The sequence below is a fragment of the Sphingobacterium sp. 1.A.5 genome, assembly GCF_002734235.1.
Taxonomy (GTDB): domain Bacteria; phylum Bacteroidota; class Bacteroidia; order Sphingobacteriales; family Sphingobacteriaceae; genus Sphingobacterium; species Sphingobacterium daejeonense.
Window position 1 is genome coordinate 1 of the sequence record NZ_PEBA01000010.1, and the last position, 57671, is coordinate 57671.

The 57671-nt window shown below is 35.1% G+C and carries 56 protein-coding genes and 1 pseudogene (1 of these 57 running past the window's edge); 30 read left to right on the forward strand and 27 right to left on the reverse strand.

Translation table 11 applies throughout. The features are described from left to right. Positions 1 to 210 (reverse strand): DUF4372 domain-containing protein (locus CRT24_RS06300; RefSeq protein WP_144034517.1); only part of this gene is annotated, 210 nt, incomplete at its 3' end. Positions 211 to 452: 242 nt separating this feature from the next. On the opposite strand from CRT24_RS06300, the gene CRT24_RS06305 reads away from it, so the two are divergent. Together CRT24_RS06305 and CRT24_RS06315 are read left to right on the forward strand one after the other, a co-directional pair. Then, a complete protein-coding gene (locus tag CRT24_RS06305) occupies positions 453 to 674 on the forward strand; it encodes a hypothetical protein (RefSeq protein WP_099370392.1) in 222 nt (73 codons plus the stop codon). A 262-nt stretch (positions 675 to 936) separates the two neighbouring features. Continuing rightward, entirely contained in the window at positions 937 to 1524 is a 588-nt protein-coding gene (locus CRT24_RS06315; RefSeq protein WP_144034518.1) for a hypothetical protein, read from the forward strand. Between the two features lie 133 nt (positions 1525 to 1657). Here the strand turns inward: CRT24_RS06315 and CRT24_RS21400 are convergent. Next, positions 1658 to 2020: pseudogene (locus CRT24_RS21400) on the reverse strand (TraX family protein). Between CRT24_RS21400 and CRT24_RS21210 the strand changes: the two are divergent. Then, the gene (locus CRT24_RS21210; protein ID WP_257213981.1) at positions 1956 to 2096 is read left to right on the forward strand and encodes a hypothetical protein; all 141 of its coding nucleotides are present in this window, start codon (positions 1956 to 1958) and stop codon (positions 2094 to 2096) included. The pseudogene CRT24_RS21400 and the gene CRT24_RS21210 overlap by 65 nt on opposite strands. 341 nt (positions 2097 to 2437) lie before the next feature. Here the strand turns inward: CRT24_RS21210 and CRT24_RS06330 are convergent, their stop codons facing one another. From CRT24_RS06330 to CRT24_RS06340, 3 genes are all read right to left on the reverse strand, one after another. After that, positions 2438 to 4075: a DUF4980 domain-containing protein gene (locus CRT24_RS06330; RefSeq protein WP_099370397.1), complete on the reverse strand. Its 1638-nt coding sequence runs from the start codon at positions 4073 to 4075 to the stop codon at positions 2438 to 2440. A 64-nt stretch (positions 4076 to 4139) separates the two neighbouring features. Next, on the reverse strand, positions 4140 to 4514 hold the full coding sequence (locus CRT24_RS06335; protein WP_099370398.1) for a hypothetical protein: 375 nt from the start codon (positions 4512 to 4514) through the stop codon (positions 4140 to 4142). 93 nt (positions 4515 to 4607) lie between these two features. Then, positions 4608 to 5816 (reverse strand): exo-beta-N-acetylmuramidase NamZ domain-containing protein, encoded by a 1209-nt coding sequence (locus tag CRT24_RS06340; RefSeq protein ID WP_099370399.1) that lies wholly within the window; start codon positions 5814 to 5816, stop codon positions 4608 to 4610. Between the two features lie 140 nt (positions 5817 to 5956). Between CRT24_RS06340 and CRT24_RS06345 the strand changes: the two genes are divergently transcribed. Then, entirely contained in the window at positions 5957 to 7588 is a 1632-nt protein-coding gene (locus tag CRT24_RS06345; RefSeq protein WP_099370400.1) for an ABC-F family ATP-binding cassette domain-containing protein, read from the forward strand. A gap of 606 nt (positions 7589 to 8194) precedes the next feature. Continuing rightward, a complete protein-coding gene (locus tag CRT24_RS06350; protein ID WP_099370401.1) occupies positions 8195 to 9178 on the forward strand; it encodes an alpha/beta hydrolase in 984 nt (327 codons plus the stop codon). A gap of 41 nt (positions 9179 to 9219) precedes the next feature. Here CRT24_RS06350 and CRT24_RS06355 read toward each other — a convergent pair whose 3' ends face one another. From CRT24_RS06355 to CRT24_RS20835, 7 genes are all read right to left on the reverse strand, one after another. Further along, the gene (locus CRT24_RS06355; RefSeq protein WP_099370402.1) at positions 9220 to 10122 is read right to left on the reverse strand and encodes a hypothetical protein; all 903 of its coding nucleotides are present in this window, start codon (positions 10120 to 10122) and stop codon (positions 9220 to 9222) included. A gap of 10 nt (positions 10123 to 10132) precedes the next feature. Continuing rightward, positions 10133 to 12019, reverse strand: coding sequence for a beta-ketoacyl-ACP synthase III (locus CRT24_RS06360; RefSeq protein WP_099370403.1), 1887 nt, complete (start codon positions 12017 to 12019; stop codon positions 10133 to 10135). Next, positions 12020 to 12757 carry a sterol desaturase family protein gene (locus CRT24_RS06365; RefSeq protein ID WP_099370404.1) on the reverse strand — a complete coding sequence of 246 codons (738 nt, stop codon included), beginning with the start codon at positions 12755 to 12757 and terminating at the stop codon, positions 12020 to 12022. 208 nt (positions 12758 to 12965) lie between these two features. After that, the gene (gene msrA, locus CRT24_RS06370) at positions 12966 to 13607 is read right to left on the reverse strand and encodes a peptide-methionine (S)-S-oxide reductase MsrA (protein ID WP_099370405.1); all 642 of its coding nucleotides are present in this window, start codon (positions 13605 to 13607) and stop codon (positions 12966 to 12968) included. An 84-nt stretch (positions 13608 to 13691) separates the two neighbouring features. Next, positions 13692 to 15179, reverse strand: a complete 1488-nt coding sequence (locus CRT24_RS06375; protein WP_099370406.1) for a glycoside hydrolase family 76 protein — start codon at positions 15177 to 15179, stop codon at positions 13692 to 13694. 108 nt (positions 15180 to 15287) lie between these two features. Beyond that, positions 15288 to 15914, reverse strand: a complete 627-nt coding sequence (locus CRT24_RS06380; RefSeq protein ID WP_099370407.1) for an outer membrane beta-barrel protein — start codon at positions 15912 to 15914, stop codon at positions 15288 to 15290. 164 nt (positions 15915 to 16078) lie between these two features. After that, a complete protein-coding gene (locus CRT24_RS20835; RefSeq protein WP_171017566.1) occupies positions 16079 to 16234 on the reverse strand; it encodes a hypothetical protein in 156 nt (51 codons plus the stop codon). 368 nt (positions 16235 to 16602) lie between these two features. Between CRT24_RS20835 and CRT24_RS06385 the strand changes: the two genes are divergently transcribed. After that, positions 16603 to 17475, forward strand: a complete 873-nt coding sequence (locus CRT24_RS06385; RefSeq protein WP_099370408.1) for a hypothetical protein — start codon at positions 16603 to 16605, stop codon at positions 17473 to 17475. Between the two features lie 15 nt (positions 17476 to 17490). Here the strand turns inward: CRT24_RS06385 and CRT24_RS06390 are convergent, their stop codons facing one another. The 5 genes from CRT24_RS06390 to CRT24_RS06410 all read right to left on the reverse strand — a co-directional run bounded on the left by CRT24_RS06390 (position 17491) and on the right by CRT24_RS06410 (position 21079). Continuing rightward, a complete protein-coding gene (locus tag CRT24_RS06390) occupies positions 17491 to 18126 on the reverse strand; it encodes a hypothetical protein (protein ID WP_099370409.1) in 636 nt (211 codons plus the stop codon). 58 nt (positions 18127 to 18184) lie between these two features. After that, positions 18185 to 18568: a helix-turn-helix transcriptional regulator gene (locus CRT24_RS06395; protein WP_099370410.1), complete on the reverse strand. Its 384-nt coding sequence runs from the start codon at positions 18566 to 18568 to the stop codon at positions 18185 to 18187. Beyond that, positions 18546 to 18944, reverse strand: a complete 399-nt coding sequence (locus CRT24_RS06400; RefSeq protein WP_099370411.1) for a hypothetical protein — start codon at positions 18942 to 18944, stop codon at positions 18546 to 18548. The genes CRT24_RS06395 and CRT24_RS06400 overlap by 23 nt, the downstream gene beginning before the upstream one ends. A gap of 232 nt (positions 18945 to 19176) precedes the next feature. Then, positions 19177 to 20241, reverse strand: coding sequence for a class I fructose-bisphosphate aldolase (locus CRT24_RS06405; protein ID WP_099370412.1), 1065 nt, complete (start codon positions 20239 to 20241; stop codon positions 19177 to 19179). Between the two features lie 298 nt (positions 20242 to 20539). Next, a complete protein-coding gene (locus CRT24_RS06410; RefSeq protein ID WP_144034520.1) occupies positions 20540 to 21079 on the reverse strand; it encodes a hypothetical protein in 540 nt (179 codons plus the stop codon). Between the two features lie 248 nt (positions 21080 to 21327). Between CRT24_RS06410 and ubiE the strand changes: the two genes are divergently transcribed. The 7 genes from ubiE to CRT24_RS06445 all read left to right on the forward strand — a co-directional run bounded on the left by ubiE (position 21328) and on the right by CRT24_RS06445 (position 29037). Beyond that, the gene (gene ubiE, locus CRT24_RS06415) at positions 21328 to 22065 is read left to right on the forward strand and encodes a bifunctional demethylmenaquinone methyltransferase/2-methoxy-6-polyprenyl-1,4-benzoquinol methylase UbiE (protein WP_099370414.1); all 738 of its coding nucleotides are present in this window, start codon (positions 21328 to 21330) and stop codon (positions 22063 to 22065) included. Between the two features lie 296 nt (positions 22066 to 22361). After that, positions 22362 to 23957, forward strand: coding sequence for a Na+/H+ antiporter (locus CRT24_RS06420; protein ID WP_099370415.1), 1596 nt, complete (start codon positions 22362 to 22364; stop codon positions 23955 to 23957). A 73-nt stretch (positions 23958 to 24030) separates the two neighbouring features. Then, complete coding sequence (locus CRT24_RS06425) at positions 24031 to 24483, forward strand: hypothetical protein (RefSeq protein WP_099370416.1); 453 nt, start codon at positions 24031 to 24033, stop codon at positions 24481 to 24483. 322 nt (positions 24484 to 24805) lie between these two features. Beyond that, positions 24806 to 24991: a hypothetical protein gene (locus CRT24_RS06430; protein ID WP_144034521.1), complete on the forward strand. Its 186-nt coding sequence runs from the start codon at positions 24806 to 24808 to the stop codon at positions 24989 to 24991. Positions 24992 to 25057: 66 nt separating this feature from the next. Then, entirely contained in the window at positions 25058 to 26791 is a 1734-nt protein-coding gene (locus tag CRT24_RS06435; protein WP_099370418.1) for a hypothetical protein, read from the forward strand. Between the two features lie 297 nt (positions 26792 to 27088). Next, the gene (locus tag CRT24_RS06440) at positions 27089 to 27274 is read left to right on the forward strand and encodes a hypothetical protein (protein WP_218962588.1); all 186 of its coding nucleotides are present in this window, start codon (positions 27089 to 27091) and stop codon (positions 27272 to 27274) included. A 56-nt stretch (positions 27275 to 27330) separates the two neighbouring features. Beyond that, positions 27331 to 29037, forward strand: coding sequence for a hypothetical protein (locus CRT24_RS06445; RefSeq protein WP_099370420.1), 1707 nt, complete (start codon positions 27331 to 27333; stop codon positions 29035 to 29037). 37 nt (positions 29038 to 29074) lie between these two features. On the opposite strand, the gene CRT24_RS06450 is transcribed toward CRT24_RS06445, so the two are convergent. Both CRT24_RS06450 and CRT24_RS06455 read right to left on the reverse strand, forming a co-directional pair. Then, the gene (locus tag CRT24_RS06450; protein WP_099370421.1) at positions 29075 to 31027 is read right to left on the reverse strand and encodes a glycoside hydrolase family 172 protein; all 1953 of its coding nucleotides are present in this window, start codon (positions 31025 to 31027) and stop codon (positions 29075 to 29077) included. A gap of 123 nt (positions 31028 to 31150) precedes the next feature. Next, positions 31151 to 32107, reverse strand: coding sequence for an AraC family transcriptional regulator (locus CRT24_RS06455; protein WP_144034522.1), 957 nt, complete (start codon positions 32105 to 32107; stop codon positions 31151 to 31153). 318 nt (positions 32108 to 32425) lie between these two features. Between CRT24_RS06455 and CRT24_RS06460 the strand changes: the two genes are divergently transcribed. From CRT24_RS06460 to CRT24_RS06500, 9 genes are all read left to right on the forward strand, one after another. Next, on the forward strand, positions 32426 to 34759 hold the full coding sequence (locus tag CRT24_RS06460; RefSeq protein WP_099370423.1) for a TonB-dependent receptor: 2334 nt from the start codon (positions 32426 to 32428) through the stop codon (positions 34757 to 34759). A gap of 24 nt (positions 34760 to 34783) precedes the next feature. After that, positions 34784 to 35542 carry an HmuY family protein gene (locus tag CRT24_RS06465; RefSeq protein ID WP_257213982.1) on the forward strand — a complete coding sequence of 253 codons (759 nt, stop codon included), beginning with the start codon at positions 34784 to 34786 and terminating at the stop codon, positions 35540 to 35542. A gap of 115 nt (positions 35543 to 35657) precedes the next feature. After that, positions 35658 to 36452 (forward strand): HmuY family protein, encoded by a 795-nt coding sequence (locus CRT24_RS06470; RefSeq protein WP_099370424.1) that lies wholly within the window; start codon positions 35658 to 35660, stop codon positions 36450 to 36452. A 300-nt stretch (positions 36453 to 36752) separates the two neighbouring features. Then, complete coding sequence (locus CRT24_RS06475) at positions 36753 to 37505, forward strand: hypothetical protein (RefSeq protein WP_099370425.1); 753 nt, start codon at positions 36753 to 36755, stop codon at positions 37503 to 37505. A 17-nt stretch (positions 37506 to 37522) separates the two neighbouring features. Further along, the gene (locus CRT24_RS06480; protein WP_144034523.1) at positions 37523 to 38497 is read left to right on the forward strand and encodes a hypothetical protein; all 975 of its coding nucleotides are present in this window, start codon (positions 37523 to 37525) and stop codon (positions 38495 to 38497) included. Between the two features lie 149 nt (positions 38498 to 38646). After that, positions 38647 to 39210 (forward strand): biliverdin-producing heme oxygenase, encoded by a 564-nt coding sequence (locus CRT24_RS06485; protein WP_099370427.1) that lies wholly within the window; start codon positions 38647 to 38649, stop codon positions 39208 to 39210. Between the two features lie 43 nt (positions 39211 to 39253). After that, positions 39254 to 39952 (forward strand): DKNYY domain-containing protein, encoded by a 699-nt coding sequence (locus CRT24_RS06490; RefSeq protein WP_099370428.1) that lies wholly within the window; start codon positions 39254 to 39256, stop codon positions 39950 to 39952. A gap of 56 nt (positions 39953 to 40008) precedes the next feature. Further along, positions 40009 to 40212 (forward strand): YwbE family protein, encoded by a 204-nt coding sequence (locus tag CRT24_RS06495; RefSeq protein WP_099370429.1) that lies wholly within the window; start codon positions 40009 to 40011, stop codon positions 40210 to 40212. A gap of 127 nt (positions 40213 to 40339) precedes the next feature. Beyond that, positions 40340 to 41464: a peptidoglycan bridge formation glycyltransferase FemA/FemB family protein gene (locus CRT24_RS06500; RefSeq protein WP_099370430.1), complete on the forward strand. Its 1125-nt coding sequence runs from the start codon at positions 40340 to 40342 to the stop codon at positions 41462 to 41464. A 281-nt stretch (positions 41465 to 41745) separates the two neighbouring features. Here CRT24_RS06500 and CRT24_RS06510 read toward each other — a convergent pair whose 3' ends face one another. After that, positions 41746 to 42381, reverse strand: a complete 636-nt coding sequence (locus CRT24_RS06510; RefSeq protein ID WP_099370432.1) for a DUF6266 family protein — start codon at positions 42379 to 42381, stop codon at positions 41746 to 41748. 216 nt (positions 42382 to 42597) lie between these two features. Between CRT24_RS06510 and CRT24_RS06515 the strand changes: the two genes are divergently transcribed. Further along, positions 42598 to 44652, forward strand: a complete 2055-nt coding sequence (locus tag CRT24_RS06515) for a M48 family metalloprotease (protein ID WP_099370433.1) — start codon at positions 42598 to 42600, stop codon at positions 44650 to 44652. A 76-nt stretch (positions 44653 to 44728) separates the two neighbouring features. Here the strand turns inward: CRT24_RS06515 and CRT24_RS06520 are convergent, their stop codons facing one another. Continuing rightward, complete coding sequence (locus tag CRT24_RS06520) at positions 44729 to 45424, reverse strand: hypothetical protein (protein WP_144034524.1); 696 nt, start codon at positions 45422 to 45424, stop codon at positions 44729 to 44731. Between the two features lie 153 nt (positions 45425 to 45577). Here CRT24_RS06520 and CRT24_RS06525 point away from each other — a divergent pair, with 153 nt between their 5' ends. The 4 genes from CRT24_RS06525 to CRT24_RS06540 all read left to right on the forward strand — a co-directional run bounded on the left by CRT24_RS06525 (position 45578) and on the right by CRT24_RS06540 (position 49757). Further along, positions 45578 to 46060: a very short patch repair endonuclease gene (locus tag CRT24_RS06525; RefSeq protein WP_099370435.1), complete on the forward strand. Its 483-nt coding sequence runs from the start codon at positions 45578 to 45580 to the stop codon at positions 46058 to 46060. Positions 46061 to 46246: 186 nt separating this feature from the next. Beyond that, a complete protein-coding gene (gene prpB / locus CRT24_RS06530; protein WP_099370436.1) occupies positions 46247 to 47125 on the forward strand; it encodes a methylisocitrate lyase in 879 nt (292 codons plus the stop codon). A 1-nt stretch (position 47126) separates the two neighbouring features. After that, a complete protein-coding gene (gene prpC, locus CRT24_RS06535; protein WP_099370437.1) occupies positions 47127 to 48281 on the forward strand; it encodes a 2-methylcitrate synthase in 1155 nt (384 codons plus the stop codon). 27 nt (positions 48282 to 48308) lie between these two features. Next, positions 48309 to 49757 carry a bifunctional 2-methylcitrate dehydratase/aconitate hydratase gene (locus CRT24_RS06540; protein ID WP_099370438.1) on the forward strand — a complete coding sequence of 483 codons (1449 nt, stop codon included), beginning with the start codon at positions 48309 to 48311 and terminating at the stop codon, positions 49755 to 49757. Positions 49758 to 49798: 41 nt separating this feature from the next. Here the strand turns inward: CRT24_RS06540 and CRT24_RS06545 are convergent, their stop codons facing one another. The 3 genes from CRT24_RS06545 to CRT24_RS06555 all read right to left on the reverse strand — a co-directional run bounded on the left by CRT24_RS06545 (position 49799) and on the right by CRT24_RS06555 (position 53791). Beyond that, positions 49799 to 51895 carry a 3-hydroxyacyl-CoA dehydrogenase NAD-binding domain-containing protein gene (locus CRT24_RS06545; RefSeq protein WP_099370439.1) on the reverse strand — a complete coding sequence of 699 codons (2097 nt, stop codon included), beginning with the start codon at positions 51893 to 51895 and terminating at the stop codon, positions 49799 to 49801. 23 nt (positions 51896 to 51918) lie between these two features. Next, positions 51919 to 53082: an acyl-CoA dehydrogenase family protein gene (locus CRT24_RS06550; protein ID WP_099370440.1), complete on the reverse strand. Its 1164-nt coding sequence runs from the start codon at positions 53080 to 53082 to the stop codon at positions 51919 to 51921. Positions 53083 to 53365: 283 nt separating this feature from the next. Beyond that, positions 53366 to 53791 carry a hypothetical protein gene (locus CRT24_RS06555; RefSeq protein ID WP_138090103.1) on the reverse strand — a complete coding sequence of 142 codons (426 nt, stop codon included), beginning with the start codon at positions 53789 to 53791 and terminating at the stop codon, positions 53366 to 53368. Between the two features lie 674 nt (positions 53792 to 54465). Between CRT24_RS06555 and CRT24_RS06560 the strand changes: the two genes are divergently transcribed. The 3 genes from CRT24_RS06560 (at position 54466) to CRT24_RS06570 (ending at position 56363) form a co-directional block, all read left to right on the forward strand. Further along, complete coding sequence (locus CRT24_RS06560) at positions 54466 to 54993, forward strand: GNAT family N-acetyltransferase (RefSeq protein ID WP_099370442.1); 528 nt, start codon at positions 54466 to 54468, stop codon at positions 54991 to 54993. Positions 54994 to 55006: 13 nt separating this feature from the next. Then, positions 55007 to 55504, forward strand: a complete 498-nt coding sequence (locus CRT24_RS06565; protein ID WP_099370443.1) for a GNAT family N-acetyltransferase — start codon at positions 55007 to 55009, stop codon at positions 55502 to 55504. 106 nt (positions 55505 to 55610) lie between these two features. Further along, positions 55611 to 56363, forward strand: coding sequence for a class I SAM-dependent methyltransferase (locus CRT24_RS06570; protein WP_099370444.1), 753 nt, complete (start codon positions 55611 to 55613; stop codon positions 56361 to 56363). A 123-nt stretch (positions 56364 to 56486) separates the two neighbouring features. Here CRT24_RS06570 and CRT24_RS06575 read toward each other — a convergent pair whose 3' ends face one another. The 3 genes from CRT24_RS06575 to CRT24_RS06585 all read right to left on the reverse strand — a co-directional run. Further along, positions 56487 to 57017, reverse strand: a complete 531-nt coding sequence (locus CRT24_RS06575; RefSeq protein WP_099370445.1) for a GNAT family N-acetyltransferase — start codon at positions 57015 to 57017, stop codon at positions 56487 to 56489. 371 nt (positions 57018 to 57388) lie between these two features. Beyond that, entirely contained in the window at positions 57389 to 57652 is a 264-nt protein-coding gene (locus CRT24_RS06580) for a hypothetical protein (RefSeq protein WP_099370446.1), read from the reverse strand. Positions 57653 to 57656: 4 nt separating this feature from the next. Continuing rightward, positions 57657 to 57671: the final stretch of an NADPH-dependent FMN reductase gene (locus CRT24_RS06585; protein ID WP_099370447.1), read on the reverse strand. It continues 537 nt past the right edge of the window; the window shows 15 of its 552 coding nt (coding positions 538–552); its start codon lies off the right edge, out of view; its stop codon occupies positions 57657 to 57659.

Sequence of the window (57671 nt, forward strand, 5' to 3'; positions counted from 1 at the left end):
GTTCATGTTGCCAGTAGTGCTGCGGAGTCCATTAGAAATGTCACGAACCGAATCTGCCGAAGAGAGATGGCAGAATAGCATGCTCACAAAATGCGTCCAACTGTTGATGCCCTTGTGATGTTTGTCAGATTGATGTTCGTGAACCAATTTTTTGAAAATGTTCCGATCTACGAGTCCCAAAATCTGAGAGAATACGTTTATATTTACCATGGCGATGGATCAATTTTGGCGAATTAAATATAGCATTCCCTGCTGTATAAATCCACCGCCATTTTTTCCCTCGTTTAGGACGCTACTGGCACAAAAACTATTAAACCAAAGTAAAGATAATAATCAAAACATTTTTTATTTTTTGAAACAATATTATTTTGTTTTGAATAATTTATTTTATCTATATTTAAATAAAAATTTTAATGTTTAATAATATCTAATCATTAATCCTATTTAGTAAAATGAAAAAGTACCTTGCAGTATTTTTATTGAGCGTTCTAGTTTCTTGTCAGAAAATTGAACCTAATCCAATTGCAGTTGAGAACAGCAATATCCCAGTACAAGAGTCAACAAGTGATATTGTTTCTCCTGAAGAAGCTAAAAAAGCGGCCTTATGGCTTGTAAATGGAACTTTCGACAATGGTAGCCGGAGTGGAGAAACTTATAAGACGACAAATCCTTAGATATGTCCGACAATCCTGGAAATGACCCAATTCATAATCAAAGAATTGGTATAAGGAACAAGAGAATGCAAGAAATACGGGATAGAATGAATAGTGAATCACAAGTGATGCCCCTATCTGCTGCAGGGAATTCAATACCTCAATCACTTTTAAACCAATTTAAAGAGATAGCCATAAAGAATGATTGTCCCGAGGAATACGCCATAATACAGATCGTTAAGAGAAAAAGAAATAATCCCAGAGGTCATTTGATGAAAACGGATTGGCATCAGGGAAATATGAGTATCATACGGACATTGTGCGCTATAACAAACATGAAAATGAATCCATTTTATATCAATGTATTTTACAATACGCTAAAAAAATGAATCTATTTAGGCGACAAATATTTGTTGGTTCAATCCTACTAATTTCAATCATGTGTAATAGGTGTTACAAACCTGACATCATTCCATTTATTAGGTATGAGCTTTTGATAGAAATAAAAGATCCTGCAGGTAAAAATATTTTGAATAATATAGATAAAGACCAAATACAAGAGTCATTTAAAATCTCTGGACAAAATAACATCCCCTTAAGGGGGTGTTATTTCTATATTTCAGAAATAGAGAATTTGAAACTGTTAAAAATCAGATGCTTTACTGATCATAATATTAAATTAGGAGAAATAAACTATGTTTTTGATGGGCAAAAGTTGCTCGGTACCGCAAAGTCCAATATAATAAAATCCATCTGGCGTTATGAGAAAAACAATATGCATCTTAAAGACCTCTATTTTAATGATAAGCAAATAGAACATATAAAGGTATCTGAGGTTCTGACATATTATTCTATTAAAATCACAGAATAATTAACCTTTCAGAGTTAAATCCACCGATTTTAGGAAAAATTAAAACAATAAGAAAATGAATCAATCAAAAACAAGAAAAATATTCAATATTGCAATTGGACAGTATTGGACATCTCGAGTATATACAAAGGAGCTATCTAAGAAAAAAATCTATTAACTGCTTTAGGATAAAAAATAAAAACAGGTGTGCTGCATAGAAAGAATAGAAAACTTTCCCGGCTTTCTTGCCCTGTTGGCCATTATACAGCGCTATTGGAATTAGCCCCAATATCCCAAATGCCTGTATAGTCATCTTCCCCATCCCTATGGAATTGAATATGGCGAGGGATGAATTTCTCAAAGCTTTGAATTCTCTCAATATCTAAAAAACAATTATCTGTAGGACACCAAAGATTCCATAGTCCATATTCAGAAAATTAGAGATGAACATAATGGATGCGACTGAAAAGATCTTACCGATTAAATTGGACTGTGATTCGATGACCATAAGGCAGATGAGTCCGGCACACAGGGTGAAGAAGACATTTGAACCGGAGGAGCTGAACAAGGATCCATCGACTGACAGATCTTAATGCATATATATAAATTTTTTTTCAAAAAACCTTAATTATTTGTAGTATAATTATTTTAATAGTTAATATTGATCCAGAAGATAATCATGACATTTTCGATTGTATTAAAAATGATTTTTTAAATAAAAAAAGGATATTTAAAAAAATTACAATACATCCTTTGTATTTAATTGTTCTATAAACATGAAACGACCAAAAATCTTCTCAAAAATGTCCAAATATCAATATTGGGCATTTATCTGGTTTTTTGTGGTACCCATGACGATTTACTTAATAGGTGCATTGATTATTTTAATAGTCAGGATAATAGATAGTTATTAATATCAAAATCTCTTTTCACCTTACTCCCAAATAGATTTCACTTCATAAACTTCTAGGTCCAGAATTTCGATATTATTACCCCAAAAATGCAAACCCTCTTTATTATTAGGATCTGGAGTTCTGCCTAAATAACTCGTATAAATTCCATGATTAAAAAAGACTTCAATAGAAGTTCTGTCAATATAAATATCTGCAGTAAGTTCCATACTTGTTGGATCTTCGGGAGAAAAAAACATGCCATTCAACATATTGGAATTCATATCATAACTTATCATTCTCTGACCATACAGATTGAAACCGGCATCAGTTGCATGAGATAATTTTATTCTGGTTTTAATCCTAAGTTTATCATGGGAGTTATATTTTTTCAATAAGTCATTCGCTTTTCCAGAACTCAGATTTTTCCATGAATCAACTTTTCTGAATAGCTTTTCAGTTTCTTTAATTGGCTCACTAAATAAACGAGGGCCATCCTTTGTCGTCTTAAGACTGAGAACTGTAGGTAGCATCATCATCCCATTGAACGGCATATCACCTTGAGGAATTCTTCCCCAACCTATTTGAATTCTTCTGCCATCGGAATCAGGAATATTACTATAGGTCTGAGCTGCGTATAAATGACCTGAATTATAGAAATATTTGCCATTTTCTGGAGTAAACACCTTTCCATCAAATGAACCAATCATATAAGTGCCCGTTGCACCATACATCACCCATTTCTTATTGGTAGGATCACCATCCACCGACAGTTCAAAAAGTTCAGGGCATTCCCAAAAACCAGAAACATGACTTTCATAATTCCAATCCTTTAGATTTGTGGAGGTATAGATCGAGTGTCCATCTCGCTCATTTAATACCATGACCCAATGCTTCGAAGGCTCATACCATATCACCTTGGGATCACGAGTGTCTTGGCTATTCCATTTTTCCTTAGAATCGATAAGAGGATTTTTGTCATATTTTGTCCAAGTCCTACCTTTGTCAAGACTATAAGCCATACACTGAACCTGCCGATCAGAACTTGCAGCAGTATAAAATGCAATCATAGCAGGTTCTTTACCCTTATTGTAGCCGGCAGAATTGTTGTAATCCATGATAGCGGAGCCAGAAAACATAGTCCCTAACTTATCCGGATACAATGCCGTTGGCAACTCTTCCCAATGAATCAGATCTTTGCTGACAGCATGGCCCCAATGCATGTTTTCCCATTCTCGTTCCATTGGATTATGCTGATAAAATAAGTGATATTCTCCATCATAATAAATGAGCCCATTGGGATCATTGATCCAACCTCGTTTAGTAGAAAAATGAAACTGTGGACGATTTTCTTCCTTATAAAGACTCTCATGCCCTTGGATTTCATCAGATTGATATATTCTGTTTAGAGCCGTAGCATCACCATCAAAATTTATCTTTAATTTTTTCCCTTTTAAATGACTTACATCATAGAAAACCCAATAATCTTCTTTTGAATCTGCTAACCGAACCACAACAGACCATGGTTCAGCACCGTCAGCAATAAATTGCATTTTTTTCCGGTCCTCTTGTTGAGAAATGGGAAAATTCAAATATTTCTTATTAATCGTTAGAGTGATTTCTGCTGAAAACAAACTTAAATAGGCCAATAAAATCGGAAATAATAATATGTATCTTTTCATAACTCAAGGAGGTTAGGTCCTATTAAGTTAATGAAAAGTAATTAAAGATATGACGAGTTTGTTTTTAACCCTCGTTTTTTAATTGATTTACATCCTTATCAATTTCTTCTAAGATATTAGATGGCAAATTATTAAATGACCTGATTTTATTAGTTTTAATAGAAGTAAGTTTGGAATTTAAAAAACTTACTTTAGTAAGAACAAACATCCCACGAATATTTTCCATGTAATAAAGATCCTCTTTAAGAACTCCCTCAATTTCTTCCAAGTCCTTACTCTCAGGATCTCCATATTCTGATAAAAAATCATATTTATCAATCCCCAAAACATCAATTTTAGCAAATTTACTCAGTCGTTCGGACACGGATGTTTCCAAAGTTCGAACACCGCAAGACTGAAATAACGAAACAATAAGAATCAGAAATAGTAATCTCTTCATAATAAAAGGTTAAATAGACTGAAAGAATTCTCAATCTACTTAATTGACTAGGAAGTTGGATTTTGGTTTAACTCGTTATTTTAAATTGCCTTCTTAATCTGGATAAATCAAGTATTTCTCGCGCATTCTTTTATATTTTTCAAGACCCGGCTTCCATGATGCACGAATTTTTTCTTCAGACCACCCCTCTTGGATTTGCTTTTTGAATTCAGGAGTACCAGCAAGAAAATCTATGTTACCAATTTGCTCATGCAAACTTCTGTCAAAGAATTTCTTTTTATCAGGATAAGCTGCATAAAGTTCTTTCATCCATGATAAATTGATTTGCTTGGATTGTACTAACTTTTCCAAATCATAATTGATCAAATCAATTCCATAACAAACTTGACCCTTGTATAAAGGATTTTCACTCATACCCGGTATAGATCTCGGCGTGTAAGAGAATTTGTATTTTCCCTTCAACATTGGACCTCCTATTCTGGTAAAAGGAAAATCAGTACCTCTTCCATGATTTAAGGATACTCCTTCAAAAAGACATGTAGAAGGATACAATAATATACTCTCTGGAGTATTCAAGTTGGGTGACGGATTTACAGGCAATTTATACAATAGATCATGCGAATAATTGGCATTTTTAACGATTGAAATTTTACATTTCAAATTATCCTCCATCCAACCTTCACCATTGGCCATTTGCGCAAATTCAGCCACTGTTAAACCGTGCACAGCAGGTATCGGAAATTGACCAATACCCGACTTATAGTTCATGTCTAAAATGGGACCATCAATAAAATAGGCGTTTGGATTGGGCCTATCTAAAATCAAAAGCTCCTTCCCATATCTCGCACATGACTCCATCACATCTCTGAGTGTATTAATATTGGTGTAAAATCTACATCCAACATCTTGAATATCAAAGATCATTATATCAATGTCTTTTAGATCTTCTTGAGTAGGTTTCTTTTTCTTACCATACAATGAAACTATTTCAACACCTGTTTTAGCGTCTTTTTCATCGCCAACCTCCGTACCGTTACTAGCATTTCCTCGAAATCCGTGCTCTGGACCAAATACCTTAACCACATTGATCCCTCTATTCAGTAAACTATCAAGCAAATGAGTATCTCCAATAATACTAGTTTGATTTGCAACTAAACCTACTTTCTTCCCTTTCAGTCTGTCAATATATTTCTCTGTTTGCTCTGCTCCTGTCTTGATAATATCATTAGAATATTTGATTTGTGCATGAGGGCTTGGAATGAAGAAAAAAAATAGAAGGGTAAAGAGAAGTAACGTTTTCATATCGAAGATTTAATGATTTTATTAAAGTTAAAATTTATAAACGACATTTTATTATTAGATAATATTGGTCACTGATTTATCTCCTTGAAAATCCATAAAGTAAATACTATTTTTGCAGCTCATTTTAATTCGAGCAAATCGTGATCAACGTTAATAACATTTCAGTTTCTTTTGGGGGAACAACGCTATTCTCAGATGTAACATTTTCAATCAATGAAAATGATAAAATAGCCTTGATGGGCAAGAATGGTGCTGGTAAGTCTACTTTATTAAAAATCATCGCAGGAGTTGGAAAACCAACAACTGGTAATGTATCTGGACCAAAAGATGCTGTTATTGCATATCTACCGCAACATCTATTAACAAAGGACAATATGACTGTCTTCGAGGAAACTTCTAAAGCATTTGAAGAAGTTTATAAGATGCGCGACGAATTAGAAGAATTAAATGAACAATTAAACGTTCGCACTGACTACGAAACCGACGATTATATGAAGTTAATCGAGCGAGTTTCGGAGCTGAGCGAAAAATTCTACTCTATAGAAGAAACAAATTACGATGCTGAAGTTGAGAAAGTATTAAAAGGACTAGGTTTTGAACGTTCTGATTTCAATCGTCAAACTTCAGAATTCTCAGGAGGTTGGAGAATGCGTATTGAATTAGCCAAAATCCTTCTTAAAAAACCTGACCTAATCCTCCTAGATGAGCCTACAAACCATATGGACATCGAAAGTATTGAATGGTTAGAAGATTTCTTGATCAACCAAGCAAAAGCTGTGATCGTTATTTCCCACGACCGTGCATTCGTTGACAATATTACAAATCGCACAATTGAAGTCACAATGGGTAAGATTTATGACTATAAAGCTAAATACAGTCATTATCTAGAACTTAGAAAAGAACGCCGACAACATCAATTAAAAGCTTACGAAGAGCAACAAAGATTTATAGCAGATAATCAAGAATTCATTGATCGTTTCAAAGGAACTTACTCAAAAACACTTCAGGTTCAGTCCAGAGTAAAGATGCTTGAAAAGCTAGAAATTATCGAAATCGATGAGGTTGATAATTCAGCTTTGAAGTTGAAATTCCCTCCTTCCCCAAGATCAGGTACTTACCCTGTAATTGTAGAAGACTTTACAAAATCATATGGCGACCATTTGGTATTTTCAAAAGCTAATATGGTTATTGAAAGAGGCCAAAAAGTCGCATTTGTAGGTAAAAATGGTGAAGGTAAATCTACCATGATCAAAGCCATAATGGGAGAAATTGACTTCGAAGGAACGCTAAAAGTAGGTCACAACGCTAAAATCGGATATTTTGCACAAAACCAAGCAGCCCTATTGGACGAGGAGTTGACAGTTTTTGAAACCATAGACCAAATTGCAGTAGGTGATGTTAGGGTAAAAATCAAAGATCTTTTGGGAGCATTTATGTTCAGTGGCGATGACACGACCAAAAAAGTAAAAGTTCTATCCGGTGGTGAGAAAACTCGCTTGGCAATGATCAAATTATTGCTCGAACCAGTTAATGTCCTGATCCTGGATGAGCCAACCAACCACCTTGACATGAAAACTAAGGATATTATCAAGGATGCCCTTCAAGATTTTGATGGTACTTTAATCCTAGTTTCTCACGACAGGGATTTCCTAGATGGGCTGGCAACAAAAGTTTTCGAATTCGGAAACAAACGTGTAAGAGAACACTTCGAAGATATCAAAGGATTCTTGGAATACAAAAAAATGAACAGCCTGAAAGAAATTGAAAAGTAGAGTGCCGCCATGGTTGGTGTCTTCACCAACCATCAATAGATAACTCATCTTCAAATAATCAAGTCCGGGCATAGACTTTTTGCCGCCATGGTTGGTGTCCACACCAACCATCAATAGATGTCTCACCCCTCAAGCTCTTAACATACTTTTATTCTTCTGCCTACATTATCCGTAGCGGAAGAATGGATAAAATGCCGTGGCTATTGCGCGCTGGACTTGTCAATTGCCATGGTTGGTGTCCCCACCAACCATTAAAGACGAGGGTACGGCATTTACATCAAAGGAATGGTGCTGATATTGAATATGTCAATCCAACCCCAGAAGGGTGCAACTATTATAGGTATTTTGTCCATGTGCGCTGGCCCCGTGCGACAAGCCACCTTAAATTAGCAAGCGTTTTTGGTTACTCTTGCGCCTCATAAATAACGTCATGGTTGGTGAGGACACCAACCATGGCATGGTGGAGACACCAACCATGGCGAGCCGGAGACACCAATCATGCCTTTCCGTCTACACTAACCATGACATTTTCAAAACAATTCCTTAAAACGTTTCCCTCCTAAACTTGTTATACAAATACAATTAATTCAATCAAACACATAATTTATGGCAAATCAAGTTAAGGGTGAAAAAGACCCAAATATCTTAGTTGAAATCAGAGAGTTTTTAGATGGATTAAATAACAGTGGTGGCGAACCTATGGAAACTATGGAGCCAAAGGATGCCAGAAAAGTTCTTGAAGATGCTCAAAAGTCGGTTGATGTAGACACCTCAGATATTGTAGAATCAGAAAAAGAAATTACTCAAGACGGTGAAACGGTCAAAATAATAATCGTCAGACCTGATTCAGTATCCATCGATAAGGTAATTCCTGCTTTTATTTTTATTCATGGTGGTGGATGGGTATTGGGAGATTATCCAACTCATAAAAGACTGATTCGTGATTTAGTAGTCCATAGCGGAGCTGCGGCTATCTATGTAGATTATACCCGTTCTCCTGAAGCTCAGTATCCGACAGCAATTAATCAAATCTATGCTGCAACAAAATGGGTTTCAGAAAATGGAGACCAAATTGCCGTGGATGGTAAAAACTTAGCAGTTGCAGGAAATTCTGTTGGCGGTAATATGACCGCAGTAACCTGCCTGATGGCAAAAGATAAAAAAGGACCCGAAATAAAATTCCAATTGTTGATGTGGCCAGTAACAGACGCTGACTTCACACGTGAATCATTCCAAAAATATGCAGAAGGAAGATTCTTGACTACAGGAATGATGAAATGGATGTGGGATCTTTATCTGCCTGACAAAGCTAAACGCAAAGAAAAATATGCATCACCTTTTCAAGCTTCCATTGATGAGTTGAAAGGTTTACCTCCTGCCCTAGTCCAATTGGCAGAAAATGACATTCTTTTTGACGAAGGTCTAGCCTATGCAAGGAAATTGGATGAAGCCGGAGTTCCTACAACCATCCAAACATATAATGGATTTATACACGACTTTGGACTATTGAATCCTTTAGATCATATTCCTGCAGTAAAAGAATCTGTAAAACATGCAGCATTTGCTCTGAAAGAAGCGTTAAGTAAATAGCTGACAATTAAAAAAGCACTGTGCAAACAGTGCTTTTTTAATTAAATATTTTCAGATACCAATTCATTCTGTCCATGAAGTTTTTGTTGTGCAATCAAATGATGCAATACTTCCGTGGACAAACCGTGCAAAGTCAATCGAAATCCAGCACCATATGTAGGTAATGGAATCATGGGATGCTTATTATTTAAGGCAATCAATTTCTCCGGACATTTCATAATCGTTGCTGCATAGACACCGATGACCTCATCCAGCTGCAAGGAATTGGAAGCACGCCAAAAGTCATTGTCAGTAAGAAAAAATTGATAAACCGGTGTAAAAACCTCTATTGCAGAAGAAAGATCCATAACATTGGACCACCTGTTCGGAAATTCTTCAAATGGAATTGGAGCAGCTGAAACAGCCGAGAAATTAGGGTCAGAAACTGGTTCTATTATTAATCCTTTATCCTGAATTGCTGTATTCAAATTGATAATAAAGTTATAGAGATTCAAATCATGCTCCAAAAATAAATTATCCTTTACAGCATCCAGACTCAAAGGTTTTAATGGATTCATCGGAATATCTTCTGCTCCTTTGACATTATCCTTTATAAATCTTAATACTTCAGAACCCAAATAAAAATGTCTTAAAATCAAGAAATTAGCTTCTGGGGATACCCAATATTTCATTCCCCAATATAAAAATCGATGTAAGGTTTTTGGGGCATTGATCAAATTCGGAGCTATAGCCTTAAAAATCTGAAGCAAAATAATGGTCAACCTCCCAAAAACCCGTAAAAATGGCAATAAAAATTGCTTACTTTTCCGATTGGAGTCAAATAAAAATGCTGCTTTTGCATCTTTATTAAAGGGAACACTATTATCTAGAAACAAGGCATGCCAATGGCTCGGATCTCTAGGATTATTCTTTTTGTTCTCAAAATACTCACTTGTATGTAGCATAATTCAAATCTTAATAGTTACCGATTTCAGCCAATTGCATTTGGTACAATTTAGCAACGACTTTTGCAGTTTTTGAAACTCGCTTCGCCATTTCCTCAGTTAAGAGTTCAGAGTTTAATGCTTTCTCAAACCTCTCAAAGTGATTATCATTGGAATCTGAAGTTTCATGATAGATGAAAAAGGAAACCTGGTCATCCTTTAAATCCAGCTCATGTTGGATTGCTCTACCCCATTTGCCAGCCAAACGATTGCCCAAACCCTCAATAATAAACATACCACCCAATAAATCAAATGGATTCGGTTGACTTGCTTTATGGAACATATAAGCACTCAATGCTTCTGAACCAATATTCTTCTCTCCTGAATAAAGATCTTCCTTTTTCCCACCACAATTAATGTAGTTCTTTTCTAGGATTTGATAGTCTTTATGCTCATCCCTGGAATGCGAAATAAAAGATGAGCGAATATCAAAATAATCCATACTCACATTTGATGCTGCCCTGGCAATCCACTGGGAACCATCAATAACTTGCTGCCTTAAATTTAATAAAAGCAATTTATAGTCCTCTAAGCTTATCGTAACATTATAAATCCGATCAATGATCGGCGTATTTCGCAGAGACAGCTCAAAATCTACCCATATCTGTGTTAGATCCCTAACCAATTTCTCCTGTATAGGTTTATTGTCAATATGGATTTCTGGAGCTAATATTTCATCATCTTTAGAAATCAATGGTTGTTTTTCTTCTTTCGTATCTCCTACTACCTTCAATTTCATAAAGGTGGTTATAAATCTGCCGCTCTCTGGAACCATACAGATAATTTCTTGATTTGGCTTCAGTCGACCACTATATAATAGTTCCTCCAACATAATATAGATGGATGCAGAACCTGTATTGCCCTTCTCATGAAGGTTTGTAAACCACTTCTCTTCTGCTATCTCCAACCCTCCTTTTTTCAAAAGCTCAACGATTGGCTGCTTAAAATATTCTGATGAATAATGGCAAACAAGCCAATCCATTTTTTTGGGATCAATCTCGCCTTTATCTATAAGTTCAAAAAGATGTTGAACCCCAAGGTTTATTGTATTATTAACTAACTTAATATCTTGTTTCAAATTAATTGCTGATTCCGCATCAGCATCTGAAAAGTTTGCATAATCCAACCAATATTTATCGATTGTACCATCTCTCTTTTTATTGGCACCTGCATACATACAAACTCCAAAACTATTGGCATAAGATTTCACATCGATCCATTCTATTTCCAAACTCAATCCAGAAGAATTAGGTTTGTTGGACAGGTACATCGCTCCAGCACCATCGGAAAGCATCCATCGCAGAAAGTCAGTATCCAATGGAAGTCCTTTCTCTTGGATATTATCCTGTTTATCAAATCTTGACGACTTAAACATTCTGCTTGGCATATCAGATGCACAAGAAATAGCCTTTTCATTTTCACCGGTTAGGACATGTAAATATGCACTTTTTAATGCCATAATTCCTGAAGCACATACACTCTGGTGAGAAACAATATTGCAGACTGGCAATTTTGACTCCGCATGTACCATACTCGCAAATCCTGGAACAGGCAGATCGCCTTGCGTCGTTCCTGCTGTAAGCAATTCAATCTCAGACACGTTCACCTTCCCTTTTGTAAGACAGTCTTGGATGGCCTTGTTAGCCATCCCAGAAACTGAATCGGTCGATTGCTGATCCTTATCCAAGGCATAAAACCTAGTAATAATACCATTCTGCTTCAACATCCGCTCCCTAGTTCGGGATAGTTTCCCTCCAATCAAACCCAGATATTCCTCCATCTCATCGTTATGAACTGGAGAATTAGGCAAATGCTTCCCGATAGAATTTATATAAACTTTATGATATTCCTTTTTCATTTATTTCTTGTTTTCTGAAACTTCGGTTTTAAATAATTTGTCAAAAATGGTCAGCATGAACCCAAAATTTCCCGAACTCCATTTGTGGTGCATACTATGTCTAAACGTATATTTTCGGAAATTGCTACTCGGTAAGTCTCTCGGAACTTCATGATTACAATGTCCTAATAGATTAATGATCAAACTCATGACAGGCAAACTCAATAAAGAATAGACCTGGAACTCATGAAAGAATAAAGGAAAAAATATAACTGTACCCAATAAGAATGCTTCAAACCAATGAAAACTAAAAATTGAATATGATGTTGGTTCTTTGGACCAATGATGAACTTTATGAACATGCTTGAAAAGAAATCTCCGGTGTAGAAGCCAATGCATGCAGTAAAAGTGAAATTCATTCCAAACAAATAACAAAGGTATTTCCCATAGACAATGCAAAGGTTGGTCAAATCGGATCTTAAATACCCCTATAGAAAATAAGTACTGGAACAAAATCGCTTGAAGAGAAAATACTAATATCGAAACTAACGAATTCCGGATTTCCTTACCAGTTTGATGAGGCTTTTTAGCAAATACAATCTGACGTATACTTGCATCTTTAGACTTCATACGAATAATCAACTCAGTAATGTAAGTGCCAACAAAATATAAAAAGCTGAAAAAAATAAAGAAGAAAGCACTAGTATAGTACCATTCCGAAAGGACAAAATTGAATGTAGTTTCCAGCAAATCGCCCATTAATATTAGTCTATTTTTTAGATTTACAATCAGTCCAATTTTATAAATTTAATGGATGATGGTTTAGTATAAAAATACTATTTATAAGGAAAGATTAAAATTTTGAAGAAAGGTTTTATCAATAAATAATAATTGGTATTAAATCAGAAAACAAAAGCAATAAAAAAAGGGAAGCATTAGCTCCCCTTTTCCTGTTTTTTAGTATTTTTTATTTCTCTGGATTAGCTTTTTTAGCTAATTCAAATTCATGAGCACCAATATGACAATATCCACCTGGATTCTTATCTAAGTAGTCTTGATGGTAAGTCTCAGCGTCATAGAAGTTTTTCAATGGTTCATTTTCTACAACAACTGGCGCTTGAACTCTTAATGAAAGCTCATGCAATTTATCTTTAACCAATTCAGCAACACTATTGTCGGTATAATAAATTCCTGTGCGGTATTGCGTTCCTCTATCGTTTCCTTGCTGATTCAATAAGGTTGGGTCAATTGTTTCAAAATAAAGGTCTATTAATAGGCCTAAATCTATAACTTCGGGATCATAGATTACTTTTACGGTTTCTGTAGCACCTGTTTGACCTGTACAAACCTCCTCATACGTAGGGTTTGCTTTTGTAGCGTTGGCATAACCGACCTCGGTGCCAACCACACCACGGACAAGTTTAAAAAAATGCTCCGTACCCCAAAAACAACCGCCCGCAAAATATATCTCCTTTTCGTTTCCTGTTAAACTCATGGTCTTTTGATTTTCTGTTTGTTTTAATTCTTGTTTATCCTGATAGGAAAATCCCATCGTCATTATTATAACAACGATCATGAATATACTTCCTATAATCGCTAAATTTCTCATGTTCGATTGAATATATTAAAACAAAGGTAAGCAATAGTAGAAATATGTAGAATATGTGAAATCAGAAATGAGATATCATTGACATCAATTCCCTTTGTGAGTGCCTTCTACAATATAATGTTCCGCCAAGACCGCATATTGAGCCGCATATGTAAACATAAACATGCCCTCAACTCCTTGACCATCTTTTTCCTTACTCCACCCTTTTAATAGGTCGGTCGGCAAAAAACCTTCATGATTAAAATTCTCATAGCCATAATCCAGGTTTTTTTGAAAAGCGGACAGGTATTTCTCTGAATCTTCATTTACCAAAGCAAGATCGCGGTATCCTCGCATTAAGATGCCATTAAACCAATTCTTAAAGCCATCAGTCCCAAAACTGTAATATTGAGCAACATCTTTTCCCAAAAATGCAAACTGCTTAAAACTCGCATCACCTAAATCAGTTGCTTCTCTTAGATATTTTGCATCTTTGGTAGCCTCATAAAGATCTACCGCACCGGATATCATTGTTCCACTATTATAAGTGAATGCTTCACCCACAGCATCTGTCAATTTTGTGTTAGCGCGATATTTTTTATCATCCACTACCTCGTAGACTATTCCGCAGTCTGGTACACAGCCACCCATCATATCCGTATACACACCTTGATTGTTGAGAAGATTTTGTTTTTGCCAGGCATAAATTGCCTTTGCAAAATCAAGGTAGTAAGTTTCCTTATTTTGATGCTTTGTAAGCCTTGTTTTTTTGTCTTTTGAATCTATATAACGACGTTCTATTTTGTCATTTTTGTCTTTATAAATTTTATGCAACCAAACCAGTGAGCTAATCAGAGGGGAATTACTACAAGCATGTTTTGTGGTATATCCCGGCCCCCATGGAATTCCACCATTTTCTGCACCATTTTCATCAATCGTAACATCCCATCCATCCAGAACATAAGCAGTTAAATATTCTGCCTTCTCCAAATACGCTTTATTACCCGTAATTTTATACGAATCCAACAACTCTCGCAATAGCCACATCTGATCATCATATACATTCAAAATGCCCGTAACATTGGCCTTGCCTTTTTCATTGACACGATCTACAGCATATACTGACCATTCTTTGGTCTGGGTAAAAGAAGTCAATTCAAAAGTACCCAAATAGTAATCTGCATTGTCGTACATTTTGGCTAGAAGCTTATTATATTTATCAAAGTTGGCATCATATAATTTGGAATCACCCTGATCTTTTGCAGCCTTTAAACTTGCCAAAACCGCATTTATTGCTTCAATTCCCGCAGAATACATCCATACGCTGGCTCTCTCATCAGATTTTACCTTAGTAAAAGGGTTATAAAACCTCTTCATTTCAAAAGTTACGGGGTCAAAATAAGTCGCAATGGTCTTATCGATTAAAGCCATGGAACGAATTAAATTCTCCTCCTTAAAATTTGATTGAGTTGTAGCTGTTGAAATATTTATTAAAGGATCAGCAGCTAATTGATTTATTAGAGAGTCGCTAAAAGTTGCAAAACATATAACCCCAGCGATAGCTAGTGGTTTAAAATAGTTTTGGATGATCATAACTGTATGTTAAGGTTGATTTATGCAGGAAAATAATATTTTTGAATCTTATTTCCATTATAAGATCCAATTACCATAACAAAATTACAATCAGCAACTTGATTTAAACTAATCCAAAGTTATTCTACCGCCAATCTTGAACCCTAATTGAGTAATCCGATCATAGTATTTTCCAGATTCAAAGGGAATCAAAGAATATGATTTTAAATAAGGTTCTAAATGTACCGAGAAGATTGGTGAGATATTATAATTGGCTCCAATTCCTAAGTTAGCACCGATGCCATTTTGCTTATCTCTATAATCAACTTTCTTCGATAGATCAAAATGAAGTGTTGGACCCAAATTCACATAAAAATAATTTCCAAAATGAACCGAACCTAAGATTGGAATTTCAAGAATTGATAAGTTTTTTGTTTCAGTAAAGGTTTCGTGCTCTGGGTTAAATGCACCTTTAAAAGTAACTGATTGTGTTGAATAACCCAAACCTGACTCTATAGAGAAAATTCCCTTAATCGGAACATTGACGGAAAGATCTGCTCCAAAGAATTTCTCACTCTCAAAACTTCCCGAACCTACCAACTCTTCAAAAGGACCAATATTATTTTCGGCAAATGGACTGATAGAAAGCCCTACCCTAATTTTATTAAAATTACGCTCTTGGGCATTACCATTCAAGGTCCAAATAAATAGTATACTGAACAACAAGGAAGCAGAAAATTTGAAGTTTAAATTCATATGTTAAATAATTGCTGGTTAAATATTTTAAAAATGAACGAAAACATTTTGGAATATGCTACATTAAAAAATCTTTAATTATTTGGAGCTTATCCCTAATATAAAATAAAACCCGCCAATGTAAGTTGACGGGTTAAATTTAGCTTATTATTTTGCAATATTTACTAAGGTTTTGGCGGTCTAACATTTCCGCGGTCACCTATATTCGAACCATCACCATCATCAGAAGATTGCGTCTGAACAGTAATAGGATTAATTGGGTTTACCGGTAAAGTCGGTTCATTAGGGTTTGTCAATAATGATAAAATTAAGTACCACATTTCTCAAAAAATTAGAATGTAAAAGCCTGCTAGGTCCGCACACACCATGTGTGGGATTGCTAGTAATTTGTTTTCCAGAAGGCCTTCTGAATTTTTTGGAATTGAGGGGCATGAATTCCTCAATATTTGAAATCTCTTTTGTATCTTTCCTTGAAAGCACAAACAGTATTAACCGCTGATTTCAATACAAAGAAAAGCAACAAAACAACCTTAAAATCAACCATTTCCGCTATTTCCGTTAATTCCAATCGAATTCCGGAAATTCCGGAAATATGACGCGCAACGCCGATTTTAAGAAGAACATGAAAGATTATCGGAATTACGGGTTTCCGTAAATTCCATATATGGAGGAAGTTAATTTTATAAGAATGTCTGCATTTAATAAATTTAAAGAAGAGGTTCTAGCTACCTATTGGGGAAAACATCAAGAAAATAAATTGCACGGCAAATTGGCAAACCCTACACCTGCTAATCTGAGAGACTTTGCACTTTATCTGATCAATGATGACATGGATGCTGAGGACAAGAAAAGTTTGCGAGATTTTTTTGGATCAAAGGAGGATTTCTCTGATCTTGAAAGAGCAATCTCAGGTTTTGATATAGACAAGCTGAAACCTGTCCAATATTTTATTAACAAAAAGACGAGTCAACCCGACGAATCAATTGTCAAGTTACTTGCAGTATTTATTGACTTTCAACCAAGGCCATTTAGATTGTCAGATTGGTCCGAAAACAATAACGATTCTCAAGTTACAACCCAAAAACAATCTGTTCAAACTCTGGAAGACAGTACCCCGGTTATTGATACAAAAACCCCTGTACCAAAGAAAATCAAGTTCAATAAAAGTGCAGCGCTAACATTAGGATCCGGCGCTATCTTGGTTGCCGCACTCGGATTTTTCAATCTAAAGGAAAAAAAAGAATGTATGGTATGGTTCAAGGATAGATATATTGTAGTGAATTGCATGGACAATTCGTTAAGAAATAAACAAATCATTCCTTTAGATCAAGAAAAACTGGAAAACTTCAGAAAAATCCAAAGATTGGACACCTTGGACTTAGATGATGTCAATAAAATATGGTATTCTAAAGTAAATAATGAAGTAGAATTTTTTACTGGTCCTGGATTACACCCTGAACATTATGAAAGGGGGCTTAAATTGGCAACCAAGTATATCATTGAGAAGTATGCGATGGGAGTTATTCAAGAAGAAGAAACTGAAAACAAAAGCCCAGAATAGTCTGGGCTTTTGCAATTATTTCTTATCCAATGATGCAAAAAGCATTTTTTCAGTCTTATCTTTCAATACATCAAATTCCTGCAGTTCTTCTTTATCAAAGTTATTTGCTGATAAAGTAAGAGCAGGTTCTATAATTAGCTTTAATGAAGAGGTTGCTGGACTTTCTTCGATCATTTCTTCTTCTGTTAAGAGATCAATCTTATTTTTAATATCTTGATCACTTTCCCCAGACAAGTTCATGGTCAATGAATTCTCATTATTCCAACGTAATTTAATTTTACTTTGATTTTCGTTTTGAATAGGATTAGTTTGATCATCAAATCCATGCATTCCAATTATGCCATAAATTAGTTCATCATCCGAAACATTGCCTAAATTCATTTTTTGAGATTTAAATTTTATGGTTTTGTTTTCAGAATTAATATCAATGGTCGCCGCTGCCATTTGAAAATTTGGATTAAAATTTTTATCCGTTCGATGTTTTTCAACAAATTGGAAAGCTAAATCTTGAATTAACTGTTGCTTTTCTGCATTATTAGCGTACTGATAAATGTCCTCAGACAATTCGTTAACTTTTGAACTTAAAGGTTCTGGTCTTTTACAAGAAGTAAAAATTACAACTCCAAGTAATAATAAGATTAATGTTTTCATAATTCATAGAATTGGATGATTATACCCAAACTGAATAGTTTGGGACTTTTATAATTTTTTAATGGTCATTTTTGCTTTTTACAGGTTTACTTAATAATATTTTAGGATCAATTAGTTTTTTAGTGTATAATGTCTCTGCTTCTGTTGGATATTTGCCTTTAATATTTTCGATATAACTTTGTTTTTCTTCAAATGTGAAAGACGGAATCTTTCCAATTTTTAAAGAGATTGAACAAAGTTTTTCAATACTGAAATTTATCTCGCCATCATTTAAAATTTGAGATAGTCTTCCTTTTGAAATGCCTAAATATTTAGAGAATTCTGTTTTATTTAAGTTGTTTGCTTCCATATATCTAACCATTGCATCATACATTTGGTTATTAATTTCTTCAACCCAATAGGAAGGATCTTCGATGATTTTAATATATTTTTTTTCTACCATTGTAATCTTTGATTAGGTTTAAAACAGATTTGATATCATGTTTTTGAGAATTTTTCTTTCCACCAGTTACTATAATTCGGCCAACTTCATCTTCAAAACAATAAATCCGGACCTTATTTTTTTTAGCTTCATATACTTTACATGAAACTTCAGATTGTTTTAAAACTTTGAATTTAGTTTGAGGTAACATTAATAAATCAGCAGCTTTTTCCAAGATGTTAATAGCTCCGAATAAATCTTTAGTAAGATTACCTTCTTCATTTATTTCCTCAAAAAATTCTTCAAAGAGGCATTTTCCATTTACGTACAAATCATAAACCTTGATCTTTGTGTCTGGTTTAACAAATTGAGACAAATATACAGAATATCTCTTCATTAGTTTAGTTATAACTAAACTTGTTTAGCTTTTTCACAAAATAATTATACAACATTTAAGAAGTGATTTTTGATTAATATGATGTTATTTTTTAATACTATTTATTATCGAAGTACATTTTATTGTTTCTAAACAAAACATAAAACATCGTTTAGAAATAAAATTTAAATTATATGTTCAATAATAATAATTTACAAGAAATAATCAAAAATAAAATTAAATATCCAAAACTTTAGCTTACAGTCACTTCTGGCATTAAGTAGACATCTTGAATTGCTTGCAATAATGCTACTCCATCATGCATCGATTTCTGAAATGCTTTTCTTCCACTGATCAATCCCGTACCTCCTGCCCTTTTATTTATGACTGCAGTACGCACAGCATCTTCCATATCATTAAAACCTGATGCTCCACCAGAATTAATTAACCCAGCCCTGCCAGAATAACAGTTCAACACCTGATAGCGACAAAGATCAATCGGATGGTCAGAACTCAGTTCACTGTACATTCTATCATCTAACTTACCATAACTGCTATTCCCTAAATTCAATGCCTTATAACCACCATTTAATTCTGGAAGTTTCTGTTTGATAATATCAGCTTCAATAGTAACTCCCAAGTGGTTTGCCTGCCCTGTTAAATCTGCTGACAAATGGTAGTCTGTTTTCTCAACCTTAAAAGCATCATTTCTAAGATAGCACCATAGAATTGTTGCCATCCCCAATGAATGTGCTTCTTCGAACGCTCTGCTGATTTCTACGATTTGCCTTCCAGACTCAGGTGACCCAAAATAGATCGTAGCACCAATGGCTGCAGCTCCCATATTCCATGCTTCCCGAACTTTACCATATAAAATCTGATCTGCTTTATTAGGATATGTTAACAGCTCATTATGGTTCACTTTAACCACAAAGGGAATCTTATGGGCATACTTCCTTGAGACCGCCCCAAGCACCCCAAACGTAGAAGCAACAGCATTACAGCCGCCTTCAATAGCTAATTTCACAATATTCTCAGGATCAAAATACAATGGATTTGCAGCAAAAGATGCACCAGCACTATGCTCAATCCCTTGGTCTACAGGCAAAATGGAAAGATAACCAGTTCCTCCTAGCCTTCCATGACCAAATAGATTCCCTAAGCTTCGCAAGACCTGAGGGTTACGGTCAGAAATACCATACACATCATCTATAAACGATGGAGAAGGCAGATGTAAAAGGTCCTTTGAAACGGATTGGCTTTGGTAATGCAGCAGGTCATCACCTCCTAATAGTTCAACAAGTTGATCAATATTCATTACTATGTTTTTGAAAGTTTGCAACACTTATCATTTATTTCAACATAAGGATTTCGGAATTGTTTTGGCTAGCGCAAGTCTCCGACTTGTGTTCGACTCTACGTCCTCTCTCAAACGGAGCTAATTCGGACCTTGTTCGGACCTCGTTCGGGTGTGATCCGAACAAGGTCCGAACAAAGTCCGGCTGAGGTGCGAACGAAAGAATACCGAGATTCAAACCAAACCCCAATTAGCCATGGACATAAAAAGAAAAATGCCCTAACGGGCATTTATATGAAATAATATTGTATCTAAAAATCTAGTTGCTGGCTTTGCTCATAAATTTGTCGGTATTTAAATAGATCACATAAGGCAGATTGTCTTTGCTGTAAGCAGTAGCGTTTTTTACCATAATTTCATTGAGATCTTTGGCAGAGATCGGAACCATTCTGGTCCAGAAAAATACAACTACATCTTTATTCAATATCTTATCTTGATCTACAGGGATTTGTATGGCTTTGATTAACTGATCTAAACCGATGCTGTACTTTTCTAAATCAACAGCACTCTTGGGGATATAATGATCAAAACGACCTTCGGTATTCCAATCTAAGTGCTTTAAATTAATCCCTGGAGCAAAACAATTCGCGTGGTAAGACGTCAAATCTTTATTCTTGAAATACAATAACTGTATAGGTTGAAAGGTATTTTTCTGAAAAGTAGTATCAAATAATGCTGAGTAATTTAACATAGCCGTATTACTTATTGCATAAGAATTTTTCGGTCCTGGATAATCAGAGGATAACTCTCCTGCCATCTCTTCATATTTTAAGGAATCAAATGATTTGATATTATTCATGCCTGCCATTTTCATCATAATAGGCTGGCACGAACTAAAAAGAAATAGGATAAAAATTAGTGATAGTGGTGCTTTCATAATCCGATGGATTTACGTTAAATAAAGGTAACGCTTTATTGAAAGCACTTAACTCTGAGGAAAGATAAAAAATGTTAAAGTTGAAATTTCAGGTAGATGTTTAGGTTATCGCATTTTTTATATTATCCTTGATTTAACGTACCTTTGGCTGATATTTTAAAACAGCAAGGATGAGCGAGAACAAGATTATTCTACCGGATCAGGCATCACAAGAACAAAAGCATGTACAAGTAAGGAAAATGTTTAATTCCATCTCAGGGAATTATGACAAACTCAACAAGGTGATCACTTTTGGGATGGAAAAGGGATGGAAGAAAAATGTATATAATCTTGTCGCTTCTAAGAACCCCGATAAGATATTGGATATTGCCACTGGTACTGGAGATATGTTGCTATTATTTGCCAACACAAAAGCATCAGAAATATTAGGTACTGATATATCTGAGGGAATGCTCGCCATCGCTGAAGAAAAAGTAAAAGAGTTAGGTCTTCAAGACCGCATCAAACTGGATCAACAAGATGCAGAAAACCTGCAACTGCCTGACAATCATTTTGACGCTATCAGTATCACCTACGGAATTCGAAATTTCGAAAACTTGGATAAATGCCTGAAAGAAATCTATAGGGTAACTGCTCCGGGCGGTCAGTTTATTGTATTGGAAACTTCTGTTCCGGAGAATTTTGTTCTTAAGACGGGACATTTGTTTTACACAAAATGGATTATGCCATCCTTGAGCCGTATGTTCAGCAAAGACAAAACCGCATATAAATACCTGTCAGAATCAGCACTAAACTTCCCTTATGGCGAAGCACTCAAAAAAAGATTTGAAATGGCAGGATTTAAAGACGTAAAAATATTACCTCAGTTTTTTGGTGCATCAACGATCTATGTGGCTGTGAAGGGGTAGATTAGATTTGAGATGTGGGATGTGGGATATGAGATATGAGATGTGAGATATTTGAAAGGCCGGGAATTTTTCCTGGCCTTTTTGATAGGAAATGCTGATTTGATTTTTTTCGATTTAGAGACACCGACCATGCCGCTTTAAGGTAACAAGACAAGGCAAAAAATAGTCAAGATTTTTCAGTATAATTACATCCGGAAATAAATTAAAATTTTAGAGGCTGAACACAAAAAGCCTCCAGGTTTGTTTCTGCAAAAATCACACATTCAAACTTACATCTTAGACTAAACGTTTTTATCATGCATACCTTACTGCCATTTATTTTGGTGCTGATACTGTTGATTGTATGCCTTACTATTTGGGCAAATCAGCTGAAGATCGCCTACCCTATTTTATTGGTTTTGGCGGGATTGGCGATCAGCTTCGTTCCTGGGCTACCCATTCTGAAGATTGACCCAGACCTTATATTTTTCATTTTCTTGCCACCCTTGCTTTATGAGGCATCATGGTCCGTTTCATTTAAGGAAATGAAGAAATGGTGGCGCATCATATTCAGCTTTGCCTTCTTGGTCGTATTTTTCACGGCCTTTTTGGTAGCCATAGTTTCCAATCAGATGATTCCAGGATTTAGTATTGCCCTAGGCTTTGTTTTGGGAGGCATTGTTTCGCCGCCTGATGCTGTGAGTACAGGTGCCATCACTAAATTCGTAAAAATCCCGAAAGCTACTTCCTCGATCTTGGAAGGAGAAAGTCTGTTGAATGATGCCTCATCATTGATAATTTTCAGGTTTGCCTTGGTTGCTGTTGGCACAGGTCAATTTATCTGGCAAGAAGCTGGGATGGACTTCCTATGGATGTTATTTGGTGGTGTAGGATTAGGATTATTGATTGGGCAAATATTTATTTGGATCCATAAGCATTTACCTACAGATGCTGCATCGGATATCGCATTGACCCTTATTACTCCTTATTTTATGTATTGGGTAGCAGAACAGGTTCACTGCTCGGGTGTTCTCGCTGTAGTGGCAGGTGGCTTATATCTTTCCAACAACCGCTTGAGTTTCCTGGCAGCAAGCAGCAGAATCAAAGGTGCATCAGTCTGGGAGAGTTTTGTCTTTCTATTGAATGGGATGGTCTTCCTCCTGATAGGGCTTGACCTCCAAGAAATTGTTGCTGGTATTCGAGCACATGGCACTCCATTATCTACGGCCATTGGTTATGGTGTTGTAGTTACCATAGTTCTTATTGCAGCGAGGATGATTTCAGCCTATGCAGCGATGTTGGCAACCATTATATTCAGGCCAAAGGTTACGCATCAACATCAGTTCCGTACTAGAAGGTGGTTTACGCCTCTTTTAATGGGCTGGACCGGAATGCGAGGAGTGGTATCCTTGGCCGCTGCATTAGCTATTCCATTAACCTTACCCAACGGAGAAGCTTTCCCTCATCGAAACTTAATCCTTTTTATCACATTTATCGCTATTCTACTGACCTTGGTCGTACAGGGTCTTACTTTACCAACCTTAATAGCAAGGACAAAATTGTTCCAAGGTTTTGATGATGATGAAGAAATACATCACAATACGAAATTAAAGATGAAGTTGGGCTTGAAATCCCATGTTTATAATTACGTCAAAGAAAAGTACGACAATGAGTATCAAGGAGATGCTTCTATGGAACGAATATTAAAATATTGGGAAGATCAATCAAAAATTCAGGACAACAACTGGATGAATGGCGTAAGTAAACAAATGCTATTGGAAATATTTGCAGTTCAGCGGGTTTACTTGACAGCCCTCAACAAGGAAGCCGAATTTGATGAAGAATTAATCCGTCATCAAATCTATCAAATAGACTTAGAAGAGGAAAGAATATTATTGGTATTTGGTAAATAACAATAATCCTCTCAAAAAAAATAACAACAAAAATCTTGTTGAATCGTTTATTAGAAAACAATAAACATCGATTATGCCAACATTAGAACAAAGAATAGAAGAGTTGAACAGGCAGTTTGGTTTCAGGGAAAATCCTGAGGATTTTAATTTTGAATTGAATCCTGAAAGAATTGCGTATAAGAATGAAGCATTGAGAACCAAAAACAGAGATTTATATGCTTCTTATTTAGCAGATAATTATCCTCGACAATTAGAAAAGGAGATGGCAGATTTTGATGCAAAAGCAAATAGATTAATTCAAGTGACCAAAGATGGAGCAGAACAACTTTTCGCTGATCAAAAAATCAATTTATTGAAGAGTGACATCAGTTTCAAAGATCCGGATGCGATATTTCAGATGAAAAAAGTAAATGAAGAAGACTTAAACTGGCATTTGGAAGGACATGAAACCGATTTATTAAATGGAAACTCAAGGCCATATGAAGCTCTGGATGGGAAAAGCAATATTTGGTTACTGAAAGATTAGATTCTTCAGTATGTAAGCAAAAATTATTTTAAAACATATCTTAAAAGGCGGTTTAACCCGCCTTTTTTGTTTCATAATTACCACCCTGTTACAAAATTTAAAGTCTTAAAATTTTTTTTTCAATTAACCATTATCAATCAAAATCTCATTTATTTGGTTAATTCTCCACATACTTCACGAAATTTTTAAATTAATATTTTTTCTAATTAATATATGTTAAAACAACATTTACAATGTTTTGAGGAAAATTGTTTTTATTTTTGTAAAAATCAGCTATTTATTTAAGCAAACACAAATCTATTTTCTTGAAAAACAATTTAATATGAACAAAAAGAAAAAAATTAAAAAAACTTATGTTGCTCCGACCTTAAAAATTTTTACCGTTGAATTAGAAAATATGATTTCAATAAGTTCATATACCGTGAGGTCTGGGGGACCAGGTAATGAACCTAGAATAGAAGAATGGGATACAAAAACAGATAATAAATTCAAAAATTTCGATCTCTAAGATTAGATTTCTAACACAAAATCATTTACAAGTCCACTATTATCACATACCAAAAATCAATTAACCATGTTATTCGGTAAAACCCCTCCCGTCTTATATTTCATTTTATTTATTTTAATTTCTATTTCTTGCCAGAAGCCGAAATCTGACGAAGAGCCTAATACAGCAGCAGATAATCACCTACATTTTAAAATATCAGGGATCCAAGAAATGGAGAATGTTGAACACAAATCTTCTTCAAGGAATACTTCGGTAAGGCAAACTAAGGTGATCGCAGAAAGCGAAATCGTTAGTTTAGGTGAAGATCTAGATGCCATAATGACTATAACCGAATTACCTCCTTCCCAAGCTTCAACCTCCCAAGGCAAAAGATCTATTGTCAACAATGACCATAAATCAATGTCTGGGTCAAAAAAAATGGCCAGAGTGATAAGTTCTTTGACTAATGGAACTCATTATAAGATCGTTTTATTTAAGGTAGACGCTAATAACAATCCGACCGAGTTTGTGCAGCAAGTAGAAGGAATTGTTGGTTCAGCAGCGGTGTCAATACCTGTTTATCGAAATACAAAATATAGATGGTATGCCTATTCGTACAACAATAAAAGTCAAATGGAACCATTTAATAGTTCCCAAACAACACTTTCAGTTGCTCCTTCTGCCGACGACCCATATAAAAGACAGGATTTTGGGTACGCAACAGGATTAATAACCACGGGTAATGAAATTGGAGGCAGTAGCAATATCAACAATATTGTTTTAACAAGGAAATCTTCAAGGATCATCTTGGAAATTAATTCTAGAGGAATGTTTGGAGCGATAAACTATGCTAGCCCAAGGTTTCAAGAGAACTCTGGTTTGGTCAAAGCTGATTTTAGATTGCGTGATAGCAGTTTTATAAACCCGGTGAACATAATAAATCCCTATAATGTTTACTCTCACCATAATTCAGGGTTTTCAGTTCCGGTCGGCACCGATAGTGTACCTGAAAAAGATTGGAAACGCAGGCATACATTCTATACTTCGGCCACCGGGGCAGAAACTACATTGCAGGTAAGCTTGGATACTCTTTGGATTATGAGTGAACGACTACAGGAAACCGGAGGTCCAAAAGACTTCAGAAACAGGGAGTTCTTGAACAGAACGTTTACCTTTCCTAAATTCAAACCAATGCCAGGTAAGAGTTATTTTATTTCCATCAAATTAGTAGAATCTGCCATCACCATTGGTTCTACAAGTTGGGCAAGAGGAAACGTTTATAGAAATGCTAACTCTGGAGTCGATAATGAAGGTTTTTGGGAGTATCGATTTCGGTACGACAACCCTTTATATGAAAGTACCAATGCCGTACCACATTTAACTGATATGTTTACCAATGATATTTATAATATTGGCGGTAAGAATATTTGTGAGCGAATTTATCCGGAGGGAGTTTGGGATTTGCCAACAAGGGCGGATTTCGAAAGCCTTGATGCTTATTCCGGAAAACGAATTATAACAGAAAATAATGGTTGGTATCTCTTAATTAGTCCTCCAATACCTGCTTTGGGAAGTCCAAGTTATCCTAATGGCAATCTCAATTTTGTACCTGTAGGATATAAACATTCAGCCCAATCGGCATTTTCGGAATATTTTCCCAATAATATCCTTTATAGGCTTACAAAAGGTTACTGGCGAACTAAAGAGCCTTCCTATTTTTTACAGATTAATTATTCAACTTTTCAATCATCGATAATGGCTATAGGAAATTATACTTCTACGAGAAATGCCTGTATAAGATGTGTACGTAAGAAAAGTTAGGAATGTAAGTAATCCATATCATTCAAATGAATTTATGATATAAATTCATTTGAATGGTCTTAAGAGTGTCTTATTGTTACAAATAATGTTTTGGTCTATTTTTTTTATCCGATATCAACAATAAAAAAAAGCGGTTACCATCCTCAAAAACACAATAAAATTAAATTTTGTTGAAAAATCTGCCTCAACAATTGAATCAAATTATTCTATAAAAACGATATTTTATTAATTTTATTGATATTATTTATAACAACGGATAATATTATACCTTCTAACATATTTATGAGCCAATGCCAGATGGACAAAAACAAGAAACAGAAAAAGCCTTATGTACCTCCCGAAATTAAAGTTAAAGAAATTAATATGGAAGAATCCAGTTCACTAAATTCCCATGTAATCCAAGGAGGCGGCAAAAATAATGAACCAAAAATTGAGGACTGGGATGAAGATCCAGATGGTAAATACAAAAATTTTGATCTCTAATTCCATGCTTCAATCACAGATTTAAAACAATGCTAAATAAAGAAAAGTAAAGTTTATTGAAAACCAAATTATTGATTACCTTACTAATTTTTTCCTGCAACAAATCAAATTTAAATAATACAGGAATTGGAACTTTAGGAGACAAGCAACTGCATTTTCAAATTATTGGTGTACAAGAGATAAGCCCAACAGCTTTAAAATCTTCAACAAATTCTAATCACAAAAAATCAGTTTCGTCTGTAAAGGAGTCTCACAGTGAGATTATAGAGTTGGGTGGAATTGATGCAATGTTATCTATATCCGAATTAAACCCAAATATTCAAACGAAGGATAGCCAAGATGATATTGTAAAAAATAAGGCGACCAATAAGAACAGAAGTACCATGGCAAGTATTGGAAATAACTTATCTAACGGGGTAAATTATAAAATTGTTATTTATAAAGCCAATCACAAGGATGAAGCTACTGAATATGTCAATCAAGCAGACGGAATAATTGGATCAACAGGGGTTTCCATCCCGGCTTATCGCAATACAAAATATAGGTGGTTTGCATACACCTATAATAATACAAGTCAGCTATCAGCGTTCTCACCTTCAAAACCTAATCTTCAAATTCTCCCCTCTGGGGACCATCCTACAACTCGACAAGATTTTGCCTACGCCACGGGCATCATTACCACAGGGAATCAAATTGACGGGAGCAGTAGTATCAATAATATTATCCTACAGCGAGTTTCTTCTCGCATAGTATTGGAAGTAAACTCTCGGGGAATGTTTGGGGCAGTAAGCCATGCAAGTCCCAGTTTTAAAAGCAATTCTGGATTATTCAAGGCGCAATTTAATCTGATTGAGGGCAACTTACATTCTTTTTCTCCAGATATTGGGCAATATAACGTTTCCAATCCTCACGAAATGGGGTATTCTGTGCCTGTTGGCGTGGATTCGGTAACGGAGGTAGATTGGAAAAGAAGATATACTTTTTACACTCCTGCTATTGGCGAAGCAAAACCATTACACGCAAGTATAGACCGTCTTTGGATAAAAAGCAATAGACTACAGGAAGATGGAGGAACTGCCGATATAAACCGGCTGTTCTCAGACAGGACTTTTTCATTCGCAAATTTTAAGGCTGAAGCTGGCAAAAGTTATTTTATATCCATTAAGCTTGTGGAGTCAGCCATTCAAATCGGTAATACTAGATGGGCACGAGGTAATGTATATCGGAATTTAGGTGGATATCTGACCCCCGACAATCAGTGGGAATATAGGTTCAGGTACGATAATCCAGTCTTCAATCATACTGCAGCTGTCCCGCATTACACCAATTTCTTCACTAATGACATCTATGATATCAACGGCAGGAATGTATGCCAAAGGGTTTATCCTGAAGGAGTTTGGGATTTACCGATGCGAGATGATTTTCAGGAATTAGCGAGACATAACAACAAGCAATTAAATATCGAGAACAGGAAATGGCATGCTATTATTATTCCAAATTATATGGCGGCAGGTGATCCTGGATATCCACATGGAAACCTAGTATTTGTACCAAATGGGTATAAAACTAGGGAGAATTCAGCTATTATGGATTTTCATCCAGGGAATATATTATTTTTTAGAATGACCAAAGGATATTGGAGGACTGCAGAAACAAGATTATTTGCTTTGTTTGACAATTCAGTCCTTTTTTCAAGGGTAGAAATCTCTACACGAAGATTTTCTGCAAGTAGATATGCAAATGTACGATGTGTCAGGAGATAATTTCAATAAGAAGGGGCGAATTAACGCCCCTATTTTGTTATAAATCCCCTATTTTTTCTAAGAATATCCTATCTATTTCAAATTCATTTCCTTTATCTCCATTCTTTCGTATATGGAATGAAATTGAGTTTGTTTGTTTTGAAATCTTAATGTTGCCCATTAATACTTTCTCATTCAGTTTTTCTTGAGCGGCTTGGGTAGATTTCCAGTCTACGATCATTTTTTGTCTTTGCCATATTGCAAAATCCGCCCCATTTTCTTTTTCAAAATATGATATAGAAAGTTTGTACTCTCCTTCGGGTACATCAGTAAGCATAACACGAACAGAATTTTGGCCATCTGAACGCATCCTGAGTCCCCTATCATGTTTTACTTCTGCTCCTCCTCCCAAAGTTATCTCCATCAATTGAGGGAAATACTCATGAACAGTAGGCAGGTAAACTTCCCGAAGCTCATCCGTAGGATCTAATCTATTATCAAGAGGTTGATCTGCATAATACATGGCAATAGAAGTATAATCTACAGGAAACTCATTCCCTTCAGGACCATGTTCTATTACATGATCAATTTCCTTCTCAAACGGCATTTTATCCGTCATAAAAAATCTATATCCCCCTGTTCTACCCATGGGCAGGCTATAATCCAGCGATCCATGAATAGGAAGGCTAATTCCCCTATCCCATCGGTCTAATAAGGCATACCATCCGCCGTTATAATAATCTTCAGAACCCGTGCCATGCAACCTTTGTTTTCCGTCGATATTCGTCACATCATCACCTTCAAAAAATAAAGTCATCCCAGGGCGAAGTGCTTGAGCCAGATGGATTGTACCTACATAATGCCCCTTACCATTAGTCTTTAAGAATTCATAGTATTTACCTGTTTCAGGCTTTTCTCTACGCCATACCGCATAGAATTTTCCTTCATTCTTTTTATCTCTAGGCTGGTCATTATAATATACTTTTGCTTTAACTGAAATTGGGGATTGCAACGCATTGTTTTTCTTTTTATAGATGAGTTTCAATTCTGCAGATTGATCATATGGCATAGGTAAATAGCTATAATTAAGGCTCCCTTTGCTCCCCATCAGCAGGCTTCGCATAGCCTTTTGTCCAAAAGCATAACCAAAAAAATCAGCAACTGGAGCATAAATGGATTCGGTTTTTTCTTGATCCCATTTCCCTGAGATGAGGACATCTTTTTGAAGGCCTTCAAATGATGACCCTCCATCCAATTCTATCCCTACAATTCTACCAGCTTTATCGGAACTGAATAAATCAACTTCCTCTCCAGGGTTGATCACAAAATTCTTCTCTTCCATTTGGGTGGAACCAGATTTTCCTTTTTCAAAAAGCTTCAAATCTGGTGATACTTCAGTATATATCTTAGCAACTTCTTCAATCTTTGCTTTTTCCTCGGCAGAGAAATTCCCTGTGAATGAAGTTACATTTTGCTTTGGCAATTCCCTATTCTGAATTTGTAGAAACAGCACTTTTTCTCCTTCAAATACAATTTTTAGAGACTTTTTGTATGGAATAGGCAGATAAGTATAATAACCGCCAATTTCATTGCCTGATATTCCTTTCACAAAAGGAAATACTTTCCCGGAGAACAGATCTGAAAAACGAATCCTCAACCTAGCATTTTTCTCTCCATCAAAATAGAATGCTACGGTATCATCGGTTGGAGTTGGGGTCCAAATTCTATTCACAACACCTGGTCCTTTAAAATCAGCAATCACCAGGTTATCTCCTTCTTTTCTGATAAAGGAATATGTACCTCCAAAACCGTCATCATTTTTGCCAGTGCGGTCATAGCTAGATACCTGTTCAATATATTCACCAGTACGATATGCAGGCAAGAGGTCCGCTCTGGTTAAGTTATCGAGTTCTTCGGAAAAACTATAAACACTTTTTTGAGCATTGACAACATTTGAAAACAAAGTAATAAATAAAATGGCCAAAAAAGGCTTGAATATTGATTTGTTCATACTCGAGGATTTAGATTTATATTCAGTGTTTTAGACGTTTTAAACGTTTAAGCTAATCCAAGATAAGAAAAAATACTGTGAAATGATGATTCAAATTCAGAAAACAATAATCAGTTGAAAGTATTACACTTTCAAGTCCCTTGGAGGGTATCCAAAGAATTTCCTGAAGGCATAACTGAAGTTATTTTGATGTCCATAACCCGTAAGACTCGCCACCTCATAAACTGTCAATTGGTCTACCAAGAGATAAATTCTAGCTTTCTGCATTCGGATTTGTGTTAAAAAATCATGAATGGTGATGCCGTAATACTTTTTAAAATCCTTTCTTAATTTACTTTCACTCATAAGGACTTCTTCAGCTAATTCTTTCTGGGTTGGTGGATGCATGATATTACCTTCAAGGACCCTTTTTGCCTTTTCCAATTTATTGATATCAATTTGTGATGCTACTTCTAGGCCATAAGAATTTGCAACTTCTATATTTTGATAATTCTCATGAAAGATATTGATCAAAAGTTCGTCCAGATGATTTCGATCAATGGTATCCGAAGAAATCATATTGGATAACTCTCTGGATATATTTTGAAAGGCTGAGTCAGCAAAATATTGAGATGTGGATTTACTGTTTTCTAAAGATTGTCTTTTTAGAAAATCTAATCTTAGTTTTTCATCTCGTTCAATTAAATTTTTGAAAAAGCTCTTGGACAAAGATATAAAGAGGAAATCGCACTCTTTATTCCTGTTTAAATAATGAAGGGATGAGAATTTTCGATTATTTGCCTGGCCATCGAGGCAAGATTCATAAGCAAAAGCCATGGATTCATTGAGGGGTTGAAAAATTAAGATACTGATGGCTTGACCGATTGTTTCAGTATGAAAATGAACAGCCTTGTCTACGGATATCCTCGAAGACCATATAAAAAGACCATGTCCATTGACCCATGTTTGTTGACTTTTCAATGGACCTGTCGATAATTTCGTTTGGTTTCTTTGATAAGATTTGTAAGGAAGAAATTGGTCCTGAACTTCCTCAAGAAATAACCACTTATCAAATTCTACTAATTTGCATTTAACTAACATTTCAGCTAATAATTTGGTATGGAATATTAAAAGAACAATTAAATCATCGTTCAAATATATATTTATTTATAATTATTCTAAATAATTAACCAAAAAGATATTTCATTTATTTATAGAATGAATTAGTTAAATATTCCTTTCCTATTATAAGTTTATCATTTTCAATTATTTCATATCAATATTCATATAGTAATTACCGAATTTCATAGAATAAAAATGAGCCTTAATTCCTTCATTTGTAACATTATTTAGAATGATTAAAAATAAGGAAGCGGAATTGTGATAAATTTTTACAGAATATATATAGTATTTATTTTATTGACATTAAGTACATCATCGAGTGCTCAAAAAGGTTGGAAAATAGACGGTTTAGTTGTTGACAGTAACCAAAGACCTGTTGCAAATGTTAATCTACATATTTCTCCAAATTCAAGGTCGGTATCTACTGATAACAAAGGTTACTTTGTTTTTGAGAATCTTAAATCTGGCGAATATAAAATTTCTGTATCACTTCAAGGATTTGAGAGACTGACGGACAGCGTTGAAATCAAACGTAACAACCTCAAGAAAACTTATATTCTCACACCTAGTCTATCAGCGATTGATGAAGTAAAGGTTGAAGGAAAGATACCCTCAGTAGACAATTTAATAGATGTGAGTCGGGCTGCCATGCCAGTAAAAATGGTCAGTAAGCGGGAAATCGAATTGATGGGCAGCAGGCGTTTGGATGAGGTGCTGAAAGAACAAACAGGAGTTGCCATCATAAATGATATGGCTAGTGGATCAAGAGCTGTGGGTGTGCAAATACAAGGGTTTAACAGCAACTATGTCATCGTATTGGTAGATGGTCAACCTATGTTGGGGAGAAATAGTGGAAACTTTGATCTTTCGAGAATATCGGTTACCAATATAGAAAGAATTGAAATCATCAAAGGAGCATCTTCCAGTTTATATGGTTCAGATGCTTTGGGTGGTGCTATAAATATTATTACACGACAAAGGTCTTCCACCCCTCAATTACAAGCTAGTTTATTATATGGGACCCTAAATACAGTGGATGCAACGTTGGAGGTCGAAAGTCCCTATCATAATAAAAGAGGCTCAATTGTACTTTCTGGAAACTATTATCGAACTGATGGATTCAATACCGACAAGGAATTTCTATCGAGTAAAAGTACCACCTTTCCACCATATGATAATTATAGTTTCCAAGGCCGGACACGGTATAAAATTAATAGCAAAGGTACCTTTGGTGCTACTGGTAGATTAGCTTATCGGACTTCGACCATGCAAACTTCATGGGCTGAAGAAAATACATTGAAGGACAAACAGGAGGACTATGATTTAAATCTTTCAGCCAATTATGACCATCAAATCAATGCTAAACTTCGGAGCATGACTCGATATTATTATTCAAGATTCCACAATCAGATGAAGGTCGAATGGATGAGTCAAGGTGTTATGGCAGGGCAAGAGGAATTTGGCCAACGTGTGCACCGCATTGAAGAACAAATGTCTTACCGAGTCAATCAAGGTTTAGACTTTATAGGAGGATTAGGTGCCAGTTTTGAAATTATGGATAATCAGGACTTGGATGCATCGAGGTCTTTGAACTCCATTTTCGGATACTTGCAAGGTCAATGGAAACCTATAGAACCATTAAAAACTACACTGGGTTTAAGATATGACAATAGCAACTTATATCAAGGCCAACTGAGTCCAAGTTTCGGGATGGAATATAATCTAGCTCCTGGCTTGATTGCCAAAGCCGGTGTTGGTGCCGGCTTTAAAGCTCCAGACTATAAAATGCTTTATCAAGTATTCTACAATCCTGCAGCCGACTATTTAATTATCGGGGCAAATCGGGTGCATGAAATATTGGATCATATGGAAGAAAACAGAGAAATCAGTTCCCGAAATCTATATATGATCAATCTCGTGGCTGATAATTTGAAAGCTGAGACTAGTATTTCGAGTAATGCTGGTCTTCATTGGGATCCCAATCCAAATATACACGTTGAACTTACTGCTTTTTACCATAGAATCAATAATCAAATCAACACCATCAGTGTAGCCAATGGGACGGAAATATCGCAGATATACAGTTATAGAAATTTGCCAAAAGCCATGAACCGAGGTTTTGAAACCTCTTTTAGTTATAGCATTAAAAGGAACCTCCATGTATCTCTAGGATATCAATTTTTGGAAGCTAAGGATTTAAGTGTTTTAGATAGTATAGCTGCTGGAAAGTTTCCTTATAACCAAATCAACAATCCCTATACTTCAGAATTTCGGCAATCTAGGAAGTCAGATTATTGGGGAATTGAGGACAGATCCAGGCACATGTTCAATATCAAAGGAAGCTATGAATATGAGCCTTGGCAATTGAATTTGAATGTCAGAGCCAGTATACGTGGTAAATATCCCTTCCAAGAAATTAATGGCAATCAATTTATCGATCAATATGATGCTTTTGTTCCTGCTCATACCCTACTCAATTTTACATTGGAAAAGCCATTCTTCAACAAGCAATTGACCTTCAGATTTATGGTTGATAATGCTATGGGTTTTACTCACCGATATATGCTTGGGCAACCGGGCAGAATGTATTTGGCAGGATTAAGCTATAGATGGATAAAGAAAGAAAAATAGAATTCAATAATAAACATGAGCAATATGATGAAGAATCAAAAAACCATAACAAAAGATAACCAATCCAATGTCCGAAGATACCTCCTATATTCTGCACTCGTCGGATTTCTCATGATCCTATACTCCTGTGGAAAAGAAAAAGACAATCCGCTACCGAGTTTGGATGATGGTGTCAGTGTGGTAATCAGAGATTTGCCAGGAGATACTGAGGCATCGATGGCTGAAGGAGTTGAAGGGAAAGTCAAAAGACCATTTCATACTTTTTTGTTCAATTTTAAGGATAAAAGACAGATCTGGATAAAGAATAAAGCCGATTCTCTCAGATGGCTAAAGACATTGGCGTGGGATATTGCCTTTACAGGACCGTACAATTCTGAGTTGTTCGTTAATAATGCCAAAGATAAATTCAATCCAGGATATGAAGGGCCAGCTACAAATACAGGAGTAGTATTAGTCCGCCAAGCTTACCATCTTGTAAATGAAGCCCCCTCAGATGAGGAATTTGAAAAAAGCACTGTTTCAAAAATAGGATGGGCTTCCAATGAATATTCAGATGGATGGTTTCTATATAGCCTCAAAACACATTTAGCTATACCACTACCCAATAGAACCTATGTAATCAAACTTCAGGACGGGAAATTTGCAAAGCTGCAGATTGTAAATTCTTACAAGGGAAACCCACAAGCAGTAACCAATATGAAATGGCCTGCTCCTTATTACACTTTTCGCTACTACGTTCAAGAAGATGGAAGTAGAAATTTGAATACGAGCGGCCGTCGGTAACCATGTGCGATAAATTTTATCAGATATCATAAATGAATTGCCGGATTTCATAGATACGATAGAAAGAGAGCTTAGTAATTTTACTATTATTTAGAATCATTACAAATAAAATATTATGAATTTAAGAGTGTTTAGGTTTAAGATTTTCCGAGGATTTAAAGCATTTATCATTGTTTCAATCGTATTTGGATTATTTTCCTGCGGGAAAAGTGAGGATATAATTGATGAAAAAAAACCACCTGAAGAGATAAAAGAAGAAAGCGAACTTTTTTATAAGCTGACTAGAGTGAACAACTTACCCGGATCACAGGCTAATAATTTTCAAACTGCGGCACCCAATATCTATTATAGTTTAGAATCCAATAAAGCATTGGGGCAAGAGCATTTGCAAACTAGAAATTGGGATATCGCATTTGGAGGTTTAGTAAACTCATTTATCTCTGGAAACAATGGCAAAGATCCCCAGAACCACGGTTATGGCAATACTGCCGAGGGCGGAATTTTGCTAGTCGAAAAGGAATTCGATCAAGTGGTTGATATTCCGGATGACAAGGAATTTCAAACTAGAAAGGACCGATACGGGACAGACAATTATGGAATGTTTGGAGAAGGGATTGGTTGGTATTTATACGATTTTAATGGAGACCTATTAAGAGATGGGTCCCATCAATTTCAGCATGTTGTTTATCCAATGAATCAGCCTTGGAAGCTAAATAATGGGAGAACTTCACCACCGAGAACGGCTGTTATCCGTACGGCAAAAGGTAATTATGCAAAATTGAGAATCTTATCACTCTACAAGGACAGGCTGGACTCGACCGGATGGAGAAGGGATGCCCCAAAAGTATATATCACTTTTGATTATGTATTGGTCCCAAAAAACAGCAAAAAATTTGAGATTAAAAAATAACATAGCGAGCTTCTTTTCAAAAATGAATGCTCTAAATAATTGGAATAGAATAACCCAAATTAATTAATGCCTAAAGGCAAAAACTAAAAACCATGAAATATACATTCAGATCCTTACCATTGCTATTGTCTGCATTGATAATGGTAATTAATTCATCATGCCAAAAAGAAGGGGAAATTCTAAAATCTCATTCTAATTTTTGAAAAGCCCGCTATTTTTCCAGTGTAATGCTATTACACAGGATTATTAATTAATATTTATAACAGTAATACATGTACTATTTTTTTTAACCATTTAAAAATGAGAATCAATTTATTTATTATAAGTCTTTTACTCTTCTCCTCCTGTACAAAGACTAACACCCTTCCTTATGAAGAAGAATCTAAAGCAAAGATCAAATCCTTCCAAGTAACTAATTCCGCGGATCAGATTCCAGTTTCTATAAATCATCAAAACGGGATTATAACAGCAACTGTTCCACCGGGAATTTATTTGACAGCGATCGAACCAAAAATTGAATTAGAGGATGGAAATGAATTAAAATCAGGTAGCGACACTTTAATTACAAATCTTCAAGATTATTTTATTAATGGTAGGAAAATAGAATATCCCATAACACATAAAAATGGTGAGAAAAAAACTTACGTACTTGAGATTAAAACTCATCAACCTCCTTTGAATTTTAGAGAAGTAAGCTTAGATCCTAATTCTCCGATAGTTTTTGACCAATCTAAATCACATATCACTAAAATGCTTTATGTAAGAAATTTATCTGGAAATTATCCTTATTCAACTAACTATGATTTAGATCAAACATTAGCTAAAGCGAGTTTAGTTGATGATAAAGGGAAAGAATATAAGTTTACTGTAGCAATGTCTAGCATCTCAACTATTATAACACCCTCTCAAATCATCCTAAACTTAAATCAAATTGAAGGTAGATTTGATGACAAAGGTTACCACCAAATACCTTCTGCAGGTCTTTATTGGGTTAAAATTCGATACTACGATAGAGAAGAAAAATTAAAAAATCCAATTAAAATAACCTATTAATAAAATTGAAGATGAACATGATATCCAAAACATCATTATTCCTTGTATGTCTACTTTTGTTTTCATGCAAAACGGAAACTATAATTGAGCCAGCACCTTACGCAGATATAATCTCTTATAAAATTCCTTATGATAACGGTAAAGACAGTATAAATGCTATAATTGAAAATAATAATATCATTATTAATTGGCCGGGAATGAGTGAATGGCCAATACCGCAAAAATTAAAACCAAAGATTGTTGTATCAAAGAATGCTAAAATCTCACCAGCTTCTGAACAGGAAATAGAATTGAAAATAGGATTAAAATACGAAGTAAAAGCGGAGAACGGAACAACCAAAAGTTTCGAGATAAAATTAAATAATACTGCTAAATTACCTTTTTTCCCTGAAGGAGAAATCAGAAAATATCGAAGAGGACAAACTGCTTTAATTGCTGTATTAAATTTGGCATCAGATGGAAGTGATAAACTCACTTTATTTAATGAAGCAAAAAAAGAGTTTTACCCTATCCCCTCTTTAAAGAATCCACTCTCGGGTTTTATGTTTATCGTAGACCAAGCAAATGGTCAGGAAATTCCTCCTGGTGAGTACACAGCAAAAATTACGAACAAATTTAGCCAAGAAATATATAGTTCCAAGCCAGTGGTTAACATAACTGATTTAACCGCTACACCTTACCCTAATTTAGATTTAACAGAACCATTAAAGTTAAAATCAGGTGATGAATTCACTGTTCCCTTAAAATATGCCAATAAGGATGTTAGGATTAGCGCAGCTCTACTAACTTACGTTAATAATGAGGGAAACCGTTCATATATTATGTTACAAATATTAGGAGTTGATTATGAGGGGGCTAAATTAAAGCTAGGGATTCCAAAAAGTTATAACAATGAACTTACCTCCACACTTGACCAAACTATAAGATTGATAACGTCAAATGGAGAAGGGTCTAATCCCATGTTAAAACATCCGATTCAAATTATAAAGTAATCAATTGTAATTCGAATATCACAAATCATTTATTACAGGATGTAGGTAAATGTTTTTAGCAATCTTAGGGAATAAAACCAAATTTTAAATTTGGAGCAATTAATTCCTAAGAATTCAGTTTTAATAATAAACGATTTAACAAAAAGAATATGTTAAGTATACTAATAAAAGAACAGACAAAATCGGCCCATCAACAGGTTGAATCAAATATTGTAAGGCACATTAAAAAAATCGAGAATGAAGCAGATTATGCTGATTTATTAAAAGGTTTTTATGCTTATTTCAAGGCTATAGAAGATGAAACCGGAAAATTTATCACTACTGAAGTTTTACCGGACAAAGATAATCGCAGAAATTCGAGCTATATCGAAAGAGATATAAAATCTTTAGGACATGACCTTTCCAATCTTCCGCAAGCCATAGCTCCTACTGTACATTCAGAACTTGAAGCTTTAAGTTCTTTATATGTTTTAGAAGGTTCTATTATGGGTGGTCCATATATCGTTCAGATGTTAAGGAAAATTGGAATTGACCGTGGTTTTTCATTCTTTGAAGGCTATGGAGACCAAAGTGAAGCTATGTGGACTGGATTCACTGAAGTATTAAACAGATTTGGGGATGACATCAACCAACATGACAGAGCTATAGAATTAGCAAATCAAACTTTCTATAACTTTGGCAATGTTTTCCAAAAAGAAAATAGCTTACAATAATTAGGTATATTTAGGATATCTAATATGCGAACATTACAAGCTTATGGAACTCCTAAAAGATTATAATAAAGATAAACTTGAAAAGTTATTCGACAACTTCTATCAATACGAAGGAAAAGTAATTCAAGTTAGAAATTACAATAATCAGGTAATCGAAGTCCCTGATGGAGATCCTGGTACTTTTAAAAAAGTATCAGGATTTTTTATGGATAAAAATCATGTTTACCGTGAGAATTTAACGAAGGACTCCCCTGCGCGAACCATCAAAAATAAATACGGAAATTCCATTAATAATCCTGAAGCAAAATGGGAAATAAGTATAATTGAAGGAATTGACCCCAACACTTTCAAATATATCAAAGAAAAATACGACACTGTTTATTGGCAGGACAAAAATGGTATCTATGTCAAAAAAGATGGAACCCTTAAGAAATTAGAGCATGCAGATTTAGATAGCTTTAAATATATCGGCTTCCTCTATGGGAAGGATAAAAATCATATTTATTATGAAAATGAAATTATTCCTATTGATGTTCATAATTATTCTTTAGATACCTGGGGATTTATAAAAGATTATCATAGAATCTTTCATTATGATTTTGAAATAGGACTTGATCCAGAAACATTTGAGGTAGAACATTATAACCTGATCAAACAGCCAATAATACTTCGAGATAGGACCGGGAAATATGCTTATACCAGGTCAACTCAATCTGATGCAGGAATTGTAAAGATGGAATAAAATTCAAGATTTCTTATTGGAATGCCTTAAATTCGCTATTCAACAAAATAAACATCATGAGCGATCCAAATTCAAGAGCAAATATAAAACCTGGTATTGTCGTAAATATCATTCTAAAGAAAGACCAGCGATCTGGGAACTTAACTGAAGGAATCGTCAAGGATATTTTAACATCGGCGCCTTACCATAGTAGAGGTATTAAAGTGAGGCTTACGGATGGGCAGATTGGACGAGTAGCAGAAATCCTGGAAGAAGACTAACAGGATTCTAACAACAACGTGACATTTAAATTCGTTTACCCATTTTATATTGGCTATGTTTGCCATTTTTTGGCACAAATCAAAGCGATTTTCAAAAATCGATTGGTTCTAAAAATGGAGAACAAACATGATTGCGAATTTAGAAGATAAAAAGATAACGGAAATATTTAAGACTTCCATTATTCAACAGACTGCCTATTGGTCTGAGGTGAAGAAAATGCAAGGCGTTCAAAGTGTAGCCTATAACTTTAAGGTAAAGTCTTCAGATCTGTTTAATCATCCTTCTGATGAAACTTATATTGTTGGTGATTTATTGATTATCATCCAATATCTGGATGCTGACCATTGTATCGCCTATGTTCCTTATGGCCCAGAAATTGAACCTGACCCAGAAAACCAAGGCTATTTTCTAGAGCAACTTTCGGAAAGTTTACGTGGTTTCCTCCCTCCTTCTTGCATAATGATCCGTTTTGACCTGTCCTGGGAATCCTTATGGGCAAAAGAAGAAGATTGCTATGACATCCATGGCAACTGGATCGGTGTACCTGAAAAAAGAATCCAAGAACTAAGATTAAACTTTAATACCGAAAATTGGAACTTAAGAAAAGCTAATACGGATATTCTTCCTTCTAATACTATTTTCATGGACCTTAACCAGAATGAAGATCAACTATTGGGAAACATGAAATCTAAAACGAGATATAATATCAATCTTTCCAAAAGAAAGGGTGTGGAGATTAAATCATTAGGCATTGATAAGTTAGATGTTTGGTATGAATTATATCGACAAACAGCTCAACGGAACAACTTTTTTCTTCACGATATTAATTATTTTAGAGTTGTTCTAAGTGCCAGGGCCAATGACACTTTGTCTCCTGCAGAGGTTTACCTTTTGGTTGCTGAAGTTGATGGACAGCCATTGGCTGCTATGTTCTTGGTAATAGCTGCAAATAGAGGCACTTACTTATATGGAGCTTCTGCTACCGAAAACAGAAATTTTATGGCTACATATGCCCTGCAATGGAAAGCAATGCAATTAGCGAAAGAAAAAGGCTGTACGGAATATGACTTTTTTGGAATTTCCCCGCAAGCAGATGAGTCTCATCCGATGTATGGACTCTATAGATTCAAATCAGGATTCGGTGGCCAGGTTTATCATAGAATGGGATGTTGGGACTACCCTTTGAACAAAGAAAAATACAATTATTACGCATCTATGGAGTTTCAAAATCAAAGCTATCATTTAAACTAACACAATATAATAAGGGGCTTCCTTGCAGAAAGCCCCTTTTTTAATTAACTAAATTTAAGTCTCCTCCTCTGGGATCCATTTTTATTGTCCTTGTCGAACCATTGCTTCAAGATATCAAGTAAGAAACTTAAATACCTAATAACCAACAGGATTTTCCCTGGTATCTTTGTAGGTGATGATCTTATTAATTTTATAATCTCCGATAATAATTCAATTAAATTTTTCATTTTTTGATTCTTTTTAAACATTCATTAATTTGGATATTGACTCGAACAAAGGTTTTAAGAGATAACTTTTTCGAGAATAAACTGACTATCAGAAAATTTTGTCATTTCTGCATTGCTACAAAAAACCCAAATAGCTATCCTACCATTTCCTAATTTATCTTCGGTAATCATTATTCCCTTTGCAGATCGTTTAACATTGGGAACTAGAAGAAACTGATTTTTTTCTTCTAAATAAACTATCATATGTACATTTACATCTGGCTCAGGTAATAGAGAAAATTCAGAATCAACCCAATTGACTAATATTTTGCCATCATCATTTTTATGTGTCAAATCCATCAATTTAGAGATCATTCCTTTACTTAATTCAACTTTAGAGTAGTCAAAAGTTAAGGATGGAAGTTTTCCAACAATTGCATTCCTGAGGAGTTGACTGGTCACATAGTTACTTGAAGTCATAAATTCTAGACCTTTGTCATTGAAACTTTTCTTTAAGAATTCCCTTAGCGGTTTGAGAAATCCAGCAACCATAGCAAACTTTGCCCTTTGATTTAATGCCTTTTCTGAAGCTGTTCTTTTGATTTTTCTTGGAAGAGATTTTACATAATTGATTCCCCTCCAGCTACTTCCTACTACTTCGCCTACTTTTCCGTAGTAAGCACCTAAAATTCCTTTTGAGATAATTGCCATTTTTTTACATTTTAAAATTTAACCATTCGATTGCATGCAATACTGTTTTTTGATATCGAGAGCTAAACTAAAAGGTGACGTTATGAAATTCGAATCATGGAATTAATTGGAAGAAATTGATACAATTTGATTCATTTTAAGCCTGTTAAAAAAAATAAATCAATGCAAAATCATAGGTGGGAATTTTTATATTAGATTCAAATTATTAACTAAGGCATGAAAATTCAAGAATCAGAAGGATTTCAAAAACAGGTCAAAAAAACCTTAATATCGATATTCATTTTTATTGTCGTCTATCTGTTTTTGTTAGCCATTACAATAGGAATCAATATCTTTTTTGGATATATCGGAATTTGGTCCATCATCAATTATCCTAATATCCTTACCATAGGGCTGGGCTTAGGGCTGATTGCTGCCGGGTTGACAACTTTGTTTTTTCTGATAAAATTTATTTTCGCGTCAAATAAAACAGATACAAGTGATCTGATTGAAATAACGGAAGCAGAACAACCAGAACTTTTCGCCATGATCGATGAACTCGTGTCGGAAATAAAAACTGATTTTCCACAAAAGGTATTTCTTTCTCATAATGTCAATGCATCAGTTTTCTATAATTCCAGTTTTTGGAGTATGTTTTTACCAGTCCGTAAAAATCTGCAAATCGGTATAGGTCTAATAAACTCATTGACAAAACAAGAACTCAAAGCGATATTAGCACATGAATTTGGACATTTTTCTCAGCGCAGCATGAAGGTTGGAAGCTATGTTTATAACGTTAATAACATTATTTACAACATGCTATACAACAACGAATCTATCAATAGCATACAGAATAAAATGGCAAATCTTAGCGGTTATATAGCTTTAACACTTTATATCTCAACATTTTCAATCCGAGGGATTCAGACTATTCTTCAAAAACTCTATGACTATATCAACATCAATTACATGGCACTTTCTAGAGAAATGGAATTTCATGCTGATGCAGTATCTGTGAATGTTTCTGGATCAAAAGCACTAGCTGATGGGTTGTTAAGAATTAGTTTTGCAAACTACTCTTTTGATACAGCGACATATTTCTATGAAAGAAAAATGAGTGAAAACTTTTTGCCACAAGATATTTATCAAGATCAAAAATCTGTTAGTCTATTCCTGGCAAAGAAAAACAAATATGAGATAGTTAATGGATTTCCACAAATAACGATTGACGCAGGTGCAAAATACAATAAATCAAAATTAAATATTGAAGATCAATGGGCATCACACCCTTCAACAGAAGATCGTGTGAATGCAATCAACAAACTAAATGTACTGGTAGATCATGAAAATGACGGACCTGCAATTGAAATTCTCAGGAATAGAGAAGTATTGCTCGAAAAAGTGCAGAAATTATTGTTTTCGGAATTGAAACACGAAGGATTGATTAATCATTTAAATAATTCCGAATTCCAATCTCAGTATGAACTAGATTATTACAAAAATGAATTTGATGAAATTTTCAATGAATTTTATACTTATAATAATCCTCTTGTTCATGATTTTTCTGAGGTAAATTACGACTCAGAAATCACACCAATCCATGAGTTATTTTCTGATAAAAATGTTGAATTGAGCTTTGAAGTTAATTCTTTATTAAATGACAAATTCACTTTAGAAAATATTTCCAATAAGACCTATAAGCTCAAAACTTTTGATTACGATGGAATAAAATACAAGGCTAAAGAAGCAGGAAATATTTTGAAACAAGTTGAAGCCATTTACAATGAGAAATTATCGGAATTGAATGCAATTAATAAAAGGGTTTTTGAATCTTTTTATCAGATGGCAATGGTTTCAAATAAAGAGTATGATCTTCGAAATGTCTATCATAAATTTAAAGAATTGGATGATGTTTTTGATGAAAAATACCAATTCTATTTTGAGATAAGCAATAAATATGCTTTCATCTACCAACAACAAGAAATGTCAAGTATTGTGACTCAATTGTCTAACAACAAGCCATTAGAAAAAAAATTGAAGGAGGAGATTACGGAATTCCTGAAAAGTGATGAAATCAAAGCCGAACTAAGCCCAGAAATCCTTAAATACTTGACCCATTTTGCAGAAAATGAGCTTTTATATTTTTATGGTTCTAGTTATGATGACAGTAATTTAGGATATTTATTTACGGCGATGCAACAGTATCAAAACCTATTGTCGCGTTCTTATTTCATTCAAAAGAAAAAGCTTTTGGATCTTCAGAAATACATTTATGACCATTATAAAAAATAAAGCGGGAAAAAATCCCGCTTACATTACCAACACTTTAACCTAAATATTAATTTAATCCATCTATGAAAAATTAACACTAATCAATAATCTGGTTTAAAGAAACTGTTGATTTACTCTTATATGTCGAAGCTCTTTTTGCACTAGCTTTATTATCATCGACATCAGCAATTTTCTCGGTAATGAAATCAGAATCAAAAGCGATCCTAGCCTGACCATTTTTGATTACCAAGCCTGTAGCATGTGAATCATCAATCATGATAATTCCAGTCTGTAGATTCTTAATATTTTCGCCATCCAATGTTCCGGAAATAAGAATTGCCGAAATAGCATAGGCTGTTCCAATATTGGATTTTGCTTTGCCATAGATCGTAAAATTATTCCCTGAGCCCGAAATAGCAGTTGCGATACTTGTATCTCGATCATTCAGGAAATGCTCCCCCAACATTTTAATACTAAAGTCATTGTTATTCTGACCATATAAAGTTAAAACTGCATCAGAAAATCTGTAGGCCGGAGGGTCGGTTGAAATATTACTTGTATCCAAAACATGTGGCTTAACAGAGAATGTTCCCTTAACGGTTGGTGGATTCACTCCTTGATTTACTTTAAAATTCAACTTATTCAAGGTATCCAAGTATTGTTTTGGGATAATATCTTCAATTCTCTCCGTTAGAATCTTTTCATCCTCAATCTCATTGCCATCTTTATCACAAGCAGCAAAAAATCCCAGCAATACAAAACAGCCAATTAATAGTCTTAATTTATTCTTCATCATCATTTGATTTTATCTATTCGAAATTATCAACTATTATGATTGGAATTATTACCTGTTAAAAAGGGTTTTAATTACCTAAATTCGGGTACAAACTCTTTTGTAATTTTATTTTCTTTGTTGATGTACCTATTTTCTTCTTAATTTTGAATTATGATTAACTACCTCTTGGATGACAAACCTATCAAAGTGCCACGCTTTGAGGAATCACAAGGCTTTTACACCAGTAAAAAGCGTAGCAAAATCATGTCTAAAATCAGAAGTAAAAACTCCAAACCTGAGATTAAACTTCGGAAAGCTCTATGGTCAAAAAATATTCGTTATCGAATACATCAAAATGAACTCCCGGGAACTCCTGATATTGTGATCAAAAAATATAAGTTAGCCATCTTTGTCGATGGGGAATTTTGGCACGGATACAATTGGAAAGAAGCAAGAGAAAATATCAAATCCAATCAAGAATTTTGGATTCCCAAAATTGAAAGAAACATTCAAAAAGACTTCGCAAGTAATAAAGCTCTGAGAGATTTAGGATACACTGTATTTAGGTTTTGGTCGCATGAAATTCTTAAAAAACTGCCAATTATCTTGAATCAAATCGATCTTTTTATTGAAACAAGAAAACTTTATCGGTAAAGCAAACTTGCAACATTCCCTCCTATCCTTATATCCTTTTAAGTCAATTTCTTATTCATCTTTTCCAGTCAGAAAATTCTATTAACCCATAAATTTTCCTACCTTTAAAAGAGAGGCAAATTGGCAGTCCAAGTTCAATTTTGTCTTCAAAATATCTATTATAAACTTTAAAAATTCCATCAATATATGAAGGATTCCGCAGGAAGAAAATTAAGGGATGCTATCCAATCCGAAACTCCACTCCAAATAGTCGGTGCTATCAATGCCAACCATGCTTTGTTGGCTGAACAATCCGGATTCAAAGCTATTTACCTTTCAGGTGGTGGTGTAGCTGCAGGCTCTTTAGGTATTCCAGATTTAGGTATTACAGGTCTTCAAGATGTGCTTATCGATGTAGAAAGAATTACAAATGTATGTTCACTGCCTTTATTGGTAGACATTGACACAGGATTTGGACCTTCCGCATTCAATATTACACGAACGATACAATCACTTGAGAAGGCAGGTGCTGCCGGTATCCACATGGAAGATCAAGTTGGGGCGAAACGTTGTGGCCACAGACCAGGAAAAGAATTAGTATCAACAGAGGAAATGGTCGACCGCATAAAAGCGGCAGTACATGCAAGAAAAGACCCTGATTTTTTAATTGGTGCTAGAACGGATGCCATAGCGTCTGAAGGCTTGGATAAAGCTCTGGATCGTGCTGTAGCCTATCAAATAGCAGGTGCCGATTTTATATTTGCTGAGGCCGTTCGAAAAATCGAAGATTACACCAGATTTGCCGAAGCTACAGGATTACCCGTCCTTGCCAATATAACAGAGTTCGGCCAGACGGATCTATACACCGTTGAAGAACTTAAAAAAGCCAGAGTTTCCATTGTTTTATATCCTCTATCCGCATTTAGGGCGGCCAATAAAGCAGCTTTAAATGTATATGAACATATTCGTAAAGATGGAACTCAGGCAAATGTAATCGATACTATGCAAACTCGAGAAGAACTATATAAAAGCATAGATTACTATCGTTATGAGAATGAATTAGACCAATTATTTAAAAACAAATGATATGAAAGAAGCCAATGAAACTGGGTTTAAGCCTAAAAAAAGCGTTGCCCTTTCGGGTGTTCCTGCTGGAAACACAGCATTATGTACAGTAGGAAAAAGTGGAAATGACCTTCATTATAGAGGCTACGACATCTTAGATCTTGCAGAAAAAGCAACCTTTGAAGAAGTAGCTTACCTATTAATCCATGGTCATCTTCCAACTGAATCCGAACTTCAACATTATCAACAAAAATTAATTGCTGATCGCGGACTACCTCAACCATTAAAGGATGTCTTGAAATTAATTCCAGAATTTGCGCATCCAATGGATGTCTTAAGAACTTCAGTTTCGGTTTTTGGCACTCTGGAGCCAGAACCACTTATTCACGAAGTTGACACTACTAGAAATATAATCGATCGTTTAATGGCCAGTATGGGATCCGCACTATTATATTGGTACCATTTCAGTCATAATCAGAAAGAAATAGATGTCGAAACCTCTGATGCAACATTGGGAGGCCAATTTCTTCATCTTTTACATGGTGAAGAACCTAGGTCTTCTTGGGTTCATGCAATGCAAGTTTCGCTAAATTTATATGCAGAACACGAATTCAATGCCTCGACATTCACTTCTCGAGTAATTGCAGGAACTGGTTCTGACGTCTATTCGGCAATTTCAGGAGCAATCGGCGCACTTAGGGGCCCTAAGCATGGCGGTGCCAATGAGGTAGCCTATGAAATTCAAGAGCGATATGCCAATGCTGATGAAGCTGAAGCTGACATCAAAAAAAGGCTAGCTAACAAAGAGGTAATCATTGGTTTTGGACATCCAGTCTATACGATTGCCGATCCTAGAAATCAAGTGATAAAAAAAATCGCTAAACAGCTTTCTGAAGAAGCTGGTGATATGCGCCTGTATGATATCGCCGAACGGATAGAAACAGTTATGTGGGATGAAAAAAGAATGTTCCCCAACTTAGATTGGTTTTCCGCAGTTGCTTACCATTTAATGGGCATCCCTACAGATATGTTCACTCCATTATTTGTTATGTCAAGAATTTCTGGATGGGGAGCACATATAATTGAACAAAGAGAGGATGGAAAAATAATCAGACCTAGTGCAAATTATACTGGACCAGAAAACAGAGAATTTGTTCCAATATCAGAAAGAAAATAATAATTCAACAATCATTTAAATAAAATAATGTCTTCACATATTTCAAACAACAGACCCAATCCAGACCAAGTTTTAGTAGATATAGCTGATTATATCCTACAGTATAAAATAGATAGTGATCTAGCTCTAAAAACGGCACATTATTGCTTTCTAGACACATTGGGTTGTGGTTTTGAAGCCTTAACTTATCCTGCCTGCACAAAAATGCTAGGCCCTATTGTACCTGGGACAATTGTTCCTCATGGCGCTAAAGTTCCTGGAACACCCTATCAATTAGACCCTATCCAAGCGGCTTTCAATATCGGAGCTATGGTACGCTGGTTAGATTTCAACGATACATGGTTAGCTGCAGAATGGGGACACCCGTCAGATAATCTTGGTGGAATCCTTGCCGTTGCAGACTGGATCTCTAGAAATCGGATTGCTCAGGGAAAGGAACCTTTGTTAATGATTGAAGTCTTGGAAGCCATGGTTATGGCACATGAGGTGCAAGGTGTCTTAGCGCTAGAGAATTCATTCAATAAAGTAGGTCTAGACCATGTTATCTTGGTAAAAGTAGCTTCAACAGCTGTTGTGAGTAAACTATTGGGTCTTAGCAAAGATGAACTAATCAATGCCCTATCCTTGGCATTCGTAGATGGCCAATCGTTAAGGACATATCGACATGCACCAAACACCGGAAGCAGGAAATCATGGGCTGCTGGTGATGCGACCTCAAGAGCCGTACGGTTGGCATTAATTGCTCAAAAAGGTGAAATGGGCTATCCCTCAGTTTTAACTGCTCCTGTTTGGGGATTTTATGATGTTTCTTTCAAAGGAAACCCTTTTAAGTTCCAAAGACCTTACGGAACGTATGTCATGGAAAATGTACTGTTCAAAATCTCATTCCCTGCAGAATTCCACTCTCAAACAGCTGTGGAAGCAGCAATGACTTTGCACCAACAACTTAAAGATGCTGGGAAAACTTCAGATGACATCAAATCGATCAAAATCCGAACGCATGAAGCCGCTATCAGAATAATCGATAAAAAAGGACCATTGCACAATCCTGCTGACCGCGACCATGCCATTCAATATATGGTAGCAGTGCCTCTAATCTTCGGAAGACTTACAGCTGCTGACTATGAAGACAATGTTGCCGCAGATCCAAGAATCGATGAGCTCCGTGAAAAAATAACATGTTTTGAAGACCCACAATTTACCAAAGACTATCATGATCCAGAAAAACGCTCAATCGCAAATGCTCTGACATTAGAACTGAATGATGGTACGGTATTCGATGAAGTTGTAGTGGAATATCCGATTGGTCACAGAAGACGTAGAGATGAAGGAATCCCTAAATTGATAGAAAAATACAAGATTAATTTAGCTCGTGTTTTTGCAGAAAAACAACAAAAAACAATCCTTGACAATACGCTAGAATACGATAAACTAACCAAAATACCAGTTCATGAACTGGTTGATCTAATGGTATAAAATAAAATGGGGAATCGCTTGATTCCCCATTTTGTTTTTTCTTAAGGCCAGTGCGAAATAAATCCATCATAAAATGTAAAACCTTCATCACGCAATTTCTTCAATGATTCAGGAATTTCCCACTCGTCTCCATATTGAGAAAAGCTTTCGCAGTTCTTGATAAATTCATCTAACCCTATATTATCGATATAACTGAAAACACCTCCTGTCTGAGCTGGAAATCCAATTCCCAACACAGAACCAACGTCTCCATCTTCAGGATAATTTAAAACCCCTTCTTCCAAACATCGATAGCTATCAAGGGCCATAACACCTAATAACCGATCCTGAATATCCTTATCAGAAATTTGAGTATCGAGTTTAGTTAGTTCGCGGTCTTTATAATATTTCTTCGGTTTATCATCTGGATAATCATAGAATCCACGACTCGATTTTCTTCCTGTCCTACCCTTCTTGATCATTCTTTGCAAATAATTATAAACCCTTTTTTGGCTATAACTCATTTCCGGCAACTGTTCATAAACATGTACCATCAATGGCAATGAAATCTCATCCAATACCGCCAATGGACCAACGGCAAAACCAGCGTTTTTAGCACCGATTTCAATTCGCTCCATCGGAATTCCTTCCAGCAACATCGTAATTCCTTCCAACAAATAGTAAAAGAAAATCCTAGAAGTGAAAAATGCATTTCCATCATTGACTACAATAGGAATTTTCTTCAACTTGCCCACAAAATGTAAAGCCTTTTCCAAAGTAATATCGGATGTCTCTTTTCCACAAATAACTTCTACAAGAGCCATACGGTCTACAGGAGAGAAAAAATGCAAACCTATAAAACGACTTGGATCATCGAAATTCTTTGCTAATTTCCCGATCGGTAAAGATGTTGTGTTAGAGGCATATATCCCACTCAACTGCAAATATCCTTTACTTTCCTTTATCACATCAGATTTCAATCGTTTATCTTCAAATACTGCTTCAACGATAATTTCACAACCATCCAGGTCTTCAAGTTCTTCGGTGGCCAAGATGCGTTCCATGATTTTAGGCTTATCCTCTTCTTTCATTTTAGCGAGCTCGATCAGTTTATTACAAACTTTCTCTGAATATGCTCTTCCTTTCTCAGCACTTTGAAGATCGACATCTTTCAAAACCACATCGATTCCCGCTTTGGCAACTTCATAAGCGATGCCTGAGCCCATCATGCCAGCACCAATAACACCAACCTTTGAAATTGAATCTTCCTCTTCCAAATCCTCAGTGCTATCAATAGCTTCTTGAATTGCATAATGAAATGTTCGAACTCTAGCCGTGGTTTCTTTAGCCGTTAATATGCCATAATATGCCAGATGCTCACGCTCCAACAATTCCTTGAAATTCAATCCAGCAGATGCGTTTAATAAACCAAGTAGAACTTCAGTCATTAATGATGGCTTTAAAGACTTAGAATTTAAGATATCCGTACCTTCCTGCAATACAGCATTGTCTATTTTCCACTTGAATTTGTCTTGTTGATTAACCTCTGAATTTTCTGCCAACCAATTTTGAACCTGATCCCACGAGGAAATCCGTCCATTAATTAGACCGACCTTTTCGGCTTCCTCTGGTTTTATCAATTTGCCCGAAGTCAATAGATCATAACAATATTCAGGTTTGAGGATACTGATAAGTTTGGTAAAACTACCATTCCCTGTCAACATGCCAAGGGAACCTTCTGGGAATCCCAATTTTGCTTTTGGTCCAATCGCAATTCTCCTATCAAACAAGAGAAGAAAAGCAGCAGCAAGACCTGTACACCTTTTATCGAACAGAACGACTGTTGGCTTTTCAATTTCCGACAATTCTAAGATCAAACCATCAATAATGTCGAGTTTCTTTATAAAACTGTCATTTTTGGACTGGTCGATCAATTCAGCATAATCTGCATTTTCGAACTTACCCTCTAAGATTAATTGTAAACTAGTACAATCTTCTTTCTTTAAAACGGACAATAAAAGCTCTGTACAAAACTTAAATTCGTCTATAGAAAGGTCGTGCGGACTTGTGCGCACGTTGATCCATCTTAATTGATAAACTCCGTCAGCATTCTTACTCACGCTGATTTGCTCTTTAATTCTTTCTTTAATTTTGCTCATTATCAATTAATTTAGACTGTTATCTATCGTGATGCATAGTCAATTTCATCAATGAATATTTTTGATAAAATCTCTAGCATTATTTCTGAAGTTCCTCCTATAATTGTTCCGACTTTTGCATCTCTGTAAAGCCTTGATATTTTATAATCCTCAGTAAAACCATAACCACCAAACAGCTGCAAGCATTCCCCGATTACTTTGACAGCGAGCTCACTACATTGCAATTTGGCAATAGAACATTCTTTTACTGCATAAACACCTTGATTCTGCAAATCACAACAATATTGCACAAATGCTTTTTGCACCAATATATCTGCCATCATCTGAGACACCCTATGACGAATAACTTGAAAATCCTTCAATTGTTTGTTAAAAGCTGATCTTTCCTTGATGTATTCCAAGGTATAATTAACTGCTGATTCAGCAGTAGCTAAGCTGTGAATAGCGGCCGTCAATCTTTCGAGCTGCAATCCTCCCATCAAATATTTAAACCCTTCACCCAATTCACCAACAAGATTCTCTTTAGGAACAATGACGTTATCAAAAGCCAATTCAGCAGTATCTGAAGCCAACCAACCCATCTTTTTAATCTTATTGGCGGTCACACCTGCAGCATTTCGGTCTATTAGCAATAAACTGACACCTTTTTTTCCAGCTTTGGGATCTGTTTTTACTGCAGTGATAAAAAAATCACCATAATAGCCATTGGTAATAAAAGTCTTTGAACCGTTCACCACAAAATAGTCTCCTTCATCTACAGCGGTAGTTTTGATATTTTGAACATCGGAGCCTGCACCAGGCTCAGTAATTGCAACGGCGCTCACCATTTCACCAGCAATCACTTGAGTAAGATATTTTTCTTTTAAAAATTCTGAACCATATTTCCATAGATAGGTTGCCGACATATATTCAATCACCAAAGCAGAAATCGTGAATCCGCCAGAAAAACATTGCGACAATTCTTCGCAGAATATTTTGGAATAATCAAATTCTAAATTTAAGCCTCCGTATTCTTCAGGGAAGATAAGACCTAAATAGCCCATATCACCCATTTTCTTCCAGATTGACTTATCAATTTCACCTTTTTCTTCCCAAGCATCAACATTTGGAAGGATTTCTTTTTGAATAAATGAACGAAGACTTTCCCTGAAAACTTGATGTTCAGGGTTTAATTGTGTTATTAGCATAAAAGTTTATTTGGTTCAAACGAGCATATCTTTAATAAGCGAGATTATTAAAGAGTAGCTGAAATAAAAGTAGGAAAATTAGGTCAATTAGGCAACTTGGTTCTAGACTATTAAATAGACATAAGGCTAAAGAAAATCAAATTTGAAACAACACATAAAGCTCTAAAAAGGAACTATTCTAAAATTTTTTATTGCCTTATGTGTTGCAGATTGTATGAAAAAAAAAGTAATTATTATGAAAGGATATTCTAAAGCCTTATGTCTAATGTCTTAATTCTAGATTTTACGCAAAATAGTTGCCTTGAACCTCTTTAACTTTCTCATTAAAGATTTCTTCTGGACAATGTAGCAATTGTCTCAACGCAAAAAGTTGATAAAAACTTGGCTCATCGAGAATGTTAAGGAATAAGAAGATTTCTTTCAAAATCAATCTCTCTTTGTCGTCAGATCTAGAAGATAAAATCTCTAAAACCGTCAATTTTATCTCATTCAAACTTAGTTTGTAGTGATTTAGGCCACCTCCCAAACTCCAAAATCCCTGATCGATAATATCTTTGTATTTGATACGATCAAATAGATTAATAATTTGAAGTTGTTGCTCTTCACTTAAATTCTCAAGATTGTTAGTTGATGTAAAACAACTGGTCGCCACTTCCTGTAGCCTATTCTTGAGGTCTTGCCCTTCCAAGGTGTTGTTTGGTATTTCCATATTTTTTGAATTATGATAATTAAAAGCTGAACACCTCCCCAAAATCATGTTGCTATAGCTTTATTGCACATAAACAGAAGGTTGCTACTTATTGAACATAACACTCCTGCTTATCGCGATTATCAATTTTAATCTGCAATAAAAATTTATTTATTACCCAAAGGAATTACCGATACAAAAGTAACTATATTTCAATTACTTTATTATTAAAACAAAATTTTTATAATATTTTTAATGAAGAAAAAATCAAATATTTATCGAATAATAATAAATAAAACATTTTAACTCTAATACTATACTCCTAACTCACAATTATTTATAAATTTTAATATAGAAAACCACATAAAAACTAATTTTAAAATATAAATTAAAAATTATGAAAAGTTAAGTTGGATTTATTTAAATTTTTAAATAAGTATATTAAGTTAATATTAAGTTATGAGGCGTTTAAAAAGCCATCAGGATTCGATGGCTTTAATTTATGGTTTTCTTAGGTAGTAAAATTCTTCTTATTCGAACGTTTTTTGGATAATTCAAACCCCTAAATTAATCAATTACAGCCGAATGAATTTCATAGTAACCCTAATTTATAATAATTATTGTCGAATAAAATCGACAAACAACTTAATTACAAAACATCATTATTATATTTAATTTCAATTATCAAGATTTTTATGACTCCAAAACTCAACACAGCAAGACTTATCCTTCGAGAAATATTAGCGACAGATCGTGATGATCTATATGAAATGGATTCTGATCATCAAGTTCATAAATTTATTTTTAACCAACCGGTTCAATCCATGGAAGAAATAGATAATGCTATAAAGTATATCCAAAAACAATACATTGAGAACGGCATTGGCAGATGGGCAGTTGTGAGCCTAGACACCAATGAAATGATCGGCTGGTGCGGGTTAAAACTTCTAACAGAACCTGTCAACGGCCGAGTAAATGTTTATGATCTTGGATATCGATTCAAGCAACGTCATTGGGGCAAGGGTTATGCTTCAGAAGCATGTAATGCAATAATAGATTATGCAAAAAACAAATTAAAATTAGACTCTCTGATAGCAACTGTCCATCCTGAAAATACCGGATCTAAGAATGTATTAAAAAAACTAGGCTTTAACTTTGGTGAACAATTTGATTATGATGGCTCACCTGCTATTTGGTGTGAATTGAATCTTGAATCAAAATAAACAGCCTTTTTAAATGATAAAACTCGAACCATTCAGTTCGGAAGATTTCCAACGTTTAATTTCATGGGTTACTGACGCTAAAATTTTGGTTCAATTTGCAGGAACAAAATTTAAATATCCGCTATCGACAGATCAATTAGAAGCTCATTTGAATGAGAGCAAGAGGCATGTATTCAAAGGCGTATTAATTCCTGAGAACAATGTTATAGGACATGCTGAAATTCAAGTTGACGAACCTGGAATCGGTTTGATCAGTAGAGTTATTATTGGAGACCCAAACTATAGAGGAAAAGGATTAGGTAAAGAATTGTTATCAGCGGTTTGCAAAAAAGGTTTTGATGAACTCAATCTCCAACAACTCGATTTAAATGTATACGATTGGAATCATCAAGCAATACATTGCTACAGGCAAGTGGGATTTGAAGTAATTCCTTTTAAAAAGAGAATAACAATATTCAATGGAGAAGAATGGAATGTCCTTAGGATGAGGATTTCCAAAAAACTTAATTGAAAATTTTAAGCATCAAGAATCAATAAAATTTATCTGAGAGAATAGCCTTTTTGCTCATCAATTATTTGTAAATTTAATTGACAAATAGATGTAAAAAAAAGGTACTATGGCAACATTTAGTGACAATTTCTCTAAACAAGCATCTATTTATGCTCAGTTTAGACCATCATACCCTCACGAGCTGTATGATTATCTTAGTAGCTTAACTCCTGCCCACGACTTAGCTTGGGACTGCGGAACCGGCAATGGTCAATCTGCAATACATTTAGCTGACTTCTATGATGAAGTATATGCCTCTGACCCAAGTGAGGCCCAAATAAAAAATGCTTTCGACCATGATAAAGTAGTGTATCATGTAGAAAAAGCTGAAGAACCTAAGCTAAATGAGAATTCTGTTGATATTATCACTGTAGCACAGGCAATCCATTGGTTCGATATCGACAAATTTTATGAAGCAGCAAAAAAAGTCCTTAAAAAAGATGGAATAATCGCCGTATGGGCATATGCTGTACCCATTGTTAACAAAGATATTGATCCAATTACCCAACATTTCCATGATAAAATTGTTGGACCTTATTGGCCATCAGAAATCAAATTGCTCCAACAGGGATACACAACTATCCCTTTCCCTTTTCGAGAAATTGAACCACCAGAGTTTTTTATCCGAAAAAAATATAACCTGCAAGATTTCTTGGGACACTTATTGAGTTGGTCTGCTACACAAAGATATATTCAACAAGAAGAAAAAAATCCACTCTCAAAACTCAAAACTGAACTGGAACCTTTTTGGAAAGATGAAACCGAAGCAAAACAAGTGACTTGGAAAATTATTATGAGAGTCGGCAAATTACCAAGCTAGAAGAAAGTTAAATGTCAATAAAACATTTTATAACACGCTCTGTTGTTATAATTGGGTTTGGTGACAAACAGGAAAACGAATTCCAAAAAAAGAGGTTCAGCAGAACCTCTTTCTTTTATGATGCTATTCATCTAATTTTTTCTCAAAAGCTTTTCTTGCACTTCCCCTAAAATAAACCTCCCCACAATACACATAGCCCAATTTCTCCAACACCCTCAACATTCCTACATTATCAAAGTTCGTATCCACCTTCAAGCTCAGAAATCCATTTTTCAAACTTTCCTTCTCGGCTTCTTGAAGCATCCAGGTCGCTTGCCCTTTGACATACTTATCCTGACTTACCGCTATTCTATGAACAACGGAGAATGGGCGGTTTGTTAACCATTGATCAGCAATCGCTTCATACGCAGGCTCACCATCGTAAATTAAAGCAAGGTATCCCGTAAGTTCTCCAGCTTCGTTCAAACTAACATAGCCTTGGCCCTTTTCGATATCCAGCTTCACAACATCCAAATTCGGATAGCCATCCTGCCATTGACTGCTACCCTCCTCTTTTCTTTTAGCTATTGCCTCTTGAATAATAGACCATATTGCTGTCGCCTCATTTAGCTCAGCCTTTCTAAATGTATACCCTGAAAATTGTTCTAATGACATACTCAAATGTATAAAAAAATTCCCCAAAGGGCTTTGGGGAATTTACAGAAACGGGTGTTGAAAACCCATATGAACCAATTTAATTAATGATGATCTATGTTATAGAATTATTTATTCCTTGTTTGTTGTTTTTAAGTTGATGTTTAAAAGTAAGGGGTTATAACTATACTAGACAATTTCCAGTCTAACTATAACCCATCACTAAGGTTGAGTTTAGGTTTTATTTTTAAAGCAGTACCAATGCCCTATTCCAAATCTAACAAGAAACTATTTCCTATCCATCCTGCGCTGTCCTGTAAAAATAACATTTAATAAAAATAGCGAGCCGCTCCTTTCAGAATGACTCGCTAGACAAATAGAAATGAAAAATATTAAGCCGTCTTGACCTTAGGATCAAGTGTACTATATGAAACAGCTTTTACAAAAGCTATTCTATATCCATATGTCAATAAAATATTTTGAATTTCGTTCTCCAGTCGACTTGGTGAATGTACATTTATTACATACTGCTTATCATCCATATCAATTGATATGGAACCCAACTGAGGATATTCTTTCCCTAGTTTTTCAAATATTTGTTGTCTTTGCAATAGAGCTTTCAATGGTGCTCTAAATGATAAAATGTAATTTTCCATGTGGTTAGTTTTTAGTAAT

What these genes read in the sequence shown, in the direction of transcription:
- CRT24_RS06305 (WP_099370392.1), top strand. Translation starts at nt 453, where the DNA reads ATGAAAAAGTACCTTGCAGTATTTTTATTGAGCGTTCTAGTTTCTTGT.
- CRT24_RS21210 (WP_257213981.1), top strand. Translation starts at nt 1,956, where the DNA reads ATGGATGCGACTGAAAAGATCTTACCGATTAAATTGGACTGTGATTCG.
- CRT24_RS06330 (WP_099370397.1), bottom strand. Translation starts at nt 4,075, where the DNA reads ATGAAAAGATACATATTATTATTTCCGATTTTATTGGCCTATTTAAGT.
- CRT24_RS06335 (WP_099370398.1), bottom strand. Translation starts at nt 4,514, where the DNA reads ATGAAGAGATTACTATTTCTGATTCTTATTGTTTCGTTATTTCAGTCT.
- CRT24_RS06340 (WP_099370399.1), bottom strand. Translation starts at nt 5,816, where the DNA reads ATGAAAACGTTACTTCTCTTTACCCTTCTATTTTTTTTCTTCATTCCA.
- CRT24_RS06350 (WP_099370401.1), top strand. Translation starts at nt 8,195, where the DNA reads ATGGCAAATCAAGTTAAGGGTGAAAAAGACCCAAATATCTTAGTTGAA.
- CRT24_RS06355 (WP_099370402.1), bottom strand. Translation starts at nt 10,122, where the DNA reads ATGCTACATACAAGTGAGTATTTTGAGAACAAAAAGAATAATCCTAGA.
- CRT24_RS06360 (WP_099370403.1), bottom strand. Translation starts at nt 12,019, where the DNA reads ATGAAAAAGGAATATCATAAAGTTTATATAAATTCTATCGGGAAGCAT.
- CRT24_RS06365 (WP_099370404.1), bottom strand. Translation starts at nt 12,757, where the DNA reads ATGGGCGATTTGCTGGAAACTACATTCAATTTTGTCCTTTCGGAATGG.
- msrA (WP_099370405.1), bottom strand. Translation starts at nt 13,607, where the DNA reads ATGAGAAATTTAGCGATTATAGGAAGTATATTCATGATCGTTGTTATA.
- CRT24_RS06375 (WP_099370406.1), bottom strand. Translation starts at nt 15,179, where the DNA reads ATGATCATCCAAAACTATTTTAAACCACTAGCTATCGCTGGGGTTATA.
- CRT24_RS06380 (WP_099370407.1), bottom strand. Translation starts at nt 15,914, where the DNA reads ATGAATTTAAACTTCAAATTTTCTGCTTCCTTGTTGTTCAGTATACTA.
- CRT24_RS20835 (WP_171017566.1), bottom strand. Translation starts at nt 16,234, where the DNA reads ATGTGGTACTTAATTTTATCATTATTGACAAACCCTAATGAACCGACT.
- CRT24_RS06385 (WP_099370408.1), top strand. Translation starts at nt 16,603, where the DNA reads ATGTCTGCATTTAATAAATTTAAAGAAGAGGTTCTAGCTACCTATTGG.
- CRT24_RS06390 (WP_099370409.1), bottom strand. Translation starts at nt 18,126, where the DNA reads ATGAAAACATTAATCTTATTATTACTTGGAGTTGTAATTTTTACTTCT.
- CRT24_RS06395 (WP_099370410.1), bottom strand. Translation starts at nt 18,568, where the DNA reads ATGGTAGAAAAAAAATATATTAAAATCATCGAAGATCCTTCCTATTGG.
- CRT24_RS06400 (WP_099370411.1), bottom strand. Translation starts at nt 18,944, where the DNA reads ATGAAGAGATATTCTGTATATTTGTCTCAATTTGTTAAACCAGACACA.
- CRT24_RS06405 (WP_099370412.1), bottom strand. Translation starts at nt 20,241, where the DNA reads ATGAATATTGATCAACTTGTTGAACTATTAGGAGGTGATGACCTGCTG.
- CRT24_RS06410 (WP_144034520.1), bottom strand. Translation starts at nt 21,079, where the DNA reads ATGAATAATATCAAATCATTTGATTCCTTAAAATATGAAGAGATGGCA.
- ubiE (WP_099370414.1), top strand. Translation starts at nt 21,328, where the DNA reads ATGAGCGAGAACAAGATTATTCTACCGGATCAGGCATCACAAGAACAA.
- CRT24_RS06420 (WP_099370415.1), top strand. Translation starts at nt 22,362, where the DNA reads ATGCATACCTTACTGCCATTTATTTTGGTGCTGATACTGTTGATTGTA.
- CRT24_RS06425 (WP_099370416.1), top strand. Translation starts at nt 24,031, where the DNA reads ATGCCAACATTAGAACAAAGAATAGAAGAGTTGAACAGGCAGTTTGGT.
- CRT24_RS06430 (WP_144034521.1), top strand. Translation starts at nt 24,806, where the DNA reads ATGAACAAAAAGAAAAAAATTAAAAAAACTTATGTTGCTCCGACCTTA.
- CRT24_RS06435 (WP_099370418.1), top strand. Translation starts at nt 25,058, where the DNA reads ATGTTATTCGGTAAAACCCCTCCCGTCTTATATTTCATTTTATTTATT.
- CRT24_RS06440 (WP_218962588.1), top strand. Translation starts at nt 27,089, where the DNA reads ATGGACAAAAACAAGAAACAGAAAAAGCCTTATGTACCTCCCGAAATT.
- CRT24_RS06450 (WP_099370421.1), bottom strand. Translation starts at nt 31,027, where the DNA reads ATGAACAAATCAATATTCAAGCCTTTTTTGGCCATTTTATTTATTACT.
- CRT24_RS06455 (WP_144034522.1), bottom strand. Translation starts at nt 32,107, where the DNA reads ATGTTAGTTAAATGCAAATTAGTAGAATTTGATAAGTGGTTATTTCTT.
- CRT24_RS06465 (WP_257213982.1), top strand. Translation starts at nt 34,784, where the DNA reads ATGATGAAGAATCAAAAAACCATAACAAAAGATAACCAATCCAATGTC.
- CRT24_RS06470 (WP_099370424.1), top strand. Translation starts at nt 35,658, where the DNA reads ATGAATTTAAGAGTGTTTAGGTTTAAGATTTTCCGAGGATTTAAAGCA.
- CRT24_RS06475 (WP_099370425.1), top strand. Translation starts at nt 36,753, where the DNA reads ATGAGAATCAATTTATTTATTATAAGTCTTTTACTCTTCTCCTCCTGT.
- CRT24_RS06480 (WP_144034523.1), top strand. Translation starts at nt 37,523, where the DNA reads ATGATATCCAAAACATCATTATTCCTTGTATGTCTACTTTTGTTTTCA.
- CRT24_RS06485 (WP_099370427.1), top strand. Translation starts at nt 38,647, where the DNA reads ATGTTAAGTATACTAATAAAAGAACAGACAAAATCGGCCCATCAACAG.
- CRT24_RS06490 (WP_099370428.1), top strand. Translation starts at nt 39,254, where the DNA reads ATGGAACTCCTAAAAGATTATAATAAAGATAAACTTGAAAAGTTATTC.
- CRT24_RS06495 (WP_099370429.1), top strand. Translation starts at nt 40,009, where the DNA reads ATGAGCGATCCAAATTCAAGAGCAAATATAAAACCTGGTATTGTCGTA.
- CRT24_RS06500 (WP_099370430.1), top strand. Translation starts at nt 40,340, where the DNA reads ATGATTGCGAATTTAGAAGATAAAAAGATAACGGAAATATTTAAGACT.
- CRT24_RS06510 (WP_099370432.1), bottom strand. Translation starts at nt 42,381, where the DNA reads ATGGCAATTATCTCAAAAGGAATTTTAGGTGCTTACTACGGAAAAGTA.
- CRT24_RS06515 (WP_099370433.1), top strand. Translation starts at nt 42,598, where the DNA reads ATGAAAATTCAAGAATCAGAAGGATTTCAAAAACAGGTCAAAAAAACC.
- CRT24_RS06520 (WP_144034524.1), bottom strand. Translation starts at nt 45,424, where the DNA reads ATGAAGAATAAATTAAGACTATTAATTGGCTGTTTTGTATTGCTGGGA.
- CRT24_RS06525 (WP_099370435.1), top strand. Translation starts at nt 45,578, where the DNA reads ATGATTAACTACCTCTTGGATGACAAACCTATCAAAGTGCCACGCTTT.
- prpB (WP_099370436.1), top strand. Translation starts at nt 46,247, where the DNA reads ATGAAGGATTCCGCAGGAAGAAAATTAAGGGATGCTATCCAATCCGAA.
- prpC (WP_099370437.1), top strand. Translation starts at nt 47,127, where the DNA reads ATGAAAGAAGCCAATGAAACTGGGTTTAAGCCTAAAAAAAGCGTTGCC.
- CRT24_RS06540 (WP_099370438.1), top strand. Translation starts at nt 48,309, where the DNA reads ATGTCTTCACATATTTCAAACAACAGACCCAATCCAGACCAAGTTTTA.
- CRT24_RS06545 (WP_099370439.1), bottom strand. Translation starts at nt 51,895, where the DNA reads ATGAGCAAAATTAAAGAAAGAATTAAAGAGCAAATCAGCGTGAGTAAG.
- CRT24_RS06550 (WP_099370440.1), bottom strand. Translation starts at nt 53,082, where the DNA reads ATGCTAATAACACAATTAAACCCTGAACATCAAGTTTTCAGGGAAAGT.
- CRT24_RS06555 (WP_138090103.1), bottom strand. Translation starts at nt 53,791, where the DNA reads ATGGAAATACCAAACAACACCTTGGAAGGGCAAGACCTCAAGAATAGG.
- CRT24_RS06560 (WP_099370442.1), top strand. Translation starts at nt 54,466, where the DNA reads ATGACTCCAAAACTCAACACAGCAAGACTTATCCTTCGAGAAATATTA.
- CRT24_RS06565 (WP_099370443.1), top strand. Translation starts at nt 55,007, where the DNA reads ATGATAAAACTCGAACCATTCAGTTCGGAAGATTTCCAACGTTTAATT.
- CRT24_RS06570 (WP_099370444.1), top strand. Translation starts at nt 55,611, where the DNA reads ATGGCAACATTTAGTGACAATTTCTCTAAACAAGCATCTATTTATGCT.
- CRT24_RS06575 (WP_099370445.1), bottom strand. Translation starts at nt 57,017, where the DNA reads ATGTCATTAGAACAATTTTCAGGGTATACATTTAGAAAGGCTGAGCTA.
- CRT24_RS06580 (WP_099370446.1), bottom strand. Translation starts at nt 57,652, where the DNA reads ATGGAAAATTACATTTTATCATTTAGAGCACCATTGAAAGCTCTATTG.